The organism is Bacillus cereus, assembly GCF_002567495.1.
Lineage (GTDB): Bacteria > Bacillota > Bacilli > Bacillales > Bacillaceae_G > Bacillus_A > Bacillus_A cereus_AQ.
Genome location: NZ_NVAP01000035.1, coordinates 1 through 57,671, shown reverse-complemented (window position 1 = coordinate 57,671; position 57,671 = coordinate 1). Strand labels below are relative to the sequence as shown.

Genomic DNA, 57,671 nt, shown 5'->3' with positions numbered 1-57,671 from the left:
GGTTATGATAATGTAATTGAAGAAGTAGCATACACGTGGTTTAACCGCCTTATTGCTATTCGATATATGGAAGTACATAACTATCTTCCTTCAAAAGTACGTGTACTCTCTAGTGACACGAAAGGAAAAGTCGACCCAGATATTCTAACAGAGTATCAATATACGGATTTGCCAGTGAATAAAGAAGAATTAGCATCGTTATTAGCACAAGGAAATCGTGAAGAGGCATTTCGTAAGTTGTTAGTGGCACAATGTAATGAATTAAGTGGAATGATGGATTTCTTATTTGAAAAATTAGCGGATTATACGGAATTATTATTACCAGTTTCCTTATTGCATGCAGATTCTTTAATTAATAAATTAGGAAAAGAATTAGATGATGACAACTTTGAACATGTAGAAGTAATTGGATGGTTATATCAATATTACATCTCCGAAAAGAAAGATGAAGTATTTACAGGATTAAAGAAAAACAAAAAGATTACAAAAGAAAACATTCCAGCTGCTACACAGTTGTTTACGCCACACTGGATTGTACGTTATATGGTGGAAAATTCCCTTGGACATATGTGGTTAGAATCACACCCTGAATCTGAATTAAAGGATGACATGAAATATTATATCGAACCAGCAGGACAAGAGCCAGCAGTACAGGTACAACTAGAAGAATTGAGGAATTCTAACTTGTCTCCAGAAGAGATTACAATCCTTGATCCTGCATGTGGCTCAGGGCATATTCTAGTATATGCATTTGATTTACTATATAAAATTTATGAAGAGCGCGGGTATCTAACTAAGGAGATACCAGCACTCATTTTAGAGAAGAACTTGTATGGCATTGACATTGATGATCGTGCAGCTCAATTAACTTCTTTTGCATTGCTGATGAAGGCACGCGAAAAAACAAAACGAATTTTACGAAGTACTCCTAAGTTGAATGTTATTTCTATTCAAGAGTCTAAAAATATATTCATTGAAAAGGCAGCAGATTTGATTGGCGAGACTAACAATGAAAAAGAAGAAGTGAAAGAGTTATTTGCTAATTTCATTGACGCAAAAAACTTTGGTTCGATTCTTCGCCCTAAAAAAATGGATTTTAATAAATATATTGAAAAGATTAGAAAATTAAAGGAAGTTGGAGAACACAATCTAGATACTTTTGAGGTGTTTGAACAACTAGACCGAATTGAAGAGGTTATTACTCAAGCAAAGTTTCTTGATAAAAAATATGATGTGGTTATTACTAATCCCCCATATATGGGAGCTAAGGGGATGAATGATAAATTAAGAAATTATGTAAAGAAATATTATGCTGATTCAAAATCTGATCTCTTTGCTGTGTTTATGGAAAGGTGCAAAGATTTTACTAAATTAAACGGTTTTTATGCAGAAATTACGCAACATTCTTGGATGTTTTTAGGAAGTTACGAAGATTTGCGGCATAGATTGTTGGAAAAGCGAACGATTTATTCAATGATCCATTTAGGATCAAAAGCGTTTGAAGAGATTAGTGGAGAAATTGTACAAAGTACAAGTTTTGTAATTCGAAATATAGTTATTTCCAACTATAAGAGTAAGTATTATCGATTAACAAATTATCTAAAGCCAGAAGATAAAGAATTCGCATTTCTTCGTAAAGAATGTCCTTTTTTAATTAAGCAAAGTCAATTTTATAACATACCAGGATACCCTATAGCTTATTGGGGTTCTAAACAAGTACAAACTCTTTTTGAAAAATACCCTAAATTTTCTGATCTTTCAGAGCCGAGGGTGGGGCTCCAAACAAGTGATAATGATCGTTTTTTAAGGTTTTGGAGTGAGATTGAAATTAATAAGGTTGGATTTAATTATAAAAGTACAGAAGAAGCATTATTAAGTCGAAAAAAATGGTTTCCGTTTAATAAAGGGGGCGGATATAGAAAATGGTATGGCAATCAAGAATATGTAGTTAACTGGGAAGATGACGGTTATGAAATAAAAAATTTCTATGATAATAAAGGTAAGTTAAAATCAAGGCCGCAAAATGCCAATTACTATTTTAAAGAGGGAATAACTTGGTCTAAAATTATAAGTTCTCATTTTTCAATTCGTTACTCCGATACTGGATTTATATTCAGTGATGCTGGAATGAAATTATTCTCTCATAAAGGGCTATTATACTATTTAGCTTTAATGAACTCGAAGGTTTTCAGCTTAATTATTTCGCAATTGTCATCTACTATGAATTTTGAACAAGGTAACATTTCTAGGGTCCCGGTTGTATATGACAAAAATATAGAAATGAACGTTAATGAAAAAGTGGATAGTTGTATTGAAATTTCTCGTAATGAGTGGGATTTATTTGAAAGGTCCTGGGAATTCAGAAAACATCCGTTCCTCGTGCATAATAGTGAATTAGTATATTTGGAGAAATGCTATGGTATTTGGAAAGAACATGTCGAAAAACAGTTCTACCAACTTAAACAAAATGAAGAAGAATTAAATAAAATATTTATTGAACTGTACGGCTTGCAAGAAGAACTAACACCAGAAGTACCAGATGAAGAAGTAACAATCTGTCGTGCCGATTGCGCTCGTGATACAAAATCATTCTTATCTTACTGCATCGGTCTCATAATGGGGCGTTATTCGCTAGATGTAGAAGGTTTAGCATATGCTGGAGGAGAATGGGATGCTAGCAAGTATAAGTCATTCCAACCTGATTCAGATGGTATCATTCCATTAACAGATACGGAGTATTTTGAAGATGATGTTGTAACGCGTTTGCAAGAGTTATTAGTGCTTATGTTTGGCCAAGAGGCTCTTGCAGAGAACCTTGGCTGGTTAGCTGAGTCACTTACAATGAAAAATAACGAAACACCTGTTGAGCGTCTTCGTCGTTATTTCTTTGATGAGTTTTATAGTGATCACTGCAAGATCTATCAAAAACGTCCAATTTACTGGATGGCGGATTCAGGTAAGAAGAAAGGCTTCCGTGCATTGTTCTACTTACATCGTTATACACCAGAAACATTAGCGACAATGCGTTTCTCTTATGTGCAGAATTTACAAGAAAAATTGAATCAAGAACAAAAACGTTTAGATCAAGATCTTGTAAATCCAGATTTAACAGCTGCGATGAAGAAACGTTATAATAAGCAGTTAACTACGATTAAAGCACAGCAAGTTGAGCTTATTGATTTTGATAAGGAGATGGCTGAACTTGCAAATCAGCGTATTGCACTTGATTTAGATGATGGAGTAGTTGTAAACTACAAGAAGATTGAAAGCGTGCTTGCGAAGATTAAATAATAAAAAATGGATAGAGCATGCTCTCTATCCATTTTTTATTTGAGTTGTTTACAATCATTCGATTCTTTTTTATTCTAAGAGTTGGACAATAAGTTTAGTGAGAGTTGGTGACTGATGAATATCGTAGAAGAGTTACTTCGACTGTTTCATCAACAGCAGGAAGAAAATACTAGTACGAATCGTTCACTTGTGTTTTGGTATGATGCACAAAGTGAAGGGCGCGATATGACTGAAATAGAAGAAGCACTCAAACTTGAAAATATTCAATTGCATTATTTAAACGAACATAATGCTTTCCGTACAAAGGTTTTATTGGAGAAAGAGGATACGGATAATTCGTATTTAATTTATGCTCCATTTCCAAAACCAGAGGATCGGGAGAATTTTTTATTAGATATTTTGTTATATAGCGGAAGTTACGGTGAGTTTCAAGCTGATGAGGTTGCGATTCGTATGAAGGAATTGCGTTTGGATCATCTTGCGATCCGACCATTTTTAGAAGAGCATACGAAGTTCTTTGATAATAAGCAACGTGTAGCGAAGTTTCAAAAATTACTTCCTAATAAGTCGACAGTTGAGCAAGTAAAGCAAACGATGCTGGCTGTGTTATGTAATGCTAAAAGTATTACCCCACAAGATATTTTAAAAAGTGTTGTAGCTGGTGGAAGTTTATCTGATACAAATGAAATGCTTGAGCAAGTTGCTAAGTATTTGGATACAGAAGTATTTTATACGTTCATAGAAGAGTATTTTGGAATTACTAAACAAGAAGATAATCGTCTTGTTCAAATTATGGATACAATCGTCTTCCAGCATTATGCTGCATACTTAGATGCAAAGTTAGTAGCATTTAAGTATGAGTCAACAGTTCCTAATATATGTAAAGTATTTATTGAAGATTGGTTAAAGTCGGAAGAAAGAAATGTACTAGAAGGAATTTTAGACATATTAGAACAAAAGTGGAATATAGTACAAGCGGTGGATCAGTACACGTATCAAGCTTTTCTTCGATGTGACACGTTTGCAGTAGTAGAGCGTAAAATTCTTGATGTATTACATGAGCTCCTTCTAAATGAAACGATAGTGATAACAGAGTGGAAGAGTATTTTAACTGAGCGAAGTAAGAGTTATTGGTATAAGACTCGTTTTCATAAGGAGTATGAACTATTAGAAAAGGCACTCCGTTTGTATGAGTGGAAAGATGTATTTGAGCGTAATGACATTCCGAAGAATGAAGAAGAATGGGTTACGGTTTATACAGATAAATATTATAATATCGATCAAGCGTATCGTCATTTTCAAGTACATTATGTAAATGAGCCTAAGTTAGATGAATATAGTGAGTTGCTGGAGCGATTAACGTTTTGGTATGAGAATCGATATTTAGTAGAGTTAGGTCGTTATACAGATGATATAGTGGAGGCTAAATTAAAAGCGAATTGGCCAATTACTGATGTAATGCAGCAAAAAAACTTTTATCGATCTATGATCCTTCCACTTGTGGAAGGTTCTAGAGAGCGTATATTTGTAATCATTTCTGATGCACTTCGCTATGAGATTGGACAAGAGCTAACAAATAGTTTTAGTCAGCGATTGAATACAGAAGTAAGGTTAATCCCTATGCAAGCATCACTGCCGACGTATACACAACTCGGGATGGCTGCGCTGTTACCTGGAAAGATATCTAATATTGCAAGTGATGGTACCGTATATGTAGATGAAGTTTCTACAAAAGGGTTACAAAATCGAAATAAGATTTTACAATCACGTGAACCAGATTCTGTTGCATTAAAAATGGAAGAGTTCATTGGTTTAAGCAAGGAAGATGGTTTAGGATTTATAAAAGGAAAGCGCGTTGTCTATTTATATCATGATAATATCGATGCGATTGGTGATTCGGGTAAAACAGAAGGTTATACGTATGAGGCTGTTGAAAATACGATAGAACGTGTAAAGATTGCTGTTCGAAAGTTGACTGGTACGTATGACGCTGGACGTATTTTCATTACAAGTGATCATGGATTCTTATACCAATCTTCACAAGTAGAAAAACATCAAAAAACAGAAAGTATAAAAGGTGATGTTTTCGATAGTAATCGTCGATTTGCTATTGGGAAAGATTTAATAGCGCCTGAGGGAACAATAAAGATTTCTTTAAAATATTTAGGGATAGAACAAGAAGCGGTTATTGCAAAAGGATTAAATCGCTTTACTGCTGGTGGTGGACTACGCTTTGTTCACGGAGGAGCAATGCCGCAGGAAAGTATAGTGCCTTTAATTGAATATCGTCAGTTAAAAGGGAAAGCACGTAAGACAGAGAAAGAACTTGTAGATGTTCGAGTTACTTCTATTCAAAAAGTCATTACAAATTATCAATTTATCGTACCATTTTTCCAAGAAGAAAAAGTGTCAAATGAGTTATATCCACGAACATTGCGTGTAGCATTTTATCGTAATAATGAACGAATTTCCAATGAATTAACAATTGTGTTTGATTCTAAAGGAGAAGTAGTAGAGCGTCAAACAGATGCTGTATTCCATCTGCTTGAAGATCGTTATAAAACAGGTGATGTTTGTGTAATGCGTTTAGAGGATGTTTCGGGACGTACGACAGAATTGTACAAAGAAGAAGAATTTGAACTAAAATTATATAGTATTTAATAGGTTGAAGGCCTTCCGATTATTTCTAATATTGGGAGGCCTTTTCTTTTTGCTATAATGAAATATAGAAATGTTATTGGTAGGAGGAGTCTTATGTTAGAAGTGGGCGATATTGTTAAAGGATCGTTATGGCCTGAAATAGTAGAAATAAAAAAATGTGAAGATATACAAGGAAGTTTTTATCGTGTTGAGGCCTATGGAAAAGATAGTAATCAGTACTATCAAGTAATTATGCTCCCAGAACAGTTGCAATCAATTGAAAAATTGAATGATTTAGTTGGGAAAACTTTGTTATCGCCAAAACAATTACAGCGTTATATGTTATATCGAGAACTTTTGATTGATCGGAAATTTTCTAAGTCTCGTGCATTAGGAAACAAAAATATTTTACCACTTCCACATCAAATTGAAGCAGTTTATGGGAGAATGCTACAAGTGCCAACTGTACGGTTTTTACTTGCAGATGATCCGGGAGCCGGGAAAACAATTATGGCAGGTATGCTCATTCGTGAATTGAAAGCAAGAAGAAGTGCAGATCGGATTTTAATTCTTGTTCCTCCATTAGTATTGAAGCAGTGGCAGCAAGAACTATATGAAAAGTTTGGAGAAGAATTTACGATTGTGACGCGTCATACTTTAAAGGGATACAATGGTAAGAATCCATTTGTTGAACAGAACTATATATTAACTTCTCTTTACTGGGCATCAAGAGATGATATTAAAAGTCTTGTGATGGAAGCTGATTTTGATTTAGTTATTGTGGATGAAGCTCATAAGATGGCTGCTTATACAATAGGTAATAAAAATAAAAAGACGAAGCGTACAAAGATATATCAATTGGGAGAAGGGATTCTTAGAAATAGTGAGCATGCTTTGTTATTGACTGCCACTCCTCATAAAGGAGATGTAGAAAACTTTCGCCATTTAATGAAGCTGATTGATCCTGATATTTTTTCTTCTATCGGGATTAAAGAAACGCTACGTGATAAAACGAACCCGTTTATTATTCGGCGCTTAAAAGAAAATTTGAAGCAATTTGACGGCACCCCTCTATTTCCAAAGCGTACAACAAAAACAATTAAATATGATTTGTCAGATAGAGAATTAGAACTATATGAGGCTGTGACAGAATATGTAAAGGTGCATTTTAATCGCGCTATGAATCGAGGGAATAACAGTACTGCTTTTGCAATGATGCTATTACAAAGAAGGTTAAGTTCTTCTATAGAAGCCGTGCATTTATCATTAGTACGTCGCCATCAACGATTGGTAACATTGTTAGAAGAGATGGAGAAAAAACATGTTGATCTTGAAGAGGTATCTGTAGAGGATTATGAAGAAGCGACATTTGAAGAGCAAGAACTATTAGAGAAAAGCAGTGAAGAAAGTATAGATACGATTGATCCGAGAGAGCTGGAAGTAGAGATTACAGAATTAGAACGCCTTATTCATTATTCGAGTGGTATTCGCCAAAATTGTGTTGAACGTAAATACATAGAGCTTGAAAATACGTTGTTTGGAACGGATGGCCTTTTGCAAAAAGGAGAAAAAATTCTTATTTTTACGGAATCAACAGATACACTGCATTATTTAGAAAAACGTCTTAGCGCACATGGATTACGTATTGCTAAAATTATTGGGAAGTATTCTATGGATGAAAGAAGAAGACAGGTGGAATTTTTCCGGGATGACTATCCAATAATGCTTGCCACGGATGCTGGTGGAGAATCAATTAACTTACAGTTCTGCAATCAAATGGTGAACTATGATATTCCATGGAATCCAAACAAGTTAGAACAACGTATGGGACGTATACATCGTATCGGTCAAAAGAATGAAGTGTTTGTTTTTAATTTAGTAGCAGGTAATACACGTGAAGGGGATGTGTTACATACTCTTTTAGTAAAAATGGACAAAATGAAAAATGATTTAGGACAAGATCTTGTTTATGATTTTATAGGAGATCGTCTCGAAGATCGGATGATAGATTTGCCTACACTTATGCAACATGCAGTTTTGAACCGAGAACAGTTAGAAGATATAAAAAGAGATGTGAATCAAGTTTTATCGGAGGAATATGAGGAGTTATTAAAGATTGCTCAAGAAGAGCGGCTTGCAATGGATAGTATTGATCTACCTGGTATGCAACGTGAACAACAGGAAATAGCCATCCAAAAGGTTCCGACGAGAGTGTACGCAGATTTTACAGCTAATACATTAAGTGATTATAGGGTTAGAGTATATCCCTCGCAAAATGATCAAATGTATCGGATTGATAGAATCTCGAAATCAATTCGTGAATTTGCGAGAAAGCATCGTATCCCGTTGGAAGGAAAAGAGGAGTCTTATCGTTTTACAAGCAAGGAAGAGTATATAGATGAAACGGTTTCGTTAATTCAAAACGATAATCCGTTGTTTTCTTTAGCAATCAAGCTTATGAAAGAGGAAATGGAGGGAGTAACAGTTGTTACTTATGAAATCCCAATTTCAATTCAAGAGAAGCTTGAAGTTGAAGGATATGAAATTAGGCTAACAGATGGAACCGGAAGAGAATTGCATAAAGATATTGTATATTTTGCAAAGCGAGAAAATGGAGATGTAATAGAATTAGATTCATATTGGTTATATGGTTCATCATTTGATGCAGCGATTCAAAAGGAAGAAGAAGAAGGAACTCATTTACTTATGCAGGCAATGGATCATGTGATGCAAAAGCGAGAAGAGTTCGTCATAAGGAACGAAACACAGCTGAATAAAAAAATACAATTTTTACGTCGTGCGTTTGATTCGCAATATCAAAATACGATGGATAAGTTGGAGAAATATCGCAATGAAAATATAGATAATCGTAATTCAGCATTGATTAATCAGATGAAAGCACAGCTACTCGATATTGAAGACCGTCGTAAAAGTCGTCTTGAAGAAGTAGAAAGAGAGAGAAATGTAAACGTTATGCCTCCGTATAAAGTGATGCAAGTAACTTTAGTACCGGATGCAAAGAATATTTCTCGACTTATATCAAGTGATTATACAGAATTGATTAGTGAGTATGAGGAACATAATCAACGTAAGAATGTTAAGGCATATTCTAATCTATCGTTAGTAGATTTTATGAGTGAAGATGAAAATGGAAATATGCGGTGTATTATTTTAACAGTGGTTGAAAACTTTGTTTTATCAATCAACCACCAACAAGATTTAGAAGAATTACCGTTTGATGTATTCATATATGTTATACAAAATAATCAGGTTGTAAAAGAGTGTAAGTGGAAGGGAAGATAAATAAAATGAGAGCTCAAACAATTCAAATCTTTTTACCAGATGGTTCACCAAGAAGTATTCGTATAGCAGAGTTTACAAGTGGAATCACTCAAATTATTGTAATACCGAGAAAAAAATTGGAAGAATTATGAGTAAGTTAAGCAATACTCTTCGTATGATAGAGCTTCTTCATGGACGGGGAAAAATGAAAATTAGCGAACTTGCAGAGGAGCTTGAAGTTAAGGAGCGCATGATTCGTATCTATCGGGATGAACTTGAAAAAGCAGGTATCTTTGTTGAAAGTGAAAGAGGACGTGGAGGGGGATACTATATTTCTAATACATCCTTATTCCCAATAAAAAACTTGTCTCATAAAGAATTGCGTGCTTTAACATTTGCGATTGAACAATTACTATCTAAGGGGAATGCTATTTATTCAGGTGATGCACAAGTAGCGTTGGATAAGCTAAAAGCATTACGAAAATTGGAGAAAGATCGAGATCGTCATATTTATTTTGTACAAAGATCCAGACCAAATTATGAGTTTTCGGATGAAAATCGAAAATATATACAGTTACAAGAAGCCTTTGGAGCAAGATGCAAAGTGAAAATTCAGTATGAAAAACGATCGGGTGAACGATCTGAACGTGTCATTGCTCCATATGGATTTGTACATTACAATGAGTTTTTCTATTGCATTGCCATGTGTGATCGTAGAAAAGACACACGTATGTTCAAATTGTCCCGAATGAAAGATATTCGAATTATTTATGATACATACACAATCCCTGGAGAATTTGATATTCGAAAAGAGTTCCCCAGGTTCGGTATTATGAATGAACCACTAGAGTTGGAATTACTTATACATCCACCGTTTTCTGTGTCCGTGCCAGAATCAATTTGGGGAGAAAATCAAATTATAGAATATAAATCGGATGGTAGTATTCGTTTTCAAGCAACAATGAGTGGGAAGGAATCTATAAAGAAATGGATTCTTGGTATGGGAGCGGCTGTAGAGGTAATAAAGCCTGATAGTTTAAAGGAAGATATTATTCAGGAAGGAAGAAAGTTGCTAAAGTTATATGGAAAGTAACATGAAATATGTTTAAGGAAGTTTATATATATAATAATAGATTTTATAGAGCTCCAATTATCCATTAAGAGTTATGGGTGATTGGAGTTTTTGTATACAAAAAAATTCATAAATAAGAAATATTGTAATTATGTGACGTTATAATTACCGGAAAGATTGTTAATATGGAGATGTAGTAATGATTATATTAAGAAAAGGAGAGTAGGATTATGCAGGATATGAAGTTGTTTTTGTTTTATTTATTTTTAATTGTAGTAGGAGGGGGAATATCTTACTTTCTGATAAATAAAGTGATCCTTCCGTTTTTAGAGAAAATTGGGGAAAAAGGCGCAAAAAGATTAATGAGGAAGTCAAAACAAACAATTAAAAATGTTTTGATTGTGTTTGAAGGGTTGGTTATCATTGCGACAATGTTCCTAAGCTATTTTGCTTTCCAGGTAATTATTGGGGCGGATATAGAAAAAATGCAATGGCCAATTTTAAGTGTAGTATGTGCTTATCCAATATTTGTTGTAATAGTTAGTCGGATTAAATTGGACGTAGAAAAAGAAATAGGTACTTTTAATAGTATTATCAAAAAAATAGTAGCAAAAATTAATAAAGATAATTATTTGATAAATAGATTAGACATCCTATTTGGGAAAACTACACTTAGTTTAATGATTCATATCACAATAATATGTGTTTTGTTTGTTGGGGCAGTCAATTTTAAACATATGCCATATCAAATTTACTATATAGTGATCATTATATTACCCATTTCTTTAATAACCTTTATATACTTTACTGATCGTGATTTAGTCTCACAAAATATGAGAAGAATCCTTAGTTACTTTTTATTAATGATGATAGCGCTTGGAAAAGGCTATAATGATTTTAAAATTTTGATGGAAATAGATACTCCTAATCAATTTAACGATTATTTCGTATTTCTTTTTTTGACCGTATTTATTGCAATGGATAGATTAATAAAAAGTATTGTGGATGATTATATTGCCTATCATAAATCTAAGGAGAATATAGATTTTATTGAAATGGAAAGAGTGGTAAAAAGTATTGTAGATGATTATATTGCTCATATTGATTTAACCAATTTAGATGAAATGAAAATTTCACATGTAAAAAGTTACTTAAAAGACCATTCAGAAGCTTCACCACTAGTGTATGAGAATGGAAAATCCCGAATGGATGTTGGGCCGATTGAATTTAAAAATGAAGAGGATTATCAGAAGCGTTTTAAATAATGGAGTAGAAAATCATACAGCATATTGTATGATTTTTCTTTTATACATAGTTTGGTAAAATAGTAGTAATTGTAATTAATTGTAACGGTGGGGATGAAAATGTTAGAGCAACTCATAATTGAATTGGCTAAATTAACGGAGCAGGTTGAAGATATAAATGGTGATAAAACTTATTTGGTTATAAATAAAGATGATGAAAGATTATACGTTGAAGCTAAATTTTCACGTGAGCAATATGAAGAGGAAGCATCACCTTATTTTAAAGTGAGTTTTGAGATTCTTAAGGATGCTTGGAGAAAATTTATTGCTATGCGTACAGTAAAGAGTGAAAATTTTGGACAAGCGGGTGAATGTAATACTTTCTTGGTAGCTTTCTTTTCACAGCTTCCATTTGTGGATGTAAAGGAATCGGGAGCTATTACATTTAAAGAATTCAAAACCGATAATCTACCAAGCGAAAAATACAATAAAGTCATGCTCTTTTTAGAAGAGATCATGAATGGTACATATAATCCAAGTACGTTACGTGAACAAACGGATGAAAGTTTATATAGAGTGAAATCTAATGCGCGCCAAGATTTAAGATTGTTGGGCTTTTTGAATGAATCTCATGAAATGAATCAGCTGCTATTAAGCGAATGTGTTCAATCGGAAGATAAGAAAAACTACATGGCACAGTTAGTTTTAAAACAAGAATATTTTCGTCATGCTTTATTTGTTCTTGGGTTGTTAGAGAAGTATTCAAAGGATGAAAAGAAAGCAGCTCTAGTTGATTTTGGAATGACGATTGTTCGAAATTCATTAGGGGATAATTTGATGGTTGAATCAGTGGCGAAGAGGCGTACGGGTAACTTACTGGATTGGCTGGAACAAGTAGGACTAATTAATGATGAATGGACTCCAACTGAACAATACATAAAAAAGAGTGAAAAAAAGGGCGGTAATATGAGTAGTAGTTTACGTGAAGGCTTTTTAAAGATAATGAAAGAATATTTGGATGCAAAAACAGAAAAATTTGCAGGACATAAATTAGGATTAACAGTCCGAAATGATATAGCAACAGAGATCATTCGTTTACCATTTATAAGTGAGAAGCAGTACAGTGTGATAGGGTCAGTCGGAAAAGGGAATTGGGCAACAGTTCCGTGGATTGCGTTAATGCATAGAGATATTACAACATCGACACAGAGAGGGTATTATATCGTCTATTTATTTAGTGAAGATATGCAACGATTGTATTTAACCATCGGACAAGGTGTGACGGAAACGTCTAAAGAAGAGATGCAAAAAATTAAAGAAGAGATTCGTGAGCAAATACATATGTCCCAAAAGGTGAAAAAAGATGATGATATTTTCCTAGGGACAAGCCCAAAAGCGAAAGGATATGCGAATTCAACAGCGGCTTATATTGCGTACGATGCTAATAAAATGCCAAGCGAGAAAGAGTTAGTTGAAGACTTAGAAGAAATGTTTCGTTATTATGAGGGGTTCATAGCTTATAAAGAGGAAGGAACGAAGTATGAAATGATTTATGAGAGGAAAGAAGTGTATTTAGATCAGCAATCCATTATTGATCATGTGTCTTCTTATATTCAAAGTAAAGGTTTCTTTTATGAGAAAAAGGATCTTATTAACTTCTTCCTTTCATTAAAGACGAAGCCATTTGTAATTTTATCAGGTATTTCAGGTACAGGGAAAACGAAAATTGTGCAGTGGTTTGCGGAGAGCTTAGGAGCAACGGAAGAGAATGGACAATTTACGCTTATTCCGGTTCGACCTGATTGGAGTGATAGTTCTGATTTGCTTGGTTATGTGAACCTTCAAGGGGAGTTTCAAGAAAGACCGTTAATTAAGGTGCTTGAATTTGCAGGTGCAAATCCAAATAGACCTTATTTTGTAGTATTGGACGAGATGAACTTAGCTCGGGTGGAATACTACTTTAGTGATTTTTTAAGTGTAATTGAAAGTCGTAAATGGAAAGATGGAAAAATTGTTACGTCACCAGTACTCCCAGAATCAATTACGAATAAGCACGTTATAATTCCATCAAATGTATATATTATCGGAACTGTAAATATGGATGAAACGACACATCCGTTAAGTAAGAAAGTATTAGATCGTGCGAATACAATTGAGTTTAATACCGTTAACTTAGATTATTTTAATTTCTTAATGGATGTAGAAGAGAAGGAAGCTGAAACTGCTTCAAATCGCTCTTTAGAAACTGAGTATCTTCATCTAAAGGAATGTTTTAAAGAAAACGAAGATCTTGTGAGAAATATATCGAACATTTTAATAGAAATAAATAAAATACTTGAATCAGTAGGTGCTCAAGTTGGATACCGTATACGAGATGAAATTTGTTTCTATATGGCATACAACGAACAAGGAAAGTTATTGTCATTCGATGAAGCACTTGATTATCAAATATATCAAAAGATTTTACCGCGTCTTGCAGGAAGCGATGGAAGAACAGAAGAGGTATTAAAGCAATTGTATGTATTATGTGCAAATGAAGAATATGATAGTGGCAATAATGACGCGTCCTATGCTAAGTATCCTCGTTCAGCTAATAAGCTGTCTCATATGTTAAGGAGGTTCGAGTATGATGGTTTCACCTCTTTCTGGATCTAATAATGAGATAGAGCTAGTTAAGATTGAAACAGAGGAGCTATCATTGACGATTAAGGGAAATCCTTATCATGAAAAATATGAGAGTTTAAAAGAATATCATGCTATGAACGCGGATGAAATGATGTATTTTCATGTAGATGGGAAGACGGAATCTGTTTCTGTATTTGATGCGAGACTGCGGAGATTAGATAAATGGAACGAACATCCGCCGATCTTTTTTGAAAATAAAAGTTATCAGCTTGTTGTTGTTCCGAAAAATAACAAGCAGCTCTCTTTTTATCATGAACATCCGGGTTTTCGAAAACAAGTTAGTTCTATTCAAATGGGGTCACTTCATGTGTTAATGGGGAATCTTTCATTTCCAAATGAAGTAGGGAATACAACGTTTGAAATTAAAGATGATCAAAATACTTTATTAACTGTTACATTTGAAGTTTTCCCGGCAAAACTTGATTATAAGGATGATTACAGAGCCTTATTAGATGAAGTAAATGATGAAATTTATAATTTAGCGTTTCATTTATTAAAGAGAACTTACTTAGGAGCATCTGCAATTTACGCTACCAATCCATCGAAGAGTGAGTTTTATCGTATTTTAAATGATTCCTTTGAGCGTTTTATGAAGTCAATCTCTCATATTAAAAGACAACCGCATCATACGCTTATGACTAGACATCAACTTGTACGAGGAGAAAAAATTCGTAAATTGGATTCTGTCGGAATGAACTATTTGCGAAAGCGACCACACTTGCTGCAAGGAGAAAACAATATACCGACTAAAGGCATTACAGCTTATAAGGAAGTTTCTTATGATACGCTGGAAAATCGATTTGTTAAATGGATGGTTCAAAGAGTTATACATAAAATAGATGATTTACTTAAGGCGTTAGAGCCAAAGTCTAGGTATACACGTGGTGAAACTGATGAAGATTTGCTAGAACGTGTAAAAAATATGAAGTATCGAATGAAAAATGAATTGAACGATCCATTTTGGAGAGCAATCGGAAAATTAGATCGATCAGTTTTTTCACTCGTTATCCAAATGGCAGCAGGCTATAGAGATGCGTATCAAATCTTCTTAATGCTATCGCGAGGTTTAACATTACGAGGGCAAATTTTTAAAATGTCGGTAAAAGATGTCGCAAGGTTATACGAATATTGGACGTATTTAAAGCTTGGACAAATTTTATCGAAAAAGTATATACCACTCCATCAAGATGTTATTCAAGTTAAGCAAGATGGTTTATTCGTAACGCTTGATGAAAGTAAAACTGCGAAAAGAACGTTCAAACATCCGGAGACAGAAGAGGTAATTGAACTTTACTTCCAAAAAAGAAATGGTCAACTGCCAACAGTTACACAAAAGCCAGATACGATGCTCGCTATTGAGAAAAAGGGAAAGAGCTACCAATACCAATACATTTTTGATGCGAAATATAGAATTGATTTTGCTGAAAGATCTCATTATAAAAGGAAGTATGGCGCCCCTGGCCCAATGGAAGAAGACATTAATACAATGCACCGCTACAGAGATGCATTAGTAGTGGAACAAGAGGGACCTTTTGAGCGGACAGCTTACGGAGCGTACGTATTATTCCCATGGAACCAAGAGGAAGCGTACGAAAACCATCCATTTTATAAAAGTATCGAAAAAGTAAATATCGGTGGCTTCCCATTCTTACCAAACGCAACAAGACTAGTCGAACAATTTTTAGACCATCTCATCGAAAAGAGCCCAGAAGAAATTATAAAAGAAGGCATTCTTCCAAGAGGCACAAAAGAAGAATGGCACTCTTCACTAGAAGAAAAAGTATTAGTGGGTAGCGTAAAAACTGAAAGTGAATATGAAACATATAGAAAGAATGGTTTATACCAGCTATCAGTCACACAACTAAAACCAGGATGGCAAGAAGCAAAGTACATAGCATTATATGCACCGAAAAAATGGCATGGAGAAAAAGGTGGCATTCAATACGTAGCCAAAATCAAAAATATTCAAATGCAACAAAACAATGAATATGTACATTTCGAACTAGAGCCATGGAAAAAATTAGACCACCTCATCCGCCCAGTCGGATATGGCATTCAAACATACACAATAACAACTATGTCACTATTAAAAGAAGTAAAAGAACTCCCAGAACTCTTCATGAAATCGAAAGAAGAACGAACTCTTTGGAAAACGCTGCGTCGTTTTACGAAACAGGTTAAGGTTGAGCTGGATCATCGTAATTTAGATGAGGCCTCTACTATTAAAAGTTATTATGTGCAGGATGTTCAGATTTGGGTTGATTATGAGAATGAGGTTGTTATGGTAGGGAGAGATGGGCGAGTTAAGGAAGTTCCTTTGGAGTTGGTTGTTGGGAGAGGTTCGATGTTGTTTAGGAAGGTTTTAGAGGTGTTAAATGTTGGGGAATAGCGCTTAGATAAAAAGTTGATTAAATCATGGATAAGGGGCTAAGTTCATTTTTGCATGGGACAAATGAGTTTAGGTGAAGTGGAGAAATTGTTAAAAATATTGGTTAGATAAAGTGTATTTTTACAAATAAAGTGGATGTAAATTTAAATGATGACCTCCACCCTGTCAAGGTGGCGCTCTCCCTGTGGGGCTACGGAAGAAATGTTGATTTAAAGGTGTTTTTAAGGGTCTATATAAATGTACTTCTATTAAAAAGGAAATGGTTATTGTAAGTTCTGTGACCATTTGTGACCACAAAATTATGTTCTTAACTGTCTGTATAATGGTAAAGGGAATGAGGTGACTCATTCCTTTTTTGTGTAGTGGGGGCTATTTTTTTATTTTTAGTTTTTTCCTTCCGTATAGGGAATTATATTAATTAAACGACTCATTCTATATCCCTCAATTTTTTAGGTTAGATTCACCATCTGTTGAAGTGGTCTTTTTTTGAGGGGATGCATCACTTCCAATTCATTCGGTTGTTCAAAATGTTTTTAATCCTAGCGGAACGGAATCACCTCTTTATAAAACGTTAAATTTACAACAATATGTTATTCAAGTACTTCAATTATTTAAGTTTCATACTGTCAGGTTATACTTTTGTGTTTTTTACCGTTATAGTATAGTCAAGTTACTTATCCTTTATATTGATATAAGATTTAGAAATATAAAAAAGCAAAATTTTCTTAAAGATGTGTTTTGTTATTGAAATCACAGTGGGACGTTTCCTTTTCAGATATTTAGTGCAATGGCCGAATTTGAACGAGAAATTATTAATGAATGAGTTGTTAGTGATATAGTTGCAAAAAAGGCAAGAGGTTGAATGGGCGTAAGAAGGTTAGCAAATTGAGGATGATGAAAATACTCGAGATAGGATATAGTAGAGGTACAAGAGATGTCCAATGTATTCAAGACTACAATGTATTGGTATAGGCTATCAAAAGAACATGGATAAGTTTATTATAATTTCTAGGCAAATAAAATAATCTTTCACCAGATGTTTAGAAAATTATGCAATAAGACTTAAATTTAAACGACGTTATTGTTATATTTTTAAATGAATTATTTATTAAAATCTAATCTCATCTTAAAATCAGAAAGGGGTTAGGTGTACTTTAGGTTTTAAAATTAAATAATATTATTGTCACTTTTCAGATATTCAACAACGGGGCGTAGTTGCGTAACAATACAGGTAGAAAGTGACCAAACTTATTTATAAAAAATCACCCTAGGGAAATATTAAAAAAAGAGGAGTGGTGGTAGTGTCTAAGGTTATTGTTGAATTATTAAGAAAATATATTGAGGAGATTGAACGACAATATGAGAGTAATGCGACAGATACAGATAAGAAAATTTTGAGTGAAGCAAAAATTAGTTTAAATGATATAGCTATTAAAAATGATGATCCCCCAGTATTTGAAGAGTTAAATACATTGTCACTTTCAGTTTTTATTAGCATAATAGAAGAAATATTTATGAAACTTCCTGAATTAAAATCACTAATGAAGCATGCTGCTAAAGGTGCTAATTTTGCTATTGCTCACTTATTTGATGTCAAAGGAATTGAGGAAGATCCATACTTTGCAATCAGTAGTAACAATATTGATTTTTCTAGTGAATCTATTAAAATAATACAAGATAATAGAGTAAAAGTAGCGATAGGGGATGAAATAGAAGAACATGCTCCGCATCAACGATTGCATGTGAAAAATCTTCAATTTTATACTCCGACTAAACTAGCAAGGGGATTTGCGGATAAAAGTTGTGCCGAGAGAAAGATAGTAGCCTACCTTTTGAAAGAAATTAAGGATAAAAATATTTTTGAATTAAAGAATGGAACGCTTTCTATATATACCAAATATGAACCTTGTTTCTATTGCTATAATTTATTAGATACTTTCAGAAAGGAATATAGTGTGGAGATATATCTGATCTATAACGAAATGGCGTTACAAATGAAAGAAGAGTTTAAAGATGATAGTATTATAGTTGAGCAAATCGATGAACTATTGGGGTTGTTTAAAGAATAACGGGACAGCATAGTTAAATGAAAATAGATGAAAATCAGGTATAATCATTCAAAGATAGAATTTTTTCTTAAGCCAATGGGTAGCTTTAGTTGAACAAGAGGAACAAAAAATAATCAATCTTTTTTATACAAGATTGATGCAATAGAATATGTAAAGAGCGTATTTTAATTAAGCTTTTTTCAAATTACGCTCTTTCCTATCTGTGCGTTTATAAAGGGTTATTAATATTATTTTAATAAAACTGTATTTAAAAGCTGTATATTGAACTGAATATAAATCTTCATACATCTTCAGTCGTGTCAAATTGGTGTAAGTAAACTTTTAAATACTAAATTCTTTTTTATTGAATTTCAATAGGTAAAGCTAAATATTAATAATAATATTGATATATAATTACATTAATAAAATTAATAATAATTAGTATTAACCAAAATGAAGAAGAAAAGAATTTTCCCCTATAATTTCTTGATACCGTTCAACAGAATAATAAAATGTTGTTTTCTTCAATTTAGCACGTCCCATTGCTTGGACGGCTGTGATTTTTCCTTTTTTCCATGTTTGATAAGCTTCAACAAACTTTTCTGTAATCTCCGTTCTAGTTCTCCCTAAGTGTTTCCCTTCTTTTTTAGCCAGTTCAATACCTTCTCGTTGTCTTTGTTATATTATATTTTGTTCTTCTTCAGCTCACCAAGAGAGCAGCTGGAGTGTAAGGTCTGTTACTAGGTTTCCTATGCTATCTTGATATTTAGTTGTATCTAATAGAGGCATTTCGAGTACTACAATATTCGCTTCAATGTTTTTAATAATTTCTCTCCATTCAATTAAAATAGCTTCTTTATTACGGCCGAAGTGGTCCAAGGAATGAATATATAGTATGTCCCCTTTGCACAGCATACGTTTCAGTAACTGATATTGATCGCGGTTAAAATCTTTCCCACTTTGTTTATCAATAAATATGTCGCGTTCTTCAATTCCTAACTTTCTCATGGCTTCGAATTGGCGTCCTTCATTTTGATCTTTGCTACTGACACGTACGTATCAAAATTTTCTTCTCTCCATTCTACTCATTCCTATTTTAATCTATAAATATTATATCAAAGACGTTCCAAAAAGTGGTGTCAATAAAAGGACGTTCAAAAATGACTAATTCACTCTTTTTGAACGTCTTTTTTCTAAAAAAGGAGAGGAATTTGCGTTTTTCGTAAAGGTACACTTTTGTGAACAATCAAACTTAAGAAATAAAGATTCTTAGTATGAACTATATATTGTATGAAAAATTAGATAACTAATAAAAAATTTTTTTGAGTAAAGACAAAGTGATGAAATAACAAGCTCAGTGTATAAATTCAATATAGGGGACTCCTTGATTATGCTATTACTGATTTGAAGTAAGGATTGATAATTTTAAAAAAGATTGATCGAAGTCCTGTTTAACGCGGTATTATTTCTTATTAACAATTAAAGGAGAAGCGCATTTTAATAATATTACATAGGTACAAAAAAACACATAACATATAAATGTTAAAATTAATTTTTAATCCAAAAATGTCTCCTGAATATACTGAGTGGGGTATGCAAAAGAATCTTCATTAGAATGCAATGGTTTTCTAAATGAATTGAATACAGATTAATGTTATTGACCTTTTTAGTACCTAATAAATCAAGCTGTTATATCTTTTAGATTATTTAAATTGGAGGTTATGATAGAATATTAAGTTAGATAGTTCTAAATATTGGATAAAAAAATGAGGGGGATTAAGAAAATGGATAATTGGAGAGAAGGATTAACAAGAGATGATCTGTTTGACGCTTTAAATGAACTTTTCTATCGTGATTTGGAGTCTTGGTTTGATTCAAGTATTTTTTATTGTGACAGTTGCGTTGAGGATTTTATAAAGAAATGGCCAGGCATTTATAGCTGGGATGAGGATTTTCAAAGAAATTCCATACAACTCGATGTATTTTATGAGGGTAGTCGTTTAGGAGAATTTTTCTCAAAAGAAGAATTTATTGACCTATTTAAAGACATAAAATGTCCAAATTGTGGTGGTAGAGTGTCTGGTAATATATGGCCATATGATATGAGTTTTGATGTCCCAGATAATTTTGAAGAGTATATTGATGAAATTGCTATACTCGCGGATGAGACTCCTTTTCTATTATTAAGTCATCCCTTTGCTAAGGAAGTTTATAACGAAATAAAAGCTTTATCAAAGACAATTACAACTTCAAAACTTAGCCGCCCTCTATTTCGAGCACGAGTGTACAAAAAAGGAACAATTTATAATGAAGGCGACTTCTTATCTCCAAATAAGAAAGATATAAAAGAAGGTAGATACAACCATGCAGGTAGAAAGGTTCTTTATTTAGCAGAGGATGAACCAACTTGTTATTTTGAAATGAGAGCCCCTAAAGAGGGAATTATGCTAGCAAAAGTTAAAATTCCAGAACATCTGAAAATACTGGACTTATTGGATAAAGGTTTGGAGGGAAATAGCATCATTCAAGCGATAAAGCTATCCTCATTACTAAGTTCCCCAGATGAAGGAGAGGGTTGGTATAAACCACATTATGTTTTTACAAGGTTTGTAGCGGATGTAGCAAAGTCTGTGGGATTTGAAGCTATACGTTACCCTAGTGTTCGACTTAATCAAGGAAACAATACTGTAGTTCTTGATTATGAAAAGATAAAAGATAAAACCAAAATAATAGATTTTATATATGTTACGGAGGATAAGATTAATTCTAATACCATTAATCTGTGGAGACAAAACTAGCTATTTCAATTTAGTAAACTAAATTTGATTTTTTCTATTTAAGTAAAGGGTGCAATTCTTGAAAGAGAATTTTATCTTTATTTCCATGGGATATATTATTTAAATGAAGGTAAGATTATAGGGAGAGGCGAATTTATTAATAATTTTTACGAGGTGATTAAATGGAAGTATTTTTTTCACGACCGGGGAAAAAAGGAGAAATTAGAGAAAGAATTATTACTGACATAAAATATGCAAGGAAAAGAATGTTAATATCGATATATTCATTGACGGACCCCGAAATCGCTCAAGTGATAGAGGAATCAAAAGCTTTTGATAGAAGAATCCAAAGTTTTTGATAGAAGAATCGTCTATAACTATACAGTTGATTTAGAAAAAACGCGTATTAAAAAAAAAATTACGCCACTAATAAAGGATAAGGAATTTATTAAAGAAAATTGTGCATCTCTGGGTAATGCTTATAGTCAAATGCACCACAAGTTTATTATTACAGATGATGTTTTATGGACTGGTACTTACAATTTATCTTACAATGCTAATTGTAATAATTGGGAGCATATGATTCGAATAACCGATAAAAATGTTATAAGGGAATTCATGAGCGAATTTGATAAGATGTTTGTTTTTTCTAAAGCCATTCAAGATAAATTGAATCAAAATACATGTATTGACTGTGGAGAAGTAGTGGAAGACCCGTTTGAACATTATCGAATAAAATACTTAACTGTGCATAGTAATGAGATTACTATAAAAAAAGAAAGTTCTAGTTTCTATGATGAAGAACAAATTATGATAGTTCCTGAAGATAGACATAATGAGGATGCTTTTATTATTTCAAACGATATAGAATTTGAATATAGGGCTGAATGTTTAAAAGGTATAAAGCAGTATGAATGGGCAGAATGTTGTAAATGCAAAACTAAAGGAATAAAGGAAAATATGCATCGGGTTGAAAGGAGAGTTTTAAATAGAGTTAAAAAAGCGGTGGAGTCCCAATGGCAAGAATTGGGGTTAGCTAGTTTTGAAATACATCCTGACCAAATTACATGTTTGGAGTGTTTACATTCTATAATAGTTGAGACATCCAAATTAAATATGCCTAACTCAAATGAGCAAATCCCTTTTAGTTACCCTAGTTTTAGCTATGATCCTGAATCGTAAAGATGGCTCTTAATTGCTCTTTAATAAGGGGGATTTCTATTAAACGAGTATATTTGTAGAATTACATAGTACAAAATTATCGAACTTTTTTATAAAAACTAAATACTAAATTAAAAAGAAAGAATCCATTTGATCAATTTGTTTTCAAAATGGATTTTTTGAATTCATTGTAGAATTAGGGCTTGTGGGATATTTTTGATATAACTTTGTTTCAAAGTTATATCTTGCTTTTTTAAGAAGAAATATACAGTTTTATTATTAGGTATACTAATTGAATATTACTACTTTAACTCATAAGGACACACCNNGGTGTGTCCTTATGAGTTAAGAAAGATTTTATTAAAATATAAAAATAATTTAATTAACGAAATTATTATTGAATGATTGTATCACGTGCTTTTTTTTGTATTTTACGAATAGATATCTAAATTTATTTCTATGTAAATGGGGCTAAAGGGTTTAGGTAACATATAAAGAAATCAGAGTGACTATCTATGTTACTAAGTAATAACTATTTCTTTCATGATTACACATCAATCAAGTAAATCGTAGCAATGGTTAAACAAATTTTTGGAGGGGACCGCCTGAAATCCAACAATATTCTACCTAAAACATCGTTATGGAGGTTAGTTTATGGCATTAATATTTGGATATTAATTGGATAATCAGAATGTAGAGTGTATACAAGCTTTATACTTATACCGAGGTACAACTGATAAACAATTAGCAATAATTGTTTATGAACAAGAGGAGTATACTTTATCTCGTGAGAAAAATATTTATAACTCTCTTCGAAAGTTGAAAAATCAAGGGATTGTTCAATCGATTCGTTTACAAGATAATTTTGCGAAAGGCCCTCTATATTATTTAACTTGAATCGGGCATGAATTAGCTATTAGTCTTTTAAATCTAGAAGAGTCAAATGATAGTGATTTGTATGGTGGTTGGATGAGGGAGGGAACTATAGATTTTGAAGGATCTGCAATTTTGGACTTTGAATTAAATAAACCACAATTAAAACAAGTTGCTCATCATCTCATACTTATTGACTTTTTTATTCATTGCTTGAGAATGAAAAATAAAATTTCAGAACATCGATTAAATTTATATGCTGCGATTTATACTATTGAAATTGACATGGGCACTGAGACGAGTGAACAGCTAAAACAAAAATTTCGAATGTATTATCAAGAAATTACTTATCTGAATTCTTAAAAAAAACGGTTCCAAACGGTATATTGTTTATTGTTGAAGTTACCTTTATGTGAGCTTATAAAAGTGGAAAAATTCTATCCAATTGAATCATTCCAAGTTGTTTATGCATTCAAAAACCCCATTCTTTACAAGGTTTTTATGGAAACGGTAAAAGAAGAAATTGGGTGTTATCCGCCGTCCATGTGTACGAGTAGGCATTTTTCTTATGCATTGTGGAAATTCTTCGATAAATTTATCCTATTTAACCCTTCAGGATCCTGAAGGGTTAAAAATGAATGACAAGCTATATAATCGCTACGGAGAAGTGATTCAACCGATTGCTTACTCTAAAGGGTTATATCAAGAGCAATAGTCGGATAAGTAAATCCATCGTAATCGACTAAAGCAATTAGATAATCTTACTGATGGTGTCCTAAAGGAAATAGGTGAGTTGTTAAAGGAAACACCCCAGGCATCTTCTAAGAAAACTTTCTTGAAGCTTGCTTAGAAGATGCTCTTAGTCAATTTATACGGCAAGTAAAAATTTTTTCAAAGGAGGTATCGGAGTCATTACTTTAAAAGGAGTTTTTAGAATGTGTTTAATGAATATGAGCGATTAGTAGACTTTAAGTGCGACACAGTGAAGTGAAATATATAAAGTTGAATTTTAAAGAAAGAAGCACTCATTATTTGAGCGCCACTTTCTTAAAAAATGCAAAATATCTTGTACTAGGTTTATCAATGAGTAATTGGTATCTATAAGAACTAAAGATAGAAAAGATATAAAATCATTGGACATAAGTAAATAATTAATCAAGTTTGTGAAGTACAATGTCTAAAGTAATCAAACTTTTTATAGAAGAAAAACCAAACGGAGGAAAACCCACATGCCAACCTATAACAAACTAATCCGAAACAAAATCCCACAAATAATAAAATCCAACGGAAAAACACCCACAACAAGAACCCTACCCGAAGATGAATACATAGAGGAACTATGCAAAAAAACACAAGAAGAACTAACCGAATATCTAGAAGCAGACACAAAAGAACACAAACTCGAAGAACTATCCGACCTCCTAGAACTAATCAACGCCCTAGCGGAACACGAAGGCACAACACTAGAAGAAATCAACAACATCCGAAAAAAGAAAGCAGAAGAGCGAGGTGGCTTTTTAGATCGAGTGTTTCTAATTGAAGTAACCGATAACTAGCCCCTCCTAAGCCTCTTAGAAGCCCCTACCAAGTAATAAATCACTAAGAAAAAACATAACAAAACAAAAACACCAACAAACACCGTAGTAGGAGTCGAAAAAAATTTTGAAATAACACGCCAAAAACCCAGCCCTCCTTCCTATATATAGTACAAAGAGGAAAATTTCATTTTTGAACGGAGACGGGAGGAATTAGGATGGCGGTGTATCGTACTGTGCAGGTGAATTTTTGGCAGGATGATTTTGTTTTGGATTTGACGCCGGAGGAGCGGTATTTTTATGTTTACTTATTAACTTGTTCGAAGACGACGCAGTGTGGGATTTTTCCTTTTCCGAAGCGATTAGCTGAGATGGAGACGGGTTATAATCGGGAGACTGTTGATAAGCTTGTGCAGCGCTTTGTTGATTATGGGAAGATTCTGTATGATGTGGATACGCGAGAGTTATTCGTTTTAAATTGGCTTCGTTATAATCCTGTGACGAATATGAATGTGGAGAAGTGTGTACTTCGTGAGCTGAAGGGTGTGAAGAATAAGGAGTTTGTACATATGTTTCTTCAGAAGTGCGTTGAGGAAGAGATGAATGTTCCGATGCTTTTAGCGCATTTCGGTATGCCGAGTGATTTGGCTGTGGATGATGTTGATCCAGTTTGTGAGGAGACAGAGGCGGAAGAAGAGGTTATAGAGGAAGAAACGGGAAGTCGTGTGTTTTCTTTTTATGAGCAACATTTTAGTAGTTTGTCTCCGCATACGGTGGAGGAATTGAGTGCGTGGATGGAAGATTTATCGGAGGAGCTTGTGCTGAAGGCTCTTCAAATTGCGTTTGAGAATAATAAGCGGACGGTTGCTTATGTGAAGGGGATTTTGAGAGGGTGGCACGGAAAAGGATTTACGAAATTATCTGAGGTTGAGGCGGATACGGTGAGCTTTAGGAAGAAGGAGTCGTCTGTTAGTACGGGAGAGACGGAGGAGTTTTTGGCGAGGTGTGAGGAGTGGGAGAAGAATGCGCCGTCTGAGGAAGAACTGCAGCGCTTTTTAGCGGAGCGCGGGTGGCGGCCATGAGTATTCAAAATGTGGAGGCGGAGAAGACGGTGTTAGGTTCTCTATTAATTGATGGAGAGCTTATTAAGGAGTGCCGTTTGACGGAGCATTATTTTTCTATGTCAGTACATAAGTCTATATTTCAGTTAATGCGAAAGATGGAAGGAGAGGGGCAACCGATTGATCTTGTGACGTTCATTTCTAGGGTAGATCCGAAGTTTTTAGAGGGGATCGGGGGAATGGAGTATTTTATAGGGTTAATGGATGGTGTGCCTACTACTAGAAACTTCTCATATTATGAGGGGCTTGTTCGAGGTGCCTGGAAAATGTATCAGGCGGGTGTTCTAGGGCACAAGATGGGGGAGCGTCTTATTGCGGAGAAGAATGAGAAAATTATAGGTGAGACGATTACAGCACTTTGTGAGTTAGAGGAAAAAGACTCTGTATGTGAGTTTGATTTGAAGGATGCGTTAGTTGATTTATATGAAGAGCTTCATCAAGATGTAAAAGAGATTACAGGTATTGAGACTGGTTATACATCGTTAAATAAAATGACGTGCGGATTGCAGGAAGGTGATTTTGTCGTTCTTGGTGCGCGTCCTTCTATGGGGAAGACTGCGTTTGCGCTAAATGTTGGACTGCATGCGGCGAAGTCTGGAGCGGCGGTTGGATTGTTTTCGTTAGAGATGAGTAGCAAACAATTGTTAAAAAGGATGGCTTCTTGCGTAGGGGAAGTGTCAGGAGGTAGGCTGAAAAATCCGAAGCACCGTTTTGCGATGGAAGACTGGGAAAGGGTGAGTAAGGCGTTTTCGGAGATTGGTGAGTTACCACTTGAGATTTATGACAATGCAGGGGTTACGGTGCAAGATATTTGGATGCAAACGCGTAAGTTAAAGAGGAAGCACGGTGATAAAAAGATTTTAATTATTGTAGATTACTTGCAGCTGATTACGGGTGATCCGAAGCATAAGGGAAATCGATTTCAAGAGATTAGTGAGATTTCTCGTAAGCTTAAGTTATTAGCACGTGAGTTAAATGTTTGTGTAGTAGCGTTATCGCAATTGTCTCGTTCTGTAGAGTCACGTCAAGATAAACGCCCTCTTTTATCTGATTTAAGAGAAACAGGACAAATTGAGCAAGATGCGGATGTCATTATGCTTATGTATCGCGAGGATTATTACGATAAGGAAACGATGCAGAAAGAGATGACGGAGATTCATGTGGCGAAGCATCGGAATGGGCCTGTGGGGAGTTTTAAGTTGAGGTTTTTGAAGGAGTTTGGGCGGTTTGTGGAGATTGGATGATAAAATAGCAGAAGGCATATAAAAAGGTAAAGGAGTGGTTACGGATGACAAAAGTAGGTCGTTTATATGAACAAGAGAAGCAAGAAGAAATTGATAAAGCACTTTCGGCAGCTGGAATGCTCTTTAAAGGAATGAGTGTAGAAGAAATAGCTAAAAAATTAGATGTAACAATTGAAAAGGTGAAAGAGTGGGAGAAGCGTTTATCTCATTAATCGCTGGGGTAATGGCAGCGTCTGTATAAATTTATACAAAAATAGCCGAATATTTACTATATAATAGTCGGCTATTTTTGTACGGAGAAGTTGTTAGGTTTAATACGCAAATCTTTTGGTTTGCTCTTGAATATGTTCCTCATTTCCCCATAAAGAAAGATTTTCTCTCTGCAGTAATCCATTGTTGCAAGTCATCTTGGCTACGTCGGACAAGTCGATTTACTAAAACATCATGCCATACATAATCCTCTAATAAGTATATATGAACGGGGTCATCTGTATAAAAAGCAATATTACGCTCTTCAAGTGATGGTCCATAAATCATCTCTTTAGAATCTATCGATACAATAAACCAATGTTCTGTAGACAAGGTTTCTGTATAAGGTGTTATGCGATGGGCTTCTAGATTTTTAATGGGATTTTCAACATGTAGGGTAATACCTTGTATTGTAACTTTATCAGCTACTTCAGATAAATCTTCTTTTAACGCTTCATACATCTCATCCCACATTGAAATGACAATACGTCGTTCTGCTTTTTTTATTAATGCCTGACAATAGCTAATGATTGTTTGATTGTCTTTTAAAGTAATCACTCGATTATCCGTTTTTTCCTCGGAAGTTTCTAGTGTTTTTAATGAATCACTGATTCCTTCATAAGTAGACTGCCATTCTGTTTGCGCCTTCTGTAAAAAGATTTCAACAGGTAGAGGTGAATAGCGAGTGGTGTCATTTATTTCTTCCTTCATGACAATTCCTTTTTCTACAAGGTTACCTAAAATCTCATAAATTCGCGCTCTTGGGACACCCGAATCCTTACTCACTTGGTAGGCTGTGACAGGCCCTTGTTTAACAAGAGATACATAAGATTTAGCTTCATATTCATTGAAACCAATTTTTTTAAGCTGTTGCACTATGTAGTCCACTTTTTTCGTCCTCCGATGTTTGCATTTATATTTCAACGTTACAATAACTGTTTACATTTAGCAAATTATTAGTTACTATTCGAATAGTGACTAAAGGGGAGGTTAACAATATGGATTTTTATTTAGACCCATCCGTATTAATTATTTTGATTGCTTTTGGATTTTTAGCTGCATTTATTGATTCAGTTGTAGGTGGTGGTGGACTCATTGCTTTACCAGCTTTATTATTTACAGGGCTGAATCCAGCAAGTGCAGTAGCTACGAATAAACTAGCGTCGACAATGGGGTGTGCAACTAGTAATATTGTGTTTTATCGTTCTGGTAATCTTGATTTGAAATCGGCGTTTAAATTAGTTCCGCTCACTTTCATAGGTTCCATAATAGGGGCATGGACCGTTCATTTAATGAATCCAGAAGTACTGAAGCCATTGATGTTGATTATGCTTGGTGCGGTCGCTATTTATACGATATTCAAAAAGGATTGGGGTAGTATTTCCACTCATAAGAAATTGTCTGGTCGACACGTCATTATTTTTACCTTTTTTATTTTTGCTATTGGTTTTTATGATGGATTTCTAGGTCCTGGAACAGGCTCGTTTTTAATGTTTTCTCTTTTATTTATTGGATATGATTTTTTAAAAGCAGCAGGTAATGCGAAGCTTCTTAATTTAGGAAGTAATGTTGGTGCATTGTTGATGTTTATGTATGTAGGGCAAGTAAACTATGCATATGGTTTTATAATGGGGATTGCTCAAATTGCTGGAGGGATTGTTGGCTCCAAATTCGCTATAAAAAAAGGAAGCGGGTATGTGCGTGCTCTTTTCATTACAGTAACTTGCTTATTGTTAGCGAAAAATCTGTATGACTATATTCAGTAAGTAATTAAAGAACGTAGAAAAGGTTAAATACGCAGATTACATAAAATATAAGAAGACACTAAGGAGAAAATTCCTTTTAACATTTTTTAGATGCTACCTTGTTTGAAGATAGCATCTAAAAAGAAAATCTAAGTGAAGAGAATGAAAATAATATAAACTCATATTTTTCTGGGGTATGTTTATTGATTATATTGAAATGTTTACTCTATATTCTTCTTATAATTAGGCCTCAACAAACTCTTAAAATCCAACTCAGCAATTAACACACTCAATAATATAAGCGTAGCCCCTAAGTATCCTTTTCCTGTCAGCGTTTCACCTGTGAAGACGAAAGCAAAGCCTGCGGAAAAGACAGGTTCTAATGAAAAAATAAGACCTGTATGGGTAGGTGTCGTGTATTGCTGGGCAATTACTTGCACGATGAATGCGACTGCGGTGCAAAATATGCTTAAAGCTAATATGATTAGCCATGAGTTGATCGTGCTAGGAAGTTTTGGTGTTTCTATAATGAATGAGAAAATAAGACTAAATAGGCCGACGAAACCGAGTTGTATGACTCCAAGTGCAATGGAATTCACATGTTTCGTTACGCTTCCAGTAATGATGACGTGAATGGCATAAAATAAGGCTGACAGTATGCAAAATATATCGCCGTTACCGATTTTGAATTCGCTAGTTAATGTTAATAAGCCGATTCCTATTATCGTTAAAATGATTCCTACTATAACTTTCTTTTCCGGAATGTGTTTTAAAAATATAGCTGATAATATTGGAATGAAAATGACTGTGAGACATAGTAGGAAACCAGCATTAGAAACACTCGTATACTTTGTACCGAAAGTCGCAAAAATGTAAACGATAAATAAGACAGAAGCGAGTATAAATGCATATTTTACAGTTTTAAAATCGATCTTAAATAAATGTTTGTAAAATATTAAACCTGATAAAAGAAAAGCGATAATAAATCGTAATGCGATTAAATTATATTCTTCTATGCCATCAAGTCCAAGCTTTGTAAGTAGGATGGATGCACCCCAAAAGAATGTAACTAGTAGTAGCCCTAAATCCGCTTTTAATTGCAGTTTCATTTTTATTCCCTCGTTATGTATAAAATTTATAATCCCATACCCCTATCCTCATTTTTTATTTTAATATTAATTCTGAATATTTGTAACTTAAATTTATCGACGTTTTATTTCATTGATTTAATGTTATCCGCCGCGAAAACATTAGCGGAGTTAAATCCAAACATGACGTTCATTTACGTATCTGGTAGCGGAACAGACAGTACAGAATCAAGACGTACGATGTGCGTGAAGTTTCAGCGTATTTTTTGCGGAAGCAACTTCTGGATAAGGACAACAAAAAACCCACTCCGCGCCGTAGGAAGCAAAAGGGTGGGTTTCGTAAAAAATAATAACGTATAATAACCACCACCCTATACGGTAGCAGTTAAGGAAGAGATGTTAGCGCATCTCTTCTTTTTATTATATGCCAATTTATTCGCTGTTACACTTATATAGTATTCTACGGAAAATATATCATATTCCTATTTTGTGGTCAATTTGATCCCGCTTTAACGGGCAGTAAGACCCCCACCTCAAAATTCAGTGGAAACAAAGAAGTTAGGTGGGGGTCGGGCTGTCCGTAAAAGTCCGATTGGTGAGGGCTGATAATCAGTGGGGGATGAACAAAACCCCCCACTGATTAAAGTTTCACTTTATTGCATGATTGAAAAGGTGTAGTCTTATTCCTTTTCAAACTGAAAAATATCCCGATTAATAAGTTGATGGAGATACCTATCCATTTCAGCAGCAGAAACGCTTCTTTTATTTTTAAACCACCATGTGCTTAATGAGGTGATTGCCCCTGAATAAAACTCAATGATTAAATCATTTGGCATCGTATGGTTTTTGCAAAGTTGATTTAATGCTTCTATTTCTTGTTTTCTCGTTTCGTGACTTAAATAATGTGTACGGGTAATAAATTGTTCATCGGACATTTGCGTTTCTAATATTTTACCGATTTCTTCATGATGTAGAAATTGTTCCATTACTTGAAATGGTTTACTTAATCGATCTGAAACCGGTATTTCAGCAATCATCTTGCCGTATCGTTTAAATCCAAATGTTAATAAAGCATCTTTATCTTCAAAGTGTTTATAAAAGGTTGTTCGGTGTACCATCGCGCGGTCACATATTTGGTTAATCGTGATAGTACTATATTTCTGTTTTGATTGCGTCATTAATTCAAATAAGGAATCCCACAGTAATTTATGTGTACGTCTAATACGTAAATCAAGTTGTTTTTCATTATCATTCATCTACAATTCTCCTTTTTTGTAGATTAAATATACAGTGTCTGAAAATTGATTCTCCCTTTTTAATCTACATATGTATATTATATTACATGTGTTCTGGTGTATTTAAAGTTTTTTAAGTAAGAAACAGGAGGAGAATCTGCAAATGAATATGACAACTAAAAGCCCTACAAGTGGCAAAGTTGCTACTTCTAATATGAAACATACCCCCATTTTAATTGCGTTACTTTTAGGGGCAATGGTTGCATTATTAAATGAAACATTACTTGGTAATGCGTTAACGGTATTAATGAAAGAATTTGACGTAACAGCTTCAACGATTCAATGGCTTTCTACAGCTTACATGTTAGTGGTTGGGGTTTTAGTCCCAATTACAGCGTTACTTCAGCAATGGCTCACCACGAGACAAATGTTTTTGATTGCTATGGTAACGTTTTTAATCGGTACATTAATTGCGGGATTTGCACCGACATTTTCTGTTTTATTAATCGGACGTATCGTCCAAGCTGTAGCGACAGGGTTAATTTCACCGTTATTAATGAATACGATTTTAATTATTTGTCCGCCTGAAAAACGTGGTGCGACAATGGGATTAATCGCACTTGTGATGATGGCAGCTCCGGCAATTGGTCCTACATTATCTGGAGTAATTGTGGATTCATTAAATTGGCGCTGGTTGTTCTATATTGTTATTCCTATCGTGATCATTTCAATTATGATTGGAATGAAGTACATTCAAAATGTTTCAGAGTTAACGAGGCCAAAAGTAGATTACCCATCTATCCTTTTATCGACATTAGGATTTGGCGGACTTGTGTATAGCTTTAGTGCATCAGGTGATTTAGGATGGTCTGATACGAAAGTGTATGGCGCTTTAATTGTTGGGCTTATCTCATTATGTATTTTTGTCGTTCGACAATTAAAAATTGAGAATCCAATTTTAGAATTACGCGCATTTAAAGTTCCGATGTTTACATTATCAGTTGGATTAATCGTTATTGTGATGATGTCGTTATTTTCAACGATGACCTTATTACCGATGTTCCTGCAAACAGTTTTACTCGTTACAGCTTTTAAATCAGGAATTATAATGCTTCCAGGAAGTATTATTAGTGCCATAATGGGACCAATTGCAGGTAAACTATTTGATAAATTTAGTCCGAAAGTTATTATCGTTCCCGGCATTTTGTTAGTAGGGATTGCAATGTTCTTATTTAAAGGCATTACTCCTGATACATCAATGGTACAAATTATTGTCATGCATAGCGTATTAATGGTTGGACTCATGTTTGTCATGACAGCACAAACATACGGTTTAAATCAATTAACACCAGATTTATATCCGCACGGAACAGCACTGTTTAGTACACTGCAACAAGTAGCTGGCGCAATTGGTACGGCTATCTTTATTTCGAAAATGTCTTCAGGAACAACTAAGCATATGGAAAGCTCCACAAATCCACTGGATCCAGTAGAGAAGTTAAACGGTTTAACTTTTGGATTCCAAGGTGCATTTACACTAGGGTTAGTCTTTATCATTGTTGCATTTATCGTTTCGTTGTTTTTAAGAGAAGAAAAAAAGGGAGTAAAGGCAGCGAGGGTTTTACAGAACGAACATTAAGGTTTCTATAAAAAAGACATCTTTCCCTAGCAAAGATGTCTTTTTATATTTTTTTCGTAACACTTGTTTTTGATGTCTTCATACATAAGAATTGGTATGTACAATATTCATCCTTTTTGAGAATAAGGATGCAAAGCCGTACTAATAACTAATAGTTCACCAGATGATTTAGTGACATCGTATATAGATCCTGTTATGAGAATAGGCATAGTCATGATTGTGAAGTTGTTATATTTATATTAAAAGATTTATACGTTTTTTTATAGTAAAAATTAGAGACACTTCAATAAAAAGGAATTAAATATGGTACTCTTTAGTTAAGATATTTAAATGAAGACAGGGGAAATGAAGATGGACAAGAAGCTAACGTATTGGCTAGCATCTATTATAGGTGTAGTAGTACTTGCAACTGGTATGACTTATGGAATGTTACAGTTTGCTGAAGTCCCAATGGGTAGTGAGGATCATGTTTTTGCAGAGGTTGATAAAGAAGACATACTATCGAATGAAGCAGAAGTGAAAGGTTCAAATGCACAACTTCACATTACAATAACTTCTACTGAAGAAGAAGTTATTTCAGCTATGCATAGCATGACTCATCAAAAGGTAAAAGCGTGTGAAGGAAAGGGAGCAATTCCTATGTCTAAAAAGAATGCAGAGAAAGTAAGAAGCATTCTAAACGGAAACCATTTCAAGAACAAAGAAGAGCTATTAGCAATTACTGAAAGATGGGCAAATCGAGATTTTAGTGAAATTTTAGAAGAACATAACTATTTTATTAAACTTCAAGGTGGCGAGATAGGTGAAGCTACAGTAATGGATACGGTAGATGAGCAAGTATTCTGTTTCAATACTTTCGGTGATGATGTAACGGCCGCATTAGTTAAATCAGGAGATCTTTAGGCGCTGTAAGGTGTTTTTCTTTAGTATAAAGAAAGCCCCAAGTATTCATATACTTGAGGCTTTTCCAATTGAAAGATAGGAATGATCCGAATTCCTTACATTAAGAACAAAGTGGAATTACTCCTAAACCAATTAATAAAGCTGCAGCAACTGCTGGAATTGGTACAGGAATTTGAATACCTTCTACAAATAAGAAATACTGACCACTTACTATTTTAAAACAAACTAATTGCATGGCAAATCCTCCCTTCTTTTAGGATTAATACATTATATTAATTTATCTATTTATTGATATAGTTAAATAGTTTGTTTTTTAAAAAATATAATTAATATGTAAATAGTTTTCGAAAGGACCTGCTCAATCAATGCGGAAAAACATAAGATGAAACGAATCCATTAAAATACATGAGTGAACCTTAGTTTTCCCCTCTTATCTAAAGGAGGAACTATTATGGGTTATGGTGGTAGTTGTGGCGGTTGTGGCTTTTCTGGAGGCTTCGCTTTATTAGTTGTGTTATTCATTTTATTAATCATCGTTGGAGCTTCTTGCTTCTGCTAAAAACTATTGGAAAAGACACTCATATAGAGTGTCTTTTCTTTCGTATAAAATGATTACTGAAAATATCCAACTGTATAAAGTATGCGGTATACTTTTGCCTCATTAGACATATAAATTTGCCATAAAAAATGTTGGAGGGATGTTATGAAACTAGTAGGGCAGCAAATTTATATTCGGCTTTATAAACCTGCTGATGCCGACGAGTTAGCTAACTTACATATTAGAAATCGCGAATTTTTTCAACGAGTTTGCCCATTGCTCCCAGAAGTTTTTTATACAGAAGAACATCAAAAAATACGTCTTGAACAAGCATTAAAAAAGACAGCTGAAGGGCAAGTATACCCTTTTGGAATCTTTTTAAGAGAAAATGATAAACTGATTGGAGACATTTCATTAACTCAAATTGTTAGGGGAGACCTCCAAAGCTGTTATACGGGATTTACTTTAGATAAGGAGCATAACGCAAAGGGCTATACAACAGAGGCTCTTCAACTTGTTGTAGACTTTGCTTTTAGGGAATTAAAGCTACATAGAATTGAAGCAGGAGCGATGCCTGATAATATAGCATCTATTCGTGTATTAGAAAAAGTCCTACATAAGAGGATTTTTTTGTATACATATAGATTAAAATAATAATAGAAATTTTTTATTTTTTTCCACAACTATTAATTAAATCATATTGTTTAGAAATCATTTCATTTCGAATTTGATTGAGATGTTTATTTAATGTTTCTTTTATTGCACTACCTGTTTTGCTTTCAAAACTTTTGTTTAATTCAATTCCTTGTTCAGATAAACTTTTGCATACATCATGAAATGCTTCTTTGTTTTTTTGAATGGCATGTTTTTGGCTTGCTACTATGCTATTTGTTTTGAATGCTACATCAGTTTTTAAAAGTGATTGTTGCAATTCTTTTTCTAATTGCTTTTTAACAACTTGCAACTCATCTATAATAGTTCCAACTGCACCAACTGTAGCTTTCTCTATTTCTTTCTCTATTTTTTGAATTTCCCCTATAAAATCCATCATATTATTTCGCCGCCAGTCCTTCAAAATTTGTCCCTAATTGATTATCTTTATCTCGTAATGAATTAGCTGCATAAGCAATATCATCTCCAAAATGAATCAATTCTTTTTGTTTTTTCCGTAAAAGATGAATTAGTTCTTCTGCTAGTTGTACATCATGAAAATAATTTTTTCCGTTTTGGGATATTTTTGCAACCTCTCTAATTGCCTCATCTACTTCATGTTCTTCTAACAAATGATATTTTCCTCCAGGGCCTGTTTCATGCTTCAATTGACTCTTTAATTTCGTAACTTCCTCCTCTTCTTGTTGTTGAAATCTTTCTATATTTCTAACAATATCAGATAATATATCACTTATTTTTTGTATCTCCTTTGCATGACGAATGATATCATCTGGTTCTAATTCTAGTCGAACACTACCATTATTGTGGAACATTTCTAGAAATGTTGACATTGGATGTTGTCCCATAAATACAGCCGCGAGAATACTATCTGTTCCATTACTTTTCGTTGTAAATTGTTTACCAATCATAGGTGCTCCAAATTGATTGAAATTTCCTACAGCATCTTCTTTATGAGTATAATCTACTACTTTATTTTCCATTACGCCTTCATCTACTCGTTTTTTTGCTTTATCACTTAGTAATCTATAAATATTTGGTGCAGCATATGTTGTTGCATAACAATTCATTTCTGCTGCTACATATTGAGCCTCCGCAGCACCTTTACTATGTCCGGTAGTGTGAATAGATGTAGGATTATATTTTTTCTTAATTTTTTCTGTAAATTCTAATGCACTATCAAATGATGTCGGAGCTTTTCCGCCTGCTACACCAAGGTTCTTTTTCTGTCCAAGTGTAATTTGAACTATATCTGTGGTTTTATCTCCATCGAATCTATCAAATTCAGTACCACGGAATGCAATGATTACATCGTCATACTGTTTTTTACCAGGTTTATACTTATTTGCAGGTACTACAGCGATTGCTTGCAATCCGTTTTTTACTTTTGTTTTATCAGCATCAAATGTCTCTATAACTACCCATTTTTTATTATTTGAACCTTTTATTTCTTTTTCAATTTCTAAAACTTTGGGATTATAAACTTTATCTGATAATTTGAAATAATCCTCATCTGTCGCAATTGGATTCTTTTTAAATGCATTCATATATCTCAACTCATTTCATGGTATATTTTAACTATATTTAAATACAAGGGGATTTTAAATGAAAAAGAAATTGGTAATTATTTTATCCATTATTTGTATTATAACAGGAGGATATTTTACTATGGAATACTTAAAGCAAAAAGAAAAAGAAGAAAAGTTTTGGAAGGCACAAGAGGCACGAGTAGAAAAGTATATTCATTACAATATTCAAGATGTAAAATCTATTACGTTTACAAAAAAAGATGTAAGTCCTATGGGAGTTCCTTATTTAGAAGGTCATATAAATAATAATAAAGAATTAGATTTTATAGCTAGTATAAGTACTACAGAAAATTTCGAAGATGATTTCACACGTTCTGGAAAATTAGGGAAACTTATAAAAGATCCTGAAAAGTCGGTATCGGAAATTGAAAAAGAAGAGAAAGAAAAGAAACAAGAGTAGTTTTTGGACTATTATTGTCTTCTGTATCCTATTTTAAGAAGAGTGCATTGGTAATTTTTTGAAAGGTGATTTTCTATGAAGAAAATAATGATTTTAATTGTATCTGCTGTGGTGATCATAGCAGGAGGTTATTTTACTATGGAATACTTAAAACAAAAAGAAAAAGAAGAAAAGTTTTGGAACGGGCAAAAAGAACGAGTAGAAAAGTATATTCACTATAATATTAAAGATGTAAAATCTATTACATTTATAGAACATAAGGTAAGTCCAATGGGAGTTCCTCATATAAGAGGGTATATAAATGATAATAAGGCATTATGGTTTGATGCTGGTATAAGTACTACGGAAAATTTCGAAGATGATTTCGGACGTTCTGGAGAACTGGGGAAACTTATAAAAGACCCTGAAAAATCGGTATCTGAAATTGAAAAAGAAGAGAAAGTAAAAAACCAAAAGTAGTCTTTGCACTACTCTTTTCTATCCCATTTTTAAGAAGAATACATTGGTAAGTGTTTTTTATAAGGAGAATTTCCAATGAAGAAAGCAATGATTTTGGTTATATCTGCTATAGTGCTCATAGCAGGAGGATATTTTACTATGGAATACTTCAAACAAAAAGAAAAAGAAGAAAAGTTTTGGAAAGTACAAGAGGCACGAGTAGAAAAGTATATTCACTATAATATTAAAGATGTAAAATCTATTAAATTTACAAAAAATGATGTAAGTCCAATGGGAGTTCCTTCTGTAGAAGGATATATAAATAATGATAAGGAATTATGGTTTGATGCAAGTATAAGTACTACAGATAAATTTGAGGATAAATTTGGTTGTTCTGGGGAATTAGATAAAATGATTAAAAAACCAGCAAAATCTGTATCGGAAATTGAAAAAGAAGAGAAGGAAAAGAAACAAGAGTGGTCCCTTTAACTACTCTTGTTTCTTTATTCTAGGGGTACCGCCCATCACCGTTAAGCTCATAGAACAGGTTGCTTCTAAAACTGAACTTCATTGCTATAAAAGACTCTAATTTTTCGTTTTGGGGTAAATATTATATAAAATAATAGCTATCTCTAAATCACTAGTTTCAAAAAAGCCTTCACGCAATGATGATTGCATGAAGGCTTTTGATGTTTTCTTATTTTTTTGTCTCGTTAACCCATGTAATAATGTCCTGGATGACATACTCGGGAATATTAGCGGGGATTTCGTATTCACTAGGAAGACTTAATTCTCCGTCACCCTCCGTGAAGAAATGATTCAATTTCGGGTATTTTTTGAACTGAACATTCCCGCGGTTTGAAAGTCCTTCTTGCCATTTTGTATATTCATCTTTTATTGTTACTTGATAATCGCGTGCCCCTTGCAGAATGAGTAAAGGCTCTTTTCGTGATTTTGCCTCTTCAACTGGATGCCACCTAGAAACATCATACATAAAATGAGGTGACCCATAATTGTAGCCAGCTGGAGGATGGTCAGGATTGAAAGTTGGATCCTGGATAAAAGCGACCTGTTTTTTTAGTTCATCGATTTCTTCCTTTGGTTTTCCAAGGTATTGATACTGATCAATGGCAATGTCAGTCAAAGGGCGTGCAGGTGGTGCGAGTAAGATACTTCCTCGGACAAGTGAGGAAGGCGCTTTGTTCAGTATACGCGGCATTGTGCCGGCTCCTAGGCTATGTCCAAGAATGAAAATATTACTTGGATCAATGCCTTCCTGCTGCGCTGCCGATTTTGCTGCATATATGGCATCATCTGTAGTATCACAATCTAACGTACCAGGTTCTGTACTCATCTTTAATGCGTGTTCTAAGGTGCGCTTTTCATAGCGTAACACTGCAATTCCGTTGGATGAAAGTCCTACTGCAATGTCTCGTAAGATTTTTGTTCCCATATATGTGCTGTCGCGATCATGGATGCCAGCACCATGGACAAGAACAACTACGGGCACTTTTTCACCAGGTTTATGTTTCGGAACTGTTAATGTGGCTGGTAACGGATAGGTGGAATTGCCAATGACGATTTCACGTTCTTGATAGGAGTCAGGTTGATCATAGCTAGGATGCGGGATGGTATAAGATTCCTCGGGTGGCTTTTCTCCAATTTCATCTACTTTCCCGCCAGGTGTGAATTTAAGGAGTAGCGGGATGGTCTTTTCTTCGGTAGCTGCTGGAATTTCTACCGTCTGATGGACCAAGTTTCGTTCTTTTATCACGGGGGCTTCAAAGCTTTTAATACCGCTCCAATCACTTTGTGTCCACCAGTTTTGTAATGTGTTTGCTGTAAATTTGGATTGAAAAGCAGCAGACGTCAACTGGAGTGCCTCTGCATATTTACCTTGCTGGAGATATTCAACAAATAATGATGTACGCTCCGTTAAAGAGAGTAATTTCTTTTCTGCAAATTGTTCCTTACGTGTATCTGCGTGAATAGCTGTTGTAAGCGGGAAAGATGAAACGTCTAAAGAGAAGAGTAGGGTAAAGGTAAGTACGGATCTTTGTATTTTCTTTTTTTTATTCATGTTTTAACCTCCAATATGTGATGGTAAAAAACAGGTATGGTAATTTGGATTCAGGTGCAAAAACTTCAAAAAATTTACAAGTAATCTCCGAAGCTTGAACATACTGATATTATTACTCTAAAAACCGTAGATTTCTCCTTTTTCCACATGCATATGAACCTAAGAAACAACCTCTTTTCCTTCACCTTATATTTTGATTATAAGAAACAAAGCTCTCGTTTTTCTTACTTGATACTTACAAATTCCTTAAGTAGGGGATATCTTAAAATCTTAGCTTGCTGGATACGTGGTGGTATTCCGATTTTAAGATATAGCTTAAAGATCAATGATTATGTTGTCTTTATGAAGAGTTGATGTTATGTTTGTTTTGTAATATATGGTGTTTTATGTATGTAGGAGGATTTTTTGAAGAAATTAATACTATTGTTTTTATTAGCTACATTTTGTCTACAGATTACAGGATGTTCTAATAATATGGGTATACTAAGGGAGAAGTCTAAAGCTTCAACACCTGTGAAGTCTAAACGCATCAATAAAGGGTGGTACAAACATATGTAATAGTTTGTATCACCCTTTGTTGATGATAGAAGCCATAAGGAAAAGGTTGATAGTTAAATATTTTTCATAAAGAAAGGACACCCATATAAGGGTGTCCTTTCTAATAGTTTTTTAGCAGAAGCAACTGCATCCGATAATGATTAATAGTATAAAGAGTACAACGAGTAAAGCAAATCCTCCAGCAAAACCACAGCCTTCTCCGCAACTACCACCATAGCCCATAATAGTTCCTCCTTTAGATAAGAGGATAAAACTAAGGTTCATTCATGTATTTTAACGGGTTCACTTTACCTTATGTTTTTAAGAATGAATGGAGCAGGTCCTTTTGAAAATAAAGAAAAGACACCCTAAGGTGCCTTCCTCCGACTTGAACCATCTTAATTTTAATAATATATTGGACTCCCATCCAAATATTATTTTACCATGTTAAGTTATTTTATTCATTGAGAAATATGCTTTAAATCTATATTTTTAAAAATTATATAGATTTGAATAATATGTATATGAGCCACATATCAAAAAAAAGACACTCTCAAGAGTGCCTCTCCTTAGCAGCCGAATCCGCCGCCCCAACAGCTAGCGCCAACGATGATTAATAAGATGAAGAGCACAACAAGTAAGGCAAATCCGCCGCCGAAACCACAGCCTCCACCACAACTACCGCCATATCCCATATTAACTCCTCCTTCCATAAAGACCATTTAATAATGGATTTAATTCAATTTATGTTTTTAAGGATGAATGGAGCAGGTCCTTAAAAAAATAAAAGGATTTTGGAAGTTTAAAAGAGTTGACGACCTTATTTTTGTCACCGGTATTCCGCCTTCTACATATTGTATTTTATTCTGTGTATTGGGGGGAGGAGGATCTTTATGGCTAATTCTGAGATGATTTTACGTTTACTTACGGATTTAAAGATTGAACAACAATTGTTGAAAGAACAGTTAGAGAAAATACAAACAGCTGTGACTATTCTTGAAGAAAAATCAGTGACGCTTAAAGAAAAACCAGCGACTCTTAAAGAAAAAACAATGACTCCTGAAGAAAAACCATCTGTTACAAAGCAAAGAGCTTTTTCTGGACGCCCAACATCTTTTCGTGATTGGAGAGCATCTAGTCAAAAAAATTAGGGAATATTATGTGAAATGATAAATAAAAAAGTACAGTCTGCTGTAGAAAAGACTGTACTTTTTTATGTTAGTAGAGATTGTTAAGGGAGACGTATTTATTTTGCCTATTCCACTTTTAATTGAAGTTCTTTATCTAACATATCATTATTAATTTTTAAAGTTAATCCTTGCGTGTTTTTCGGTACATCGAATACAATGTTTCCTTCCGAATGTTCATCAGGGTTAACAATTCCAAATTTAAATGTAGAGGTATTTGCAGCTTTAAGTACGGATTGATGTTCATTAGAAATGTGATATTCTTTTCCAAATCCATCAATTAATTTAAAGTTGTTCATATCTAGTGTAATGGGTTCTTCTTGACGATTATAAACTGTGATGTCTAATACTTTAAAGACACCTTGTGCTTTCACTTCTCCAGTCCCTATAACATCTAATGACTCGGCAGATCCCATTGACATGTATACATCAGAGGAATCTACATCGGTAGGAAGTTCTTTTTGCGGATTCTTGCCATTAAGTTCGTTATTCTCTGTTTTTTTAGAAGTCTCCTGTTTGTTTTTCGCAGATGTATCATGTGAACTGCAAGCTGATACTCCAAACAAGAATGTGCTACATAATAATGATGTTAATAACTTTTTGTTCATCGTTTCTTCCTTCCAAAATAGAAGCACTTTAATGAGTGCCATATATTTTTTTCTTTATATATATTACATTTTATATCTTATTATATTGATTTTGGAAGAAAAAAGGAAACTTACTGTACATTTCTCTAACTCGAATTATGTATCTGTCTAAAAGTTGAAATTAAAATGAGCCCCATAAATGATAAATCATTCCACTAGCAAAAAACACTAATCCTAAAAATAAAACAATTAAAGCAAGCATTCCATTTTTATTATGTTCCATAAAATTAGCTCCTTTTTCATTTACTTACATACAAAAAGTCTTTAGTCGTAATTATGGCTAAAGGCTTTGCCCTTCATACCCTATAGTTTATCCCGTATTAACGGACAGTAGAACTCCCACCCAAAAATTAGGCTGTGGCAAAGAAGTTAGGTGGGAGCTGATAATTAGTGGGGGATGAACAAAGCCCCCACTGTTTAAAGTTTCATTTTATAAATAAGTTGCACTTCTGTATGAATCTGGAATATGATTGTTTAAAGAGTAGGTGATGAGGACATGCAGGACAAAAAACAATTCCCGCTTATATCTGGAAATCTCTCATTAGATTTAGTAAATACAGAGCTCTTTAGGCGTGGACAATGTTATGATTTATTAATAACAAATGAAGATGTATTAGAATGGCTACATGTAATAAAGGTTAATCTTCCTTTTTGGAATGAAAAAACACTTATAGAGATTCAAGAGCGCACGAATCAAGTTACATCTAGCATATTAGAGGCAAGAGAAGTACTGAGAAAACAGTTTGAGGCAATTGCCGATCAGCACGAAATTTCTAATGATTTTATTATGTATTTAGAAAAACAAATTGAGAAGGCACCATTTACATATAAAGTCATTGAACAGCGTCTAGTTCCTATCCCAGTTGGAGAAATTGAGGATGTACTCGCATCGTTAATTGCATTTGATGCTTTAACGTTAATAGCAGAAAATAAGCTTATTTCTCTTAAAAGGTGTTCAAATCCTGACTGTGTTTTATTATTTATAGATAAGAGTGGAAAACGAAAATGGTGTTCTATGAAAATATGTGGGAACCGGAAAAAGGTAGCAAAATTTCAGGACCGAAAATTTGAAGAAGTTTAGAGAATCAACTTATAAAAGTTGATTCTTTTTTTGTATTTTCAAACTAACCTCTAAAATTAACGTTTACAGGTTAGTTGTGTCGGGTTATAATTGTTGGTAAATAAAGGAGGAGAACGATGGATAATATAACAGCAACTAAGCAGAAAGATCTTCAACCAATAAGTGTACGATATTTTATAAAAATGAAAGGGAAAGGAAGAAGTCCATTACAAGTAAATGTAAAGGACTCTTTAACGGGACTACTAGGGGGATTTTTAACAATTCTTACCTTAACATATTTAACGAGCATAACCTCTACAGAATTATTAATGGCTCCATTTGGGGCGAGTTGTGTATTAGCGTTTGGAGTTTGGAATGCGCCATTATCTCAGCCGCGTAATATTATTGGAGGACATTTGATTTCAACTTTCATTGGTCTATCAATATATCATCTGTTTGGGAATGAATATTGGACAATTGCTTTAGCGGTGGGGATAGCAATAGCCGTTATGATGTTAACGAGAACGACGCATCCTCCGGCAGGGGCCGATCCGATTATCGTTATTTTAGGGGCAAATAGTTGGAGTTATTTAGTAACACCAGTTTTAATTGGCTCCGTTGTTATTGTAGTTATTGCTTTATTCATTAATAATATGAGTAGTAAAAGAAGTTATCCAACTTTTTGGATGTAGTTTGTGAAGTGGAAAACAATTTAGGGAATTATTCTATTTTTACTATGTTGCATTTTTTATATAGAAAGAGCCATTAGTCGTAATTGCGGCTAATGGATTGGGTTCTCATACTTTGTAGTTTATAAAGAAAAGACACTTTAAAGTGCCTTCTACAAATTTGAATTATTTACTTCATGTAATTAATATTCGCTAGCATAAAACTCTTTTATTAATTTTATTTCATTTGTATCCGGGTTAAATTTAAATATTTTAATTTGATTAGATTCGTCTTTGTATGCAAATGTATTCTCACCAACTTGGGTCATATTGTTAGTGTTTAAGATAGGATCACTACCATGGTCAGTAATTTCCACAGTTTTTTCTCGGTCCCAAAGTGCAATGACAATGATTAAGATAATAAGGCATACACGTATGTTACGTAGTTCTCTTGTAACGGAATTTTCCATTTAATAGTCTCCTTCGTTGTTTGATGGATTTTGTTTATAAAAGAGGTAATTCCTAGGAATAGAATATAAATAAAAAAGACACTTTAAAAAGTGTCTTTTTTATTTTAGTTATGCGCATTACTTAATAAGACGCTAGTTCCTCAGTCTGGCTATGAGTAACTATGTAGGGTGATTTTATTATAACATTTTAACCAGTAATGGGTCTATATGGAATTTTATCGATTTAAATTTTGATTATTCGTAAAAGTAGATGTAACGAAGCGTATATGTTTCCTATAATAATTGTAAAATATAATTCTACATATAACTAGTCCTGTAATGAATTTCTACTGTATGTAACATTGAAATATAAAGAAGGGGCTGTGGAATATGGGTGGGTATTTCTTAATTATTATTAATTTGGGGTATTACAGTATGAGGGATGCGGAGGAATAAAGTTTCACTTTATTATAAAGAAAAGACACCCATATAAGGGTGTCTTTTCTGATAGTTTTTTAGCAGAAACAAGAAGCTCCAACGATGATTAATAAAATAAACAATACAACTAATAAAGCAAATCCTCCAGCAAAACCGCAGCCTTCGCCGCAACTACCACCAAAACCCATAATAGTTCCTCCTTTTAATAAGAGGGGAAAACAAGGGTACACTCATGTATTTTAACGGATTCAAATTACTTTATGTTTTTTACGCAATAATTGAGCAGGTCCTTTGGAAAATAAAGAAAAGAAACTTTAAATTGCCTTCTTCCGACTTGAACCATCTTAATTGTATTGCGTCCTTATCATATAAGAAAAAAAGACATCAATTAAGATGTCTTTTTTTCTTTGTAGAATTGGTGTTAAGAAGGTAATTTATTGCTTGTAACCTATGAATAATATAACAATCATCGAGTAAGTTTATTATAGCAGCGATAAATAGGATTTTTATATGTAATATTGCATATATATAGATTTATTTATATTTTATTTGTATATTTTAATTGTCTGTTCTTTGTTTTAATTCGTTTACTTATATTATTTTTTGAGTGCTCCAGCAATGGAGCCTTTTTTTAGTATTCCATTTTGATGATGGTCCATAAAATTAGCATCTTTTAAATTTGTTTTTATATGGAGAAGAATTTATAATGTTTTTTATCAAATTTGGAACTGAAAGTGTATTAGCTTGATAATGAAGCTAGGTTATTAGAATTGAAAAATTTTAGTTTTATTATAATTAATAAAAATGAAAGTAGTGTAAATATAAATCCACTCCAAATAAGTTGATGAATACCTAAGTTTGAAATGAACCAGCCTCCAATAGTTGTTCCTAGAGTAATTCCGAGATTTGAGAATGAAACGAATAGGCTATTACCAAATTCGGGTGCTTCTCTTGCTTCACTTATTAACCATGTTTGACCAACAATTAATCCACCAGCATGCACGATTCCCCAAATGAATACCATAAAAATCATTGGAACAAGATAAGAACCTAAATAATAAACCAATATGTAAACAATAGAATATAAAATAGGGAACGATATTACTGTATTTACTATGCTTCTTTGCAAGAGACTACCAAATAAATGATTGCCTAAAATCATAACTATACCAAATATGAATAGCATGATACTGATGAGCGATCCATTCATGGAAGTTACTTTTGCAAGGTATTCGGCGAAGTAGCTGTATACGGAAAACATGGCTGCAAAAAGGAATGTGACAGTTAAAATATTTAACCATAATCCTGGTTTGCCGAGTATACGAATTTGTTTGCCGAAAGACATTTTTTCTTTAACGGGCATAGAAGGAAGTGAGATTAGTATTCCAATGAATGCAAGGGCGTTAACAAGCGCTCCGAATAAGAAAGCAATTTCTAGTGAAAATTGATCTGCAAGGTAAGAGGTTAATGGTACACCTAGTGCAAAACCAACCGTAATTCCCATGAAAACTTTTGTAACCGCTTGACCACTCTTTTCAGGAGGGACAAGTTTAGCAGCAGTTACAAGAGCGATTGAAAAGAAGAGTGGGTGAAGTGCTGCAGGTAAAATACGAAAAATAAGCATGATTTCAAATTGTGTTGTATAAGCGTAGATTATATTTGAAATAACAAAAACAAAGATTGCTGTTAATAAAATTATTTTGCGATTAATACTAGAGACGAGCAGAATTAAAAACGGACCAGAAATAGCAACGACTAGTGCGAATATACTTACTAAAAATCCTGCTTGTGCAGTTGAAATGCCAAATTTTTGAGTGATTTGTGGTAATACACCAACAATACCCATCTCGGTAGTAATAATTCCAAACACCCCTATTGCTAGCGTAAGAATAAGTAAAGGACTTACTTTTTTCATTTGTAAAACTCTCCATTCTTATTATTATTTTGAAAGTAAAATCGATTCATTAATAAAGAAATGAGTATGATTGGATGTCAATAGTATTAGATTATGTAATATTAAACACGAAAATAGATATCTAAATAACTAGATGTGATAGATTAAAAAATTTTCTCCTTTCTATGTTTCTTGCTTTTATAGGTAGCGAAGTTTTAAAAAGCATGTATTGGGCAGCTATATAAAAGCAGAATGTGTGAAAGCTAATAATCAATTGGTAGGTTGATTATTAGCTTTTACTTTATAATTCATTTTGAACGTACTCAGAAAACGCTTGTATTGTTTTTTCATTTCGACGATAATATGTCCATTTTCCAATTCGGTCAGAGTCTAGTAGTCCAGCCTTTTTCATAGTTAATAAATAACTAGAAATAACCGATTGGGCTAAGCCAGTTTTAAGCTGGATATCTCCTACACACACTCCAATCTGAAAATTAATCCCTTGTTCTAAATAAGGTTTTTCGTCGAAATGGTTTTCTGGATTTTTTAACCATGATAAAATTTGACATCTTGTTTCATTTGACAATGCTTTATAAATTAATGAAGGTTCCATAAGGATATTATATCTACTTTTATAGATTTGTAAATGGGTTTGTGTAATTTTAAGGGAAGAAGGTATAGTTGATCCCCTCGAATAGGAATAAGGTGTTCTTGATTTGTACCCTTTGTAAAGGACATTTTAAAAAAAGTTAGGCAACCTAAAAAAGATGATTTCTGTATGCAAACAGAAGTCATCTTTTTTTAATTCTATTGATAGCAAGAATGATTATAGTACGTCATATATTTCTTAATTTCATGTTGTAACTGAACAAACGAGTCACATGATTTTATATATGCTTTATCGGTTAAAGTACTACGAGGATTACGTGCAAAAATGATAGTATTGTTAGGTTTAAGCATGTTGTTGCCTAGCTATCAATGGCGGATGCCTAAGAAGAGTAATAATAAAATCCAACTGAAGATTTAAGAAAAATTTTATGTTTACCCCACTCTTTATTTTAAAAGTTTTTCCTATCCTATAAATGAGCTACATCATGAAGGAGACTAAAAAAGACAAAGTCATAGATGAAAATGTAAAGTTAGGGGATTCTACATGGATACAGGAGTTTTGATTAGTTATTTGTATACTTATTTCTTTACTATTATGTTTTGTATTGTGTTTCAAATCGGAGTGTATTTTAAAGCGAAAAGAATTATATCTATTCGGCATTTTTTATGGGTATATGTTTTTCTATTCTACCTTTCGTTAGTGTATAGGGTGACGCAGATCGCGACTGTATGGGATATAAGTAGATATGAAGCGTGGATTCGTGTAAGTCAAATCAATTTGACTCTATTTGATACTGCAGGTAGTACTACGTATCTTTTGAACATTGTATTGTTTATGCCGTTAGGTTTTTTATTACCGATGATTTGGCCGCACTTTAGAAAAATGAAAAACACCGTATGTGCAGGATTTCTTTTTTCATTGGCAATTGAGTTAAATCAATTACTAAATAATAGAATTACAGATATTGATGATTTATTTACGAATACCCTCGGGGCGATTATTGGGTATTTATTATATAGAGCTTTTAAAATGATATTAAGAAGAGAGGGGAAAAAGCTTGATACCAACTCTTCTCTAGTTATAAAATACGAGGCTGTTTTTTGTTTAGTGTGTTCATTTGTCGGGGCGATGTTAATTTATTATCCAGCTTTATTTGGAAGACCTGTCATCCTTCAGTGAGGTGATTACGAATTTCTTTTGAACGCTCGTGCGATATTTCAATTTGTAAATAGCCTTTAACTTGTTATAGTTAAAGGCTTTTATCATCATAATTTTTACTTACCAATTAGCCACTCTAACATCCGCTTTCAACCACTTCACCCAATCCAAATCCTCTACCTTAAGCAAACTGAGGGAAACACCCTTCATATCTAAAGAAGTCAACAGCGTACCAACCTTTACGAACTCCACATGTAATCCTTCCAGCTCACATAAACGGCGAATGTCGTTTGCGAAAATGTATTGTTCCATTAATGGTGTCGCGCCGAGTCCATTAATAAGGATAGCGAAGTTGTCTCCTTTTCTCCAGCGATAAATACTTTTTAGTTTGTTCATTAGCTCGATCGCTAATATTTCAGAAGAGGAGAGTGCTTCTTTACGGTAACCTTTTTCGCCGTGGATACCGACGCCGTAAAAGACTTCATCATCGTTTAATGAAAAGGAAGCTTCTCCTTTCACTGGATCGTTTGCAGGGGAAAGGGCGACTCCTAATGTGTGTAAGTTTTTGATGACAGCTTGCCCCATTATTGTTAGTTCTTCTAAAGAGTGACCTTCAAGAGCGGCCGCACCAAGTATTTTTTGAACGAAAACAGTGCCAGCGACGCCGCGTCTTCTTTTATTAAAGGAAGCATCATCTTCAATTGAAACGTCGTCATTTACGATGAGGTGGCCAACTTTTCTTCCTTCGTTTTTGGCGATTTGTTCTGCAGATAGAAAGTTATCAACGTCATCTTTAAAGTTTTTAATGATGAATAAAATACTTTTCTCTTTTGGCATGAGGCGAGTTGCTGCTACAATTTGTTCCACTGTTGGAGGAGTGAAGATGCTTCCATTTACTGCCGCCGTAAGCATTCCTTTTCCTACATAACCTATATCAGCAGGTTCATGTCCGCTACCACCGCCGCTTATAATAGTGACGTCTTGCTTCAGTTTTTCGATATCTTTTACATAAATGATGTTATGTGTTTCGTCGTAATTTACTTTGTCGTTATGTTCAAAATAAAAGCCGTGCAGCATATCTTGAACGATATTTTGTACATCATTCATAATCTTTTTCATTTTTATTGCCACCTTATGATTACTTTGCTGATTGTTCCAGTAATAGTAGTAATTGATTGTTTATCATATTTTTCATGAGAGAAGACATAATGGATGGATCTACTTCGCATTTGCTTTCAATCCAATCTTTTATCGTTCCAACGAATCCGTGACTATAAAAGGAGGCAGTCGTATCTTTCGTTTCCATAGAAAGAGTTAATCCACAACTCACGGATAGTTCATCAATAATCTTCATATATAAGTTTTTCGTATGCTCAAATAAATAGTGATTAAACGAATTTTGCTCAATAACTTTAAAAGCATTTCGGTAAAACTTTTGATTTTCATAAAAGTAATCAAATAATAAATCGAAAATGTTTTCCCACGTTTCATAGTCGAGAAAATCGATAATGTTTTCCTTCGTTTCTTCTCTATAAATCCAGCCTAATAGTTCAAATTTATCTTTAAAGTGATAATAAAAAGTTTGCCTACGCATTTGACAGTGTAACATAATATCGCTCACTGATATTTTATGAAACGACTCTGTTTCCATTAAATACTTCAATGAGTTCGCGATTATTTTTTTAGAAATTATAGAAGAGGTCATCTGAATCATCCCTAGAATGTTAGTAATATAAAAATCCTATCTATAAATGAGAGCGGTGTCTTTAGACAGATTGTCCATTTTGTCCGTTTACTATAAAACGCTTTCATTTTAACATGGTTAGTAAGAAGAAGATTTCAAATATATCACAATATATTAAAGGAATTGAGGGAGAATCACAATGAAAAAGATTATAAACAAACCAGAAACATTAGTAATGGAAATGTGCAACGGAATGGTTATGGCTCATCCAGAGCTTGAGCTTTTGAAAAAATATAAAGTCATTAAGAAGAAAGAAATGAACGAAAATAAAGTAACGTTAATTAGCGGCGGCGGTAGTGGTCATGAGCCAGCACATGCAGGATTAGTCGGAAAAGGAATGTTAGATGCGGCAGTGTGCGGAGATGTTTTTGCTTCTCCTTCGCAAATTCAGGTATACCAAGCGATTAAAGAGACAGCTAGTAAAAAAGGTACGTTATTAATTATTAAAAATTATAGCGGCGATATTATGAATTTCAAAAACGGTGCGCATTTAGCGACGGAAGATGGAATTGAAGTAGACTACGTAAAAGTAGACGATGATATTGCGGTAGAAGATAGTCTTTATACAGTAGGACGCCGCGGCGTTGCGGGAGTTATTTTCGTTCATAAAATTGCCGGTGCAGCAGCGGAAGCAGGTATGGATTTAGGCGCGGTGAAGGCTGTAGCGGAAAAAGCAGCGGCTAACGTGCGCACAATCGGTTTAGCTTTAACTTCTTGTACAGTTCCAGCGAGTGGATCACCTACTTTCACACTTGAGGAAGATGAAATGGAATACGGCGTAGGTATTCACGGCGAACCTGGAATTAAGCGTGAAAAAATGCTGTCAGCTGATGAATTAGCTAACCGTATGACAAATGATTTAATGAAGGATTTAGGAGTAAAAGATGGAGAAGAAATTGCGCTTCTAGTAAATGGTTTTGGCGGAACACCACTGCAAGAACTTTACTTATTTAATAACGCAGTGACGAGAGAATTAGCTGCTAGAAACATTAAAATCAATAGAGTATTCGTCGGTAACTATATGACGAGTATTGATATGGCTGGTATGTCTTTAACAGTGATGAAATTAGATGATGAGCTAAAAACATTACTATCGAAAGAATGTAATACACCAGCGTTTAAAGTAGATGGGCCAGTTGAAAGTGTTGAGTACGTGAATGTGCTTGAAGGAGCAGAAGAGAAGGAAGTTTCCTTTGAAATAGAAACAGCGGAAGAGCACGCTCTTATTAAGAATAATGTTATTACATTAAACAACATGATTTATCTCGTTGATAAAATGAGCGACATTATTATTAAAAACGAAGTACCGTTCTGTGAGTTAGACACGCATGCAGGTGATGGCGACTTCGGAATGAGTGTGGCAAAAGGATTTAAGCAATTAAAACGTGAATGGCATTCTATTGTAGAACAAGAAAATGTGACGATCGGATCATTCCTTGACGGTTGTTCGATGATTATTATGGAACATTGCGGCGGAGCTTCAGGTCCAATCTGGGGCGGTGCATTCCGCGCAGCTAGTAAAGCAGCAGGCGAAAAACGTGAACTCACAGTGAAAGAGTTCGCTGAAATGTTGCAAGCAGCACTTCAAGGCATACAATCTATCGGAGAAAGATCATTCGGTAGGGGAGCGGTAGTTGGTGATAAAACACTTGTTGACGCACTTGCTCCATGTGTAGACTCTTGGTTAGCTAGCGCTTCAAACGAAGAAGACATGAAAACTGCCTTTGAAAAAGGAGCAGAAGCAGCGGTTAAAGGGGCAGAGTACACGAAAGAAATCGTTGCTCGCATGGGCCGCGCCGGTACGGTTGGTGAAAGAAGTTTAGGCTATCCCGATGCAGGTGCACATGCACTTGGAGTTATCTTTACGGAGATTGCAGGTAGTTTGAAATAGGAATGAGAAAGTCCCTCTGTCTTAAGGCGGAGGGACTTTTATATAGTTGATATGTAGAAGACTCCTTTCGTTACTTTTTGCTTATTTGAGAGATTTCTTCAATCAAATTGTATTGTAGACTTAGTTTGTTTGTGATTGCAGCTTATCAATTTTCCAGTATGTTTGTAGAGGGTCTAAAGAGCTTTCAATATAAAACATATATTCATCTACGGTACCTGGTATTTCAAAAGCTATTTTCAATTCTACCGTTTCATTTGGTTTAACTTGTATATCAGAAGGGTTTTGATCAAGCACCTTTCCTTTATAGATCTTTCCGTCTTTTTCATCTTTTAAGTTATATTTTAATTCTGATAGTCCAATCGTTTGCCCTCGTACATTTTTTACAGAGACATTAACAATGACGGAATCGTTGCTAGCATTTAAATATGCACTTTGAACGGCGGTCAAGTAATAGCCTCCCTTAACACTCTCACCAACTAATAAAATACCTTGTTCTAAGCGGCTCATATCTTCTTTTTCTTCAAAATTTATTAATTCTTCATTTTCATTTTTTGTGGTTGGTTCTTCTATTGGACCATTTTCAACGGCACTATCTTTTTTATCTTGTGTGCAAGCAGCAGTAACACTGACTAATACTAGAATGAAAGTAAGTAATATAGATAATTTTCTCATAAAATTTATCTGTCTCCTTAAGTTTCTCAATTTTGTACAGCTATACATATAAGATTAACATAATGTCTCATTATTGGCTCAAAATAGGGGGTTTTTTAGACGTCTTATTCTTTTTACTTTTAATATACATTCGATTGGTTCTCGCGATATTTGTTAATCTTTTAAAATATTGGCTTAGTAATACCGAGGGTTATTATGCAGCTAGTAAAAGCAGCAGGCGAAAAACGTGAGCTAACAGTGAAAGAGTTCGCTGAAATGTTGCAAGCAGCACTTCAAGGCATACAATCTATCGGTGAAAGATCATTCGGAAGAGGAGCGGTAGTTGGCGAAAGAAGTTTAGGATATCCAGATGCAGGTGCGCATGCGCTTGGGATCTTCTTGATATTGTTTTTTGATATATATTGCTAAATATGTTCCAATAATTGATCCTATTGTATTGAGAATAATGTCATCTACATCAAAAGAACGGCTTATAAAAGGAACTAGTATTTGAAGAAGTTCAACCACAAGCATACTCCTATGCATATAACTATGTTTGTGGTTGATTTATTAAAGAATTTTATATATAGCATGAATGAAAAGGGGATAAATAAAACAATGTTTCCTATTATGTTTTTAAGAATTAATTGAGCAGGTCCTTGTAAAAATAAAGAAAAGACACCAAAAGGTGCCTTCCTCTGACTTGAACCACGTTCATTTAATATAAACCTATCCGTATTATCGCTTTGTTATACGTGTAAACACATCCTATAAAACAGAATCGTCTATATACACCAGATTGTTAGTTCATAAAGTACAAGAGATTTGAGATCAGTATTAGAGTGACGGCACATCTTTTCTAATGGTCGATATGTTATGTTTCTCAAAAGAATCTGTTTTATAGAACGTGTCCACGTTTTATATTTTACTACATGTAATATTTATTTAGTGTGATTTTTACAGATATGTATAATTACATAAAGTTTATGAGAAAAAGAGAGTATACTTCGGTATTGTGTAATAAAGATAAGGCCCATCTACGGAAATAGGTGGGCTTTTTTACTGGGTATTACTATGTCATTGCACAAAAGGGAATTTGTATTTAAATAATAGCATATTCTTAAAGTACTCATATTGAGAAATAAAGAAAAGACACCCTAAGGCATTCCCGCAATTGGTAGATAAGATTATAGTTTTCCAATACCTCTATTTTTCATTTGATAAAATATAATCCTAATATTACCAAAAATCAAACAAATATTTCTACATGTTCAAAATATTTACATAATTTATAAAAGTGATACATTTAAGTTGTAAGCTATAAAAACTATTAAAGGGGGATTCATTATGTTCAAGAAATTAGTAGTAGGGCTATTGGCAACTGGTATTGCATTAACAGGGGGAATTGGGGCAGCCTCAGCTGATACGCAAAAAGCTGTGAGCTCTCCGAAGCAAGCAACATGTTCAATTCCTTATGAGTATTCTAATGGTAAATTCAAAAGAACTCTTTATTACTCAAATGGAGTATATGCTAATAGTTTTAATGAAAATGTTTGTGGCGGGACGATTACGTGGTATTTAAAACATGTTCAAAATGGAGTTGCTTTTTACGAGGGTAATTTAAAATAGTAGATTTTTTGAACCTCATTTATTGAGGTTCTTTTATTTTATGTTTTTAAACGGATTCTCCATATAAAAGACCACTCAAAGGTGCTTTCTTGCGATTTGAATTATCGTAATATGGTATTGGATGCCAATTTAATTGTTATTTTACCACGTTAAATAGTTTCGGTTATTGAGGAAAAATACAACTCATTATTTGAATGCAAAAAACCCTAGGGGGACTAGGACTTTTTGCTAGAATGAATATGATTTAAAAAAGGACTTATATAACGTAACATATGAATGTTTCATAAATGTATCAAAAAAGTGAACAAAAGCGTTAATTTAAATAAAAAAGCCCTATGATAAGAGCTACAGAGCTTCATAAGGTCGAGTTATGTCGTCTCTGGGTATTTAGAGGAGCTAATGTTACGAGTTCGACATAGTTTAGGGGTTATGTATGCAGAGCAAAACCTATCTGATTTAGCACTTCGATATTTATCAGAGGTATCACAAAAAATCCCGAATCACTTTAGAGCGATTTTCTTGGAAGCTAGAGAGAATGTAAAGTTAGGAAAAACAAAGCATGCAGCGTCTTTAATTGAAAAGGATTAGTAATTTGTAATGAACTAAAACAAAAAGAATATGAACATCATTTTACAATTCTAAAAGAAATGAATGAGAATGTTTCTGCTGAAGAATTAGAATTAGCCATTTCTAAAGGGATTTCTTTCTTTAATGAAGTAGGATTATGGCAATATGTCCAGGAATATGCTGAAAAACTAGCGGTTAAATATCATGAAGAAGGAAATTCAATAAAATCCAGTGAATACTTCTATTTAGGATATAAAGAAAAAGGTTTTCAGAAAGGGGCTTTAAAATGAATAGAATCATCAGCAGTTCAATTGGATTAATAATTACGGTCATACTATTAAATGGAGTAAATGTTTCAACGGACCACCCAAAGGTCAATACAACAAGTGTTATACAATATACGCATGGAGAGCCGTGGGGCTGACGAAATATTGAAGTATAAAGAGTTGTTAGATCAAAGGATTATTAACGAAGAAGAGTTCTAAGTGAAGAAAAAGTAATTATTAGGTATATAGATGAAACGCTCAAATGAGCGTTTTTTTATTTGTATATTCGCAAGTAAAATAACATAATATCACTATGAATCCTTATAACAATATGAATTTTTGCATATTTTAAAATTCAATATATCCATCAAAAACTTTTAATTGTATAATATATTTTGTCATATTTTTAGATTTTTCGACATAAACCAACAAAAATAGAGAATGTATTGGGAGAAGACATTATGTATACAAAACTATTAAAATCAATTACATCATTATCACTTATTGGTGGTGCGTTGTTATATACAAATGGCAGCGATGTGAAAGCTGCTGAAGTGGGTGTTTTTTCTGATGTACCTACATCACATTGGTCGTATCCTGCGATTAAAGATTTAGCGAGTAAAAATATTATTTCCGGTTATGGAAATGGGATATTTGGTTTTGGAGATGTTGCGACAAGGGAGCAAGTTGCAGCTTTAATTTATCGAGTGTTAGTACCGAATAAACAAGGCGGTTCGTTTAGTAATGATGGAACTCGTTACGTATTAAAGGATGGATCTACGTTTAAAAATCCTTATGGTGATATTAATCGGGATTCTACAATGTTCCCAGAAGAGGTATTAACTTTAACGAATTTAGGAGTTTTTAAAGGTGATGAAAATGGCCAATTTAGACCGAAAGCTTCTGTGAGTCGTGCGGAAATGGCACAAATTCTTACGAATGCTTTCCATCTTGCAGCTAAACAAAAACATACCTTTAAGGATGTTCCAAATCCATTTTGGGCAGAAAATGCAATTAGTGCGGTGCAGTCAAATGGAATCGCAGATGGCACAGGAAACGGGAATTTTGAACCATATGGTACAGTAACACGTGAACAGTATGCGCAGTTTTTATATAAAACTTTGAAATATAAAAATGCTGATGTGAAAGATACAGGAGATGCGGCATTATTAACAGCGTTTAAAGAAGAAGTACAAAAGCGTATGAATACATATGAAACGAATATTACACTTCCATATAAAACGAAAAATAACAATACAGACGAAGTGATGAATACACTTTTTAACGCATATAAAGAAGTGGCAAGTAAAAATGAGTATACAAATAATAATAGATCGAATGTATCATATGGACTTTCTGGATCACCTGGAAATTATACGTTTACGCTTAAGATTACATATCGTGAAACGAAAGAACAGACGGAATATGTAATGAAACAAGCGAAAGCAATTGTTTCCTCTATTACTCAAGTTGGAATGGATGATCACGAAAAAGTGAAGGCGATTCATGATTATGTCGTAAAACATGTTTCTTATGATACGTCTTATAAAGCTTACACAGCATATGAAGCACTTGTAAATCGTTCTGCTGTTTGTCAAGGTTACGCACTATTAACCTATCAATTATTAAAAGAAGCAGGAATTGAAAATCATTTCGTAACAGGAACTGGGGACGGACAACCTCATGCTTGGAATTTAGTGAAAATCGAAAACAAATGGTATCACCTTGATACAACATTTGATGATCCAGTTCCAGATGAGCAAGGGCGCGTAACGTATTCATATTTCAATTTATCAGATGAACAAATCGCAAGAAATCATGAGTGGAACCGCGGGGACTATCCGCAAGCTACAACAAACTATTATAGTACACTGACAAATAAAGTTGCGGCAGGTAGTACGAAAACGCCTGCATATCAGCAAATATTAAAAGATACAAAGTTAAACTATTTAGGAAATGAATATATCGCAAATAACTATACCGAATTAAAAAATAAAATGCAGCAGCGTTATAGTGCAAAGCCAGAGAAAATTGAAGTGCTGTACAAGCAATCAATGAATGGTGCACTGCAAGATGTGAAAAAAGCAATCGGAGAAATCGATTATCCGCAAGGGGCAAATCGAGTTTCTTATAAAGCGGAGTCGTATAATGCGAAAGAAGGTTATTCTTTAGTGACGATTACGTTTACGTATTAAAAGTAACCTAGATTCATTTGTATTTTACTACTAGTATTTTCATGAATATGTACAATTACATAAAATTTCAGTGAAAAAGAGAGTATACTTTCATATTGTGTAATAAAGATAAAGCCCGCCTACGGAAATTGAAGTGAACCCCGAA

The 57,671-nt window shown here is 33.9% G+C and carries 51 protein-coding genes and 5 pseudogenes (1 of these 56 running past the window's edge); 36 read left to right on the top strand and 20 right to left on the bottom strand.

Annotated features, from left to right (window positions below; genetic code table 11):
* The 9 genes from pglX to COK05_RS16015 form a co-directional block, all read left to right on the top strand.
* Positions 1 to 3,291: the 3' portion of a BREX-1 system adenine-specific DNA-methyltransferase PglX gene (pglX, locus tag COK05_RS16050; RefSeq protein ID WP_098613366.1), read on the top strand. The gene continues 210 nt to the left of window position 1, outside the view; only the last 3,291 of its 3,501 coding nucleotides appear in the window; its start codon lies off the left edge, out of view; its stop codon occupies positions 3,289 to 3,291.
* Between the two features lie 114 nt (positions 3,292 to 3,405).
* Entirely contained in the window at positions 3,406 to 5,952 is a 2,547-nt protein-coding gene (gene pglZ / locus COK05_RS16045; RefSeq protein ID WP_098613365.1) for a BREX-1 system phosphatase PglZ type A, read from the top strand.
* Between the two features lie 93 nt (positions 5,953 to 6,045).
* Entirely contained in the window at positions 6,046 to 9,234 is a 3,189-nt protein-coding gene (locus COK05_RS16040) for a DEAD/DEAH box helicase (protein WP_098613364.1), read from the top strand.
* A 5-nt stretch (positions 9,235 to 9,239) separates the two neighbouring features.
* The gene (locus tag COK05_RS31000) at positions 9,240 to 9,365 is read left to right on the top strand and encodes a hypothetical protein (RefSeq protein WP_255290333.1); all 126 of its coding nucleotides are present in this window, start codon (positions 9,240 to 9,242) and stop codon (positions 9,363 to 9,365) included.
* Positions 9,362 to 10,306 (top strand): helix-turn-helix transcriptional regulator, encoded by a 945-nt coding sequence (locus COK05_RS16035; protein WP_098147714.1) that lies wholly within the window; start codon positions 9,362 to 9,364, stop codon positions 10,304 to 10,306. Before COK05_RS31000 ends, COK05_RS16035 begins: the two co-directional genes overlap by 4 nt.
* 209 nt (positions 10,307 to 10,515) lie before the next feature.
* Positions 10,516 to 11,550: a hypothetical protein gene (locus COK05_RS16030; RefSeq protein WP_098613363.1), complete on the top strand. Its 1,035-nt coding sequence runs from the start codon at positions 10,516 to 10,518 to the stop codon at positions 11,548 to 11,550.
* Positions 11,551 to 11,649: 99 nt separating this feature from the next.
* Complete coding sequence (locus COK05_RS16025; RefSeq protein WP_098613362.1) at positions 11,650 to 14,184, top strand: MrcB family domain-containing protein; 2,535 nt, start codon at positions 11,650 to 11,652, stop codon at positions 14,182 to 14,184.
* Entirely contained in the window at positions 14,159 to 16,603 is a 2,445-nt protein-coding gene (locus tag COK05_RS16020; RefSeq protein WP_141539125.1) for a restriction endonuclease-like protein, read from the top strand. The genes COK05_RS16025 and COK05_RS16020 overlap by 26 nt, the downstream gene beginning before the upstream one ends.
* Positions 16,604 to 17,904: 1,301 nt before the next feature.
* Positions 17,905 to 18,672, top strand: a complete 768-nt coding sequence (locus COK05_RS16015) for a deaminase domain-containing protein (protein WP_098613360.1) — start codon at positions 17,905 to 17,907, stop codon at positions 18,670 to 18,672.
* A 423-nt stretch (positions 18,673 to 19,095) separates the two neighbouring features.
* On the opposite strand, the pseudogene COK05_RS16010 reads toward COK05_RS16015, so the two are convergent.
* A pseudogene (locus COK05_RS16010) lies at positions 19,096 to 19,731 on the bottom strand (recombinase family protein).
* Positions 19,732 to 20,435: 704 nt separating this feature from the next.
* Here COK05_RS16010 and COK05_RS16005 point away from each other — a divergent pair.
* The 8 genes from COK05_RS16005 (at position 20,436) to COK05_RS31360 (ending at position 27,574) form a co-directional block, all read left to right on the top strand.
* Complete coding sequence (locus tag COK05_RS16005) at positions 20,436 to 21,449, top strand: RES family NAD+ phosphorylase (protein WP_176539448.1); 1,014 nt, start codon at positions 20,436 to 20,438, stop codon at positions 21,447 to 21,449.
* 312 nt (positions 21,450 to 21,761) lie between these two features.
* A complete protein-coding gene (locus COK05_RS16000; protein WP_098613358.1) occupies positions 21,762 to 22,610 on the top strand; it encodes a phospholipase D-like domain-containing protein in 849 nt (282 codons plus the stop codon).
* Positions 22,611 to 23,267: 657 nt separating this feature from the next.
* Positions 23,268 to 23,486, top strand: coding sequence for a hypothetical protein (locus COK05_RS15995; protein WP_098613357.1), 219 nt, complete (start codon positions 23,268 to 23,270; stop codon positions 23,484 to 23,486).
* A 72-nt stretch (positions 23,487 to 23,558) separates the two neighbouring features.
* Positions 23,559 to 23,825 carry a hypothetical protein gene (locus COK05_RS15990; RefSeq protein WP_098613356.1) on the top strand — a complete coding sequence of 89 codons (267 nt, stop codon included), beginning with the start codon at positions 23,559 to 23,561 and terminating at the stop codon, positions 23,823 to 23,825.
* An 866-nt stretch (positions 23,826 to 24,691) separates the two neighbouring features.
* A complete protein-coding gene (locus tag COK05_RS15985) occupies positions 24,692 to 25,018 on the top strand; it encodes a nucleoside triphosphate pyrophosphohydrolase (RefSeq protein WP_098613355.1) in 327 nt (108 codons plus the stop codon).
* A gap of 197 nt (positions 25,019 to 25,215) precedes the next feature.
* Positions 25,216 to 26,079 (top strand): DnaD domain-containing protein, encoded by an 864-nt coding sequence (locus COK05_RS15980; protein WP_098613354.1) that lies wholly within the window; start codon positions 25,216 to 25,218, stop codon positions 26,077 to 26,079.
* Positions 26,076 to 27,362 (top strand): replicative DNA helicase, encoded by a 1,287-nt coding sequence (gene dnaB / locus COK05_RS15975; RefSeq protein ID WP_141539120.1) that lies wholly within the window; start codon positions 26,076 to 26,078, stop codon positions 27,360 to 27,362. The genes COK05_RS15980 and dnaB overlap by 4 nt, the downstream gene beginning before the upstream one ends.
* A gap of 44 nt (positions 27,363 to 27,406) precedes the next feature.
* Entirely contained in the window at positions 27,407 to 27,574 is a 168-nt protein-coding gene (locus COK05_RS31360) for a hypothetical protein (RefSeq protein ID WP_000169783.1), read from the top strand.
* A gap of 139 nt (positions 27,575 to 27,713) precedes the next feature.
* On the opposite strand, the gene COK05_RS15965 is transcribed toward COK05_RS31360, so the two are convergent.
* Positions 27,714 to 28,499 carry a TrmB family transcriptional regulator gene (locus COK05_RS15965; protein ID WP_098613352.1) on the bottom strand — a complete coding sequence of 262 codons (786 nt, stop codon included), beginning with the start codon at positions 28,497 to 28,499 and terminating at the stop codon, positions 27,714 to 27,716.
* A 110-nt stretch (positions 28,500 to 28,609) separates the two neighbouring features.
* On the opposite strand from COK05_RS15965, the gene COK05_RS15960 reads away from it, so the two are divergent.
* Positions 28,610 to 29,377 carry a TSUP family transporter gene (locus tag COK05_RS15960; protein ID WP_029441757.1) on the top strand — a complete coding sequence of 256 codons (768 nt, stop codon included), beginning with the start codon at positions 28,610 to 28,612 and terminating at the stop codon, positions 29,375 to 29,377.
* A 200-nt stretch (positions 29,378 to 29,577) separates the two neighbouring features.
* On the opposite strand, the gene COK05_RS15955 is transcribed toward COK05_RS15960, so the two are convergent.
* Together COK05_RS15955 and COK05_RS15940 are read right to left on the bottom strand one after the other, a co-directional pair.
* Complete coding sequence (locus COK05_RS15955; RefSeq protein WP_097888607.1) at positions 29,578 to 30,465, bottom strand: DMT family transporter; 888 nt, start codon at positions 30,463 to 30,465, stop codon at positions 29,578 to 29,580.
* Between the two features lie 659 nt (positions 30,466 to 31,124).
* Positions 31,125 to 31,700 carry a TetR/AcrR family transcriptional regulator gene (locus tag COK05_RS15940; RefSeq protein WP_098613351.1) on the bottom strand — a complete coding sequence of 192 codons (576 nt, stop codon included), beginning with the start codon at positions 31,698 to 31,700 and terminating at the stop codon, positions 31,125 to 31,127.
* A gap of 142 nt (positions 31,701 to 31,842) precedes the next feature.
* On the opposite strand from COK05_RS15940, the gene COK05_RS15935 reads away from it, so the two are divergent.
* The gene (locus COK05_RS15935; RefSeq protein WP_098613350.1) at positions 31,843 to 33,318 is read left to right on the top strand and encodes an MDR family MFS transporter; all 1,476 of its coding nucleotides are present in this window, start codon (positions 31,843 to 31,845) and stop codon (positions 33,316 to 33,318) included.
* Positions 33,319 to 33,669: 351 nt separating this feature from the next.
* The gene (locus tag COK05_RS15930) at positions 33,670 to 34,221 is read left to right on the top strand and encodes a PRK06770 family protein (RefSeq protein WP_098613349.1); all 552 of its coding nucleotides are present in this window, start codon (positions 33,670 to 33,672) and stop codon (positions 34,219 to 34,221) included.
* Positions 34,222 to 34,321: 100 nt separating this feature from the next.
* Here the strand turns inward: COK05_RS15930 and COK05_RS31795 are convergent, their stop codons facing one another.
* Entirely contained in the window at positions 34,322 to 34,456 is a 135-nt protein-coding gene (locus tag COK05_RS31795; RefSeq protein ID WP_001177693.1) for a hypothetical protein, read from the bottom strand.
* A gap of 216 nt (positions 34,457 to 34,672) precedes the next feature.
* On the opposite strand from COK05_RS31795, the gene COK05_RS15925 reads away from it, so the two are divergent.
* On the top strand, positions 34,673 to 34,780 hold the full coding sequence (locus COK05_RS15925) for a YjcZ family sporulation protein (RefSeq protein ID WP_000540375.1): 108 nt from the start codon (positions 34,673 to 34,675) through the stop codon (positions 34,778 to 34,780).
* A gap of 144 nt (positions 34,781 to 34,924) precedes the next feature.
* Positions 34,925 to 35,413, top strand: coding sequence for a GNAT family N-acetyltransferase (locus COK05_RS15920; RefSeq protein WP_098613348.1), 489 nt, complete (start codon positions 34,925 to 34,927; stop codon positions 35,411 to 35,413).
* A gap of 13 nt (positions 35,414 to 35,426) precedes the next feature.
* Here the strand turns inward: COK05_RS15920 and COK05_RS15915 are convergent, their stop codons facing one another.
* Both COK05_RS15915 and COK05_RS15910 read right to left on the bottom strand, forming a co-directional pair.
* Complete coding sequence (locus COK05_RS15915) at positions 35,427 to 35,810, bottom strand: hypothetical protein (RefSeq protein ID WP_098613347.1); 384 nt, start codon at positions 35,808 to 35,810, stop codon at positions 35,427 to 35,429.
* A 1-nt stretch (position 35,811) separates the two neighbouring features.
* The gene (locus COK05_RS15910; RefSeq protein ID WP_098613346.1) at positions 35,812 to 36,975 is read right to left on the bottom strand and encodes a hypothetical protein; all 1,164 of its coding nucleotides are present in this window, start codon (positions 36,973 to 36,975) and stop codon (positions 35,812 to 35,814) included.
* Between the two features lie 58 nt (positions 36,976 to 37,033).
* Here COK05_RS15910 and COK05_RS15905 point away from each other — a divergent pair, with 58 nt between their 5' ends.
* The 3 genes from COK05_RS15905 (at position 37,034) to COK05_RS15895 (ending at position 38,344) form a co-directional block, all read left to right on the top strand.
* Positions 37,034 to 37,417, top strand: coding sequence for a DUF1433 domain-containing protein (locus tag COK05_RS15905; RefSeq protein ID WP_098613345.1), 384 nt, complete (start codon positions 37,034 to 37,036; stop codon positions 37,415 to 37,417).
* Between the two features lie 75 nt (positions 37,418 to 37,492).
* Positions 37,493 to 37,876: a DUF1433 domain-containing protein gene (locus COK05_RS15900; RefSeq protein WP_098613344.1), complete on the top strand. Its 384-nt coding sequence runs from the start codon at positions 37,493 to 37,495 to the stop codon at positions 37,874 to 37,876.
* A gap of 75 nt (positions 37,877 to 37,951) precedes the next feature.
* Positions 37,952 to 38,344 carry a DUF1433 domain-containing protein gene (locus COK05_RS15895; protein ID WP_098613343.1) on the top strand — a complete coding sequence of 131 codons (393 nt, stop codon included), beginning with the start codon at positions 37,952 to 37,954 and terminating at the stop codon, positions 38,342 to 38,344.
* Positions 38,345 to 38,552: 208 nt separating this feature from the next.
* Here the strand turns inward: COK05_RS15895 and COK05_RS15890 are convergent, their stop codons facing one another.
* From COK05_RS15890 to COK05_RS15875, 3 genes are all read right to left on the bottom strand, one after another.
* The gene (locus COK05_RS15890) at positions 38,553 to 39,935 is read right to left on the bottom strand and encodes an alpha/beta hydrolase (RefSeq protein ID WP_098613342.1); all 1,383 of its coding nucleotides are present in this window, start codon (positions 39,933 to 39,935) and stop codon (positions 38,553 to 38,555) included.
* A 669-nt stretch (positions 39,936 to 40,604) separates the two neighbouring features.
* Complete coding sequence (locus tag COK05_RS15880; RefSeq protein ID WP_000540371.1) at positions 40,605 to 40,715, bottom strand: YjcZ family sporulation protein; 111 nt, start codon at positions 40,713 to 40,715, stop codon at positions 40,605 to 40,607.
* Positions 40,716 to 41,041: 326 nt separating this feature from the next.
* Positions 41,042 to 41,167 (bottom strand): YjcZ family sporulation protein, encoded by a 126-nt coding sequence (locus COK05_RS15875; protein ID WP_000540377.1) that lies wholly within the window; start codon positions 41,165 to 41,167, stop codon positions 41,042 to 41,044.
* A 198-nt stretch (positions 41,168 to 41,365) separates the two neighbouring features.
* Between COK05_RS15875 and COK05_RS15870 the strand changes: the two genes are divergently transcribed.
* On the top strand, positions 41,366 to 41,623 hold the full coding sequence (locus tag COK05_RS15870; RefSeq protein ID WP_098613340.1) for a hypothetical protein: 258 nt from the start codon (positions 41,366 to 41,368) through the stop codon (positions 41,621 to 41,623).
* 104 nt (positions 41,624 to 41,727) lie between these two features.
* On the opposite strand, the gene COK05_RS15865 is transcribed toward COK05_RS15870, so the two are convergent.
* Entirely contained in the window at positions 41,728 to 42,267 is a 540-nt protein-coding gene (locus COK05_RS15865; protein WP_098613410.1) for a DUF4352 domain-containing protein, read from the bottom strand.
* 535 nt (positions 42,268 to 42,802) lie between these two features.
* On the opposite strand from COK05_RS15865, the gene COK05_RS15855 reads away from it, so the two are divergent.
* Both COK05_RS15855 and COK05_RS15850 read left to right on the top strand, forming a co-directional pair.
* Complete coding sequence (locus COK05_RS15855; protein ID WP_098613338.1) at positions 42,803 to 43,387, top strand: CGNR zinc finger domain-containing protein; 585 nt, start codon at positions 42,803 to 42,805, stop codon at positions 43,385 to 43,387.
* Positions 43,388 to 43,503: 116 nt separating this feature from the next.
* The gene (locus COK05_RS15850; protein ID WP_098613337.1) at positions 43,504 to 44,058 is read left to right on the top strand and encodes an HPP family protein; all 555 of its coding nucleotides are present in this window, start codon (positions 43,504 to 43,506) and stop codon (positions 44,056 to 44,058) included.
* A 179-nt stretch (positions 44,059 to 44,237) separates the two neighbouring features.
* Here the strand turns inward: COK05_RS15850 and COK05_RS15845 are convergent, their stop codons facing one another.
* A complete protein-coding gene (locus COK05_RS15845; RefSeq protein ID WP_098613336.1) occupies positions 44,238 to 44,504 on the bottom strand; it encodes a YmzC family protein in 267 nt (88 codons plus the stop codon).
* A gap of 369 nt (positions 44,505 to 44,873) precedes the next feature.
* Between COK05_RS15845 and COK05_RS31790 the strand changes: the two are divergent.
* Positions 44,874 to 44,939, top strand: a pseudogene (locus tag COK05_RS31790) (ATP synthase subunit I); the annotation flags it as partial.
* 59 nt (positions 44,940 to 44,998) lie between these two features.
* On the opposite strand, the gene COK05_RS15835 reads toward COK05_RS31790, so the two are convergent.
* From COK05_RS15835 to COK05_RS31785, 4 genes and pseudogenes are all read right to left on the bottom strand, one after another.
* Positions 44,999 to 45,109: a YjcZ family sporulation protein gene (locus COK05_RS15835; RefSeq protein ID WP_000505669.1), complete on the bottom strand. Its 111-nt coding sequence runs from the start codon at positions 45,107 to 45,109 to the stop codon at positions 44,999 to 45,001.
* A gap of 551 nt (positions 45,110 to 45,660) precedes the next feature.
* Complete coding sequence (locus tag COK05_RS15825; protein ID WP_098613335.1) at positions 45,661 to 46,836, bottom strand: MFS transporter; 1,176 nt, start codon at positions 46,834 to 46,836, stop codon at positions 45,661 to 45,663.
* Between the two features lie 280 nt (positions 46,837 to 47,116).
* A complete protein-coding gene (locus COK05_RS15820) occupies positions 47,117 to 47,428 on the bottom strand; it encodes an ArsR/SmtB family transcription factor (protein ID WP_000433732.1) in 312 nt (103 codons plus the stop codon).
* 194 nt (positions 47,429 to 47,622) lie between these two features.
* A pseudogene (locus COK05_RS31785) lies at positions 47,623 to 47,724 on the bottom strand (TetR family transcriptional regulator); the annotation flags it as partial.
* 244 nt (positions 47,725 to 47,968) lie between these two features.
* Here COK05_RS31785 and COK05_RS15810 point away from each other — a divergent pair.
* A complete protein-coding gene (locus tag COK05_RS15810; RefSeq protein ID WP_098613333.1) occupies positions 47,969 to 48,604 on the top strand; it encodes a VanZ family protein in 636 nt (211 codons plus the stop codon).
* Positions 48,605 to 48,703: 99 nt separating this feature from the next.
* On the opposite strand, the gene dhaQ is transcribed toward COK05_RS15810, so the two are convergent.
* Complete coding sequence (dhaQ, locus tag COK05_RS15805) at positions 48,704 to 49,702, bottom strand: DhaKLM operon coactivator DhaQ (RefSeq protein ID WP_098613332.1); 999 nt, start codon at positions 49,700 to 49,702, stop codon at positions 48,704 to 48,706.
* Between the two features lie 19 nt (positions 49,703 to 49,721).
* Positions 49,722 to 50,288, bottom strand: a complete 567-nt coding sequence (gene dhaS / locus COK05_RS15800) for a dihydroxyacetone kinase transcriptional activator DhaS (protein WP_098613331.1) — start codon at positions 50,286 to 50,288, stop codon at positions 49,722 to 49,724.
* Between the two features lie 178 nt (positions 50,289 to 50,466).
* Between dhaS and dhaK the strand changes: the two genes are divergently transcribed.
* Entirely contained in the window at positions 50,467 to 52,218 is a 1,752-nt protein-coding gene (dhaK, locus tag COK05_RS15795; RefSeq protein ID WP_098613330.1) for a dihydroxyacetone kinase subunit DhaK, read from the top strand.
* Between the two features lie 120 nt (positions 52,219 to 52,338).
* Here the strand turns inward: dhaK and COK05_RS15790 are convergent, their stop codons facing one another.
* Positions 52,339 to 52,890 (bottom strand): DUF4352 domain-containing protein, encoded by a 552-nt coding sequence (locus tag COK05_RS15790; protein WP_098613329.1) that lies wholly within the window; start codon positions 52,888 to 52,890, stop codon positions 52,339 to 52,341.
* Positions 52,891 to 53,097: 207 nt separating this feature from the next.
* On the opposite strand from COK05_RS15790, the pseudogene COK05_RS31780 reads away from it, so the two are divergent.
* A pseudogene (locus COK05_RS31780) lies at positions 53,098 to 53,298 on the top strand (hypothetical protein); the annotation flags it as partial.
* On the opposite strand, the gene COK05_RS31775 reads toward COK05_RS31780, so the two are convergent.
* The gene (locus COK05_RS31775) at positions 53,227 to 53,403 is read right to left on the bottom strand and encodes a VanZ family protein (protein WP_255290332.1); all 177 of its coding nucleotides are present in this window, start codon (positions 53,401 to 53,403) and stop codon (positions 53,227 to 53,229) included. The pseudogene COK05_RS31780 and the gene COK05_RS31775 sit on opposite strands and share 72 nt — an antisense overlap.
* A gap of 813 nt (positions 53,404 to 54,216) precedes the next feature.
* Here COK05_RS31775 and COK05_RS15780 point away from each other — a divergent pair.
* From COK05_RS15780 to COK05_RS15765, 4 genes and pseudogenes are all read left to right on the top strand, one after another.
* Positions 54,217 to 54,498, top strand: a complete 282-nt coding sequence (locus COK05_RS15780) for an LCI fold-containing protein (RefSeq protein WP_000473837.1) — start codon at positions 54,217 to 54,219, stop codon at positions 54,496 to 54,498.
* A 390-nt stretch (positions 54,499 to 54,888) separates the two neighbouring features.
* Positions 54,889 to 55,355 (top strand): annotated as a pseudogene (locus tag COK05_RS32085) (tetratricopeptide repeat protein); the annotation flags it as partial.
* Positions 55,352 to 55,489: a Phr family secreted Rap phosphatase inhibitor gene (locus COK05_RS15770; protein WP_098613328.1), complete on the top strand. Its 138-nt coding sequence runs from the start codon at positions 55,352 to 55,354 to the stop codon at positions 55,487 to 55,489. The pseudogene COK05_RS32085 and the gene COK05_RS15770, both read left to right, overlap by 4 nt.
* Before the next feature lie 303 nt (positions 55,490 to 55,792).
* The gene (locus tag COK05_RS15765) at positions 55,793 to 57,526 is read left to right on the top strand and encodes an S-layer homology domain-containing protein (protein ID WP_098613327.1); all 1,734 of its coding nucleotides are present in this window, start codon (positions 55,793 to 55,795) and stop codon (positions 57,524 to 57,526) included.
* Positions 57,527 to 57,671: the final 145 nt, after the last annotated feature.

Bases quoted from the DNA above. Each gene is read 5' to 3' on its own strand.
- pglZ (WP_098613365.1), top strand. From the start codon at position 3,406: ATGAATATCGTAGAAGAGTTACTTCGACTGTTTCATCAACAGCAGGAA.
- COK05_RS16040 (WP_098613364.1), top strand. From the start codon at position 6,046: ATGTTAGAAGTGGGCGATATTGTTAAAGGATCGTTATGGCCTGAAATA.
- COK05_RS31000 (WP_255290333.1), top strand. From the start codon at position 9,240: ATGAGAGCTCAAACAATTCAAATCTTTTTACCAGATGGTTCACCAAGA.
- COK05_RS16035 (WP_098147714.1), top strand. From the start codon at position 9,362: ATGAGTAAGTTAAGCAATACTCTTCGTATGATAGAGCTTCTTCATGGA.
- COK05_RS16030 (WP_098613363.1), top strand. From the start codon at position 10,516: ATGCAGGATATGAAGTTGTTTTTGTTTTATTTATTTTTAATTGTAGTA.
- COK05_RS16025 (WP_098613362.1), top strand. From the start codon at position 11,650: ATGTTAGAGCAACTCATAATTGAATTGGCTAAATTAACGGAGCAGGTT.
- COK05_RS16020 (WP_141539125.1), top strand. From the start codon at position 14,159: ATGGTTTCACCTCTTTCTGGATCTAATAATGAGATAGAGCTAGTTAAG.
- COK05_RS16005 (WP_176539448.1), top strand. From the start codon at position 20,436: ATGGATAATTGGAGAGAAGGATTAACAAGAGATGATCTGTTTGACGCT.
- COK05_RS15990 (WP_098613356.1), top strand. From the start codon at position 23,559: ATGAGGGAGGGAACTATAGATTTTGAAGGATCTGCAATTTTGGACTTT.
- COK05_RS15985 (WP_098613355.1), top strand. From the start codon at position 24,692: ATGCCAACCTATAACAAACTAATCCGAAACAAAATCCCACAAATAATA.
- COK05_RS15980 (WP_098613354.1), top strand. From the start codon at position 25,216: ATGGCGGTGTATCGTACTGTGCAGGTGAATTTTTGGCAGGATGATTTT.
- dnaB (WP_141539120.1), top strand. From the start codon at position 26,076: ATGAGTATTCAAAATGTGGAGGCGGAGAAGACGGTGTTAGGTTCTCTA.
- COK05_RS31360 (WP_000169783.1), top strand. From the start codon at position 27,407: ATGACAAAAGTAGGTCGTTTATATGAACAAGAGAAGCAAGAAGAAATT.
- COK05_RS15960 (WP_029441757.1), top strand. From the start codon at position 28,610: ATGGATTTTTATTTAGACCCATCCGTATTAATTATTTTGATTGCTTTT.
- COK05_RS15955 (WP_097888607.1), bottom strand. From the start codon at position 30,465: ATGAAACTGCAATTAAAAGCGGATTTAGGGCTACTACTAGTTACATTC.
- COK05_RS15940 (WP_098613351.1), bottom strand. From the start codon at position 31,700: ATGAATGATAATGAAAAACAACTTGATTTACGTATTAGACGTACACAT.
- COK05_RS15935 (WP_098613350.1), top strand. From the start codon at position 31,843: ATGAATATGACAACTAAAAGCCCTACAAGTGGCAAAGTTGCTACTTCT.
- COK05_RS15930 (WP_098613349.1), top strand. From the start codon at position 33,670: ATGGACAAGAAGCTAACGTATTGGCTAGCATCTATTATAGGTGTAGTA.
- COK05_RS31795 (WP_001177693.1), bottom strand. From the start codon at position 34,456: ATGCAATTAGTTTGTTTTAAAATAGTAAGTGGTCAGTATTTCTTATTT.
- COK05_RS15925 (WP_000540375.1), top strand. From the start codon at position 34,673: ATGGGTTATGGTGGTAGTTGTGGCGGTTGTGGCTTTTCTGGAGGCTTC.
- COK05_RS15920 (WP_098613348.1), top strand. From the start codon at position 34,925: ATGAAACTAGTAGGGCAGCAAATTTATATTCGGCTTTATAAACCTGCT.
- COK05_RS15915 (WP_098613347.1), bottom strand. From the start codon at position 35,810: ATGATGGATTTTATAGGGGAAATTCAAAAAATAGAGAAAGAAATAGAG.
- COK05_RS15910 (WP_098613346.1), bottom strand. From the start codon at position 36,975: ATGAATGCATTTAAAAAGAATCCAATTGCGACAGATGAGGATTATTTC.
- COK05_RS15905 (WP_098613345.1), top strand. From the start codon at position 37,034: ATGAAAAAGAAATTGGTAATTATTTTATCCATTATTTGTATTATAACA.
- COK05_RS15900 (WP_098613344.1), top strand. From the start codon at position 37,493: ATGAAGAAAATAATGATTTTAATTGTATCTGCTGTGGTGATCATAGCA.
- COK05_RS15895 (WP_098613343.1), top strand. From the start codon at position 37,952: ATGAAGAAAGCAATGATTTTGGTTATATCTGCTATAGTGCTCATAGCA.
- COK05_RS15890 (WP_098613342.1), bottom strand. From the start codon at position 39,935: ATGAATAAAAAAAAGAAAATACAAAGATCCGTACTTACCTTTACCCTA.
- COK05_RS15880 (WP_000540371.1), bottom strand. From the start codon at position 40,715: ATGGGCTATGGTGGTAGTTGCGGAGAAGGCTGTGGTTTTGCTGGAGGA.
- COK05_RS15875 (WP_000540377.1), bottom strand. From the start codon at position 41,167: ATGGGATATGGCGGTAGTTGTGGTGGAGGCTGTGGTTTCGGCGGCGGA.
- COK05_RS15870 (WP_098613340.1), top strand. From the start codon at position 41,366: ATGGCTAATTCTGAGATGATTTTACGTTTACTTACGGATTTAAAGATT.
- COK05_RS15865 (WP_098613410.1), bottom strand. From the start codon at position 42,267: ATGAACAAAAAGTTATTAACATCATTATTATGTAGCACATTCTTGTTT.
- COK05_RS15855 (WP_098613338.1), top strand. From the start codon at position 42,803: ATGCAGGACAAAAAACAATTCCCGCTTATATCTGGAAATCTCTCATTA.
- COK05_RS15850 (WP_098613337.1), top strand. From the start codon at position 43,504: ATGGATAATATAACAGCAACTAAGCAGAAAGATCTTCAACCAATAAGT.
- COK05_RS15845 (WP_098613336.1), bottom strand. From the start codon at position 44,504: ATGGAAAATTCCGTTACAAGAGAACTACGTAACATACGTGTATGCCTT.
- COK05_RS15835 (WP_000505669.1), bottom strand. From the start codon at position 45,109: ATGGGTTTTGGTGGTAGTTGCGGCGAAGGCTGCGGTTTTGCTGGAGGA.
- COK05_RS15825 (WP_098613335.1), bottom strand. From the start codon at position 46,836: ATGAAAAAAGTAAGTCCTTTACTTATTCTTACGCTAGCAATAGGGGTG.
- COK05_RS15820 (WP_000433732.1), bottom strand. From the start codon at position 47,428: ATGGAACCTTCATTAATTTATAAAGCATTGTCAAATGAAACAAGATGT.
- COK05_RS15810 (WP_098613333.1), top strand. From the start codon at position 47,969: ATGGATACAGGAGTTTTGATTAGTTATTTGTATACTTATTTCTTTACT.
- dhaQ (WP_098613332.1), bottom strand. From the start codon at position 49,702: ATGAAAAAGATTATGAATGATGTACAAAATATCGTTCAAGATATGCTG.
- dhaS (WP_098613331.1), bottom strand. From the start codon at position 50,288: ATGACCTCTTCTATAATTTCTAAAAAAATAATCGCGAACTCATTGAAG.
- dhaK (WP_098613330.1), top strand. From the start codon at position 50,467: ATGAAAAAGATTATAAACAAACCAGAAACATTAGTAATGGAAATGTGC.
- COK05_RS15790 (WP_098613329.1), bottom strand. From the start codon at position 52,890: ATGAGAAAATTATCTATATTACTTACTTTCATTCTAGTATTAGTCAGT.
- COK05_RS31775 (WP_255290332.1), bottom strand. From the start codon at position 53,403: ATGCTTGTGGTTGAACTTCTTCAAATACTAGTTCCTTTTATAAGCCGT.
- COK05_RS15780 (WP_000473837.1), top strand. From the start codon at position 54,217: ATGTTCAAGAAATTAGTAGTAGGGCTATTGGCAACTGGTATTGCATTA.
- COK05_RS15770 (WP_098613328.1), top strand. From the start codon at position 55,352: ATGAATAGAATCATCAGCAGTTCAATTGGATTAATAATTACGGTCATA.
- COK05_RS15765 (WP_098613327.1), top strand. From the start codon at position 55,793: ATGTATACAAAACTATTAAAATCAATTACATCATTATCACTTATTGGT.